The organism is Actinoplanes oryzae, from assembly GCF_030757795.1.
Lineage (GTDB): Bacteria > Actinomycetota > Actinomycetes > Mycobacteriales > Micromonosporaceae > Actinoplanes.
The window spans coordinates 1-41031 of the sequence record NZ_JAUQWH010000076.1 but is presented as its reverse complement, the minus strand read 5'-3'; the positions used below and the strand labels follow the sequence as shown (position 1 = coordinate 41031).

At 72.0% G+C, this 41031-nt stretch carries 45 protein-coding genes and 1 tRNA gene; 28 read left to right on the top strand and 18 right to left on the bottom strand.

Features of this window, described 5'->3' with window-relative positions; translation table 11 throughout:
* The 3 genes from RBH18_RS23765 to RBH18_RS23755 all read right to left on the bottom strand — a co-directional run.
* Positions 1-1050: Mrp/NBP35 family ATP-binding protein (locus RBH18_RS23765; protein WP_306211356.1), on the bottom strand; the 1050-nt coding region annotated here is incomplete at its 3' end.
* Between the two features lie 21 nt (positions 1051-1071).
* Complete coding sequence (locus RBH18_RS23760; protein ID WP_306211354.1) at positions 1072-1614, bottom strand: DUF1003 domain-containing protein; 543 nt, start codon at positions 1612-1614, stop codon at positions 1072-1074.
* The gene (locus RBH18_RS23755; protein ID WP_306211352.1) at positions 1611-2906 is read right to left on the bottom strand and encodes a magnesium transporter MgtE N-terminal domain-containing protein; all 1296 of its coding nucleotides are present in this window, start codon (positions 2904-2906) and stop codon (positions 1611-1613) included. The genes RBH18_RS23760 and RBH18_RS23755 overlap by 4 nt, the downstream gene beginning before the upstream one ends.
* 33 nt (positions 2907-2939) lie before the next feature.
* Here RBH18_RS23755 and RBH18_RS23750 point away from each other — a divergent pair, with 33 nt between their 5' ends.
* Complete coding sequence (locus RBH18_RS23750) at positions 2940-3818, top strand: PhzF family phenazine biosynthesis protein (protein ID WP_306211350.1); 879 nt, start codon at positions 2940-2942, stop codon at positions 3816-3818.
* Here RBH18_RS23750 and RBH18_RS23745 read toward each other — a convergent pair.
* Positions 3815-4315, bottom strand: a complete 501-nt coding sequence (locus RBH18_RS23745; protein ID WP_306211348.1) for a hypothetical protein — start codon at positions 4313-4315, stop codon at positions 3815-3817. The genes RBH18_RS23750 and RBH18_RS23745 overlap by 4 nt on opposite strands.
* A 25-nt stretch (positions 4316-4340) precedes the next feature.
* A complete protein-coding gene (locus RBH18_RS23740) occupies positions 4341-5039 on the bottom strand; it encodes an HAD family hydrolase (protein ID WP_306211362.1) in 699 nt (232 codons plus the stop codon).
* A gap of 133 nt (positions 5040-5172) precedes the next feature.
* Between RBH18_RS23740 and RBH18_RS23735 the strand changes: the two genes are divergently transcribed.
* Together RBH18_RS23735 and RBH18_RS23730 are read left to right on the top strand one after the other, a co-directional pair.
* On the top strand, positions 5173-6081 hold the full coding sequence (locus RBH18_RS23735) for a DMT family transporter (protein ID WP_306211346.1): 909 nt from the start codon (positions 5173-5175) through the stop codon (positions 6079-6081).
* Positions 6082-6188: 107 nt separating this feature from the next.
* A complete protein-coding gene (locus RBH18_RS23730) occupies positions 6189-6794 on the top strand; it encodes a hypothetical protein (RefSeq protein WP_306211344.1) in 606 nt (201 codons plus the stop codon).
* A 14-nt stretch (positions 6795-6808) separates the two neighbouring features.
* Here RBH18_RS23730 and RBH18_RS23725 read toward each other — a convergent pair whose 3' ends face one another.
* The gene (locus RBH18_RS23725; protein ID WP_306211342.1) at positions 6809-7342 is read right to left on the bottom strand and encodes a DUF4190 domain-containing protein; all 534 of its coding nucleotides are present in this window, start codon (positions 7340-7342) and stop codon (positions 6809-6811) included.
* 114 nt (positions 7343-7456) lie between these two features.
* On the opposite strand from RBH18_RS23725, the gene RBH18_RS23720 reads away from it, so the two are divergent.
* Entirely contained in the window at positions 7457-8431 is a 975-nt protein-coding gene (locus tag RBH18_RS23720; RefSeq protein ID WP_306211340.1) for an SDR family NAD(P)-dependent oxidoreductase, read from the top strand.
* A gap of 541 nt (positions 8432-8972) precedes the next feature.
* On the opposite strand, the gene RBH18_RS23715 is transcribed toward RBH18_RS23720, so the two are convergent.
* The 4 genes from RBH18_RS23715 to trxA all read right to left on the bottom strand — a co-directional run bounded on the left by RBH18_RS23715 (position 8973) and on the right by trxA (position 12755).
* Positions 8973-9506 carry a DUF4190 domain-containing protein gene (locus tag RBH18_RS23715; protein ID WP_306211338.1) on the bottom strand — a complete coding sequence of 178 codons (534 nt, stop codon included), beginning with the start codon at positions 9504-9506 and terminating at the stop codon, positions 8973-8975.
* Between the two features lie 300 nt (positions 9507-9806).
* Positions 9807-10214 carry a CoA-binding protein gene (locus RBH18_RS23710; RefSeq protein ID WP_306211337.1) on the bottom strand — a complete coding sequence of 136 codons (408 nt, stop codon included), beginning with the start codon at positions 10212-10214 and terminating at the stop codon, positions 9807-9809.
* A gap of 75 nt (positions 10215-10289) precedes the next feature.
* The gene (locus RBH18_RS23705) at positions 10290-12254 is read right to left on the bottom strand and encodes an intein-containing Rv2578c family radical SAM protein (RefSeq protein ID WP_306211335.1); all 1965 of its coding nucleotides are present in this window, start codon (positions 12252-12254) and stop codon (positions 10290-10292) included.
* A 132-nt stretch (positions 12255-12386) separates the two neighbouring features.
* Positions 12387-12755, bottom strand: a complete 369-nt coding sequence (gene trxA / locus RBH18_RS23700; protein ID WP_306211333.1) for a thioredoxin — start codon at positions 12753-12755, stop codon at positions 12387-12389.
* Positions 12756-13160: 405 nt separating this feature from the next.
* Between trxA and RBH18_RS23695 the strand changes: the two genes are divergently transcribed.
* The 7 genes from RBH18_RS23695 to RBH18_RS23665 all read left to right on the top strand — a co-directional run bounded on the left by RBH18_RS23695 (position 13161) and on the right by RBH18_RS23665 (position 18223).
* On the top strand, positions 13161-13796 hold the full coding sequence (locus RBH18_RS23695) for a TrmH family RNA methyltransferase (protein ID WP_306211331.1): 636 nt from the start codon (positions 13161-13163) through the stop codon (positions 13794-13796).
* A 73-nt stretch (positions 13797-13869) separates the two neighbouring features.
* Positions 13870-14544, top strand: coding sequence for a DUF6758 family protein (locus RBH18_RS23690; RefSeq protein WP_372338974.1), 675 nt, complete (start codon positions 13870-13872; stop codon positions 14542-14544).
* 126 nt (positions 14545-14670) lie between these two features.
* Complete coding sequence (locus RBH18_RS23685; RefSeq protein ID WP_305784956.1) at positions 14671-14829, top strand: hypothetical protein; 159 nt, start codon at positions 14671-14673, stop codon at positions 14827-14829.
* A 9-nt stretch (positions 14830-14838) separates the two neighbouring features.
* Positions 14839-15720, top strand: a complete 882-nt coding sequence (locus tag RBH18_RS23680; RefSeq protein WP_306211326.1) for a PH domain-containing protein — start codon at positions 14839-14841, stop codon at positions 15718-15720.
* Positions 15721-15793: 73 nt separating this feature from the next.
* Positions 15794-16645 (top strand): PHP domain-containing protein, encoded by an 852-nt coding sequence (locus tag RBH18_RS23675; RefSeq protein WP_306211325.1) that lies wholly within the window; start codon positions 15794-15796, stop codon positions 16643-16645.
* A gap of 51 nt (positions 16646-16696) precedes the next feature.
* Positions 16697-17311: a MarC family protein gene (locus RBH18_RS23670; protein WP_306211323.1), complete on the top strand. Its 615-nt coding sequence runs from the start codon at positions 16697-16699 to the stop codon at positions 17309-17311.
* Between the two features lie 90 nt (positions 17312-17401).
* A complete protein-coding gene (locus tag RBH18_RS23665; RefSeq protein WP_306211359.1) occupies positions 17402-18223 on the top strand; it encodes a RecB family exonuclease in 822 nt (273 codons plus the stop codon).
* A 145-nt stretch (positions 18224-18368) separates the two neighbouring features.
* Here the strand turns inward: RBH18_RS23665 and RBH18_RS23660 are convergent, their stop codons facing one another.
* Complete coding sequence (locus RBH18_RS23660; RefSeq protein ID WP_306211321.1) at positions 18369-19238, bottom strand: oxygenase MpaB family protein; 870 nt, start codon at positions 19236-19238, stop codon at positions 18369-18371.
* A gap of 54 nt (positions 19239-19292) precedes the next feature.
* Entirely contained in the window at positions 19293-19718 is a 426-nt protein-coding gene (locus RBH18_RS23655; RefSeq protein ID WP_306211319.1) for a Fur family transcriptional regulator, read from the bottom strand.
* A gap of 300 nt (positions 19719-20018) precedes the next feature.
* On the opposite strand from RBH18_RS23655, the gene RBH18_RS23650 reads away from it, so the two are divergent.
* Complete coding sequence (locus RBH18_RS23650; RefSeq protein WP_306211316.1) at positions 20019-20492, top strand: DUF2231 domain-containing protein; 474 nt, start codon at positions 20019-20021, stop codon at positions 20490-20492.
* Positions 20493-20589: 97 nt separating this feature from the next.
* Here RBH18_RS23650 and RBH18_RS23645 read toward each other — a convergent pair whose 3' ends face one another.
* Positions 20590-20916 carry a translation initiation factor 2 gene (locus tag RBH18_RS23645; RefSeq protein ID WP_306211314.1) on the bottom strand — a complete coding sequence of 109 codons (327 nt, stop codon included), beginning with the start codon at positions 20914-20916 and terminating at the stop codon, positions 20590-20592.
* Positions 20917-20978: 62 nt separating this feature from the next.
* Between RBH18_RS23645 and RBH18_RS23640 the strand changes: the two genes are divergently transcribed.
* The 3 genes from RBH18_RS23640 to RBH18_RS23630 all read left to right on the top strand — a co-directional run bounded on the left by RBH18_RS23640 (position 20979) and on the right by RBH18_RS23630 (position 22110).
* Positions 20979-21164, top strand: coding sequence for a hypothetical protein (locus tag RBH18_RS23640; protein WP_306211312.1), 186 nt, complete (start codon positions 20979-20981; stop codon positions 21162-21164).
* A gap of 177 nt (positions 21165-21341) precedes the next feature.
* Positions 21342-21608, top strand: coding sequence for a hypothetical protein (locus tag RBH18_RS23635; protein ID WP_306211310.1), 267 nt, complete (start codon positions 21342-21344; stop codon positions 21606-21608).
* Between the two features lie 196 nt (positions 21609-21804).
* Positions 21805-22110, top strand: a complete 306-nt coding sequence (locus RBH18_RS23630; RefSeq protein ID WP_306211364.1) for a hypothetical protein — start codon at positions 21805-21807, stop codon at positions 22108-22110.
* A 226-nt stretch (positions 22111-22336) separates the two neighbouring features.
* On the opposite strand, the gene RBH18_RS23620 is transcribed toward RBH18_RS23630, so the two are convergent.
* On the bottom strand, positions 22337-22960 hold the full coding sequence (locus RBH18_RS23620; RefSeq protein ID WP_306211308.1) for a 5-formyltetrahydrofolate cyclo-ligase: 624 nt from the start codon (positions 22958-22960) through the stop codon (positions 22337-22339).
* 39 nt (positions 22961-22999) lie between these two features.
* On the opposite strand from RBH18_RS23620, the gene RBH18_RS23615 reads away from it, so the two are divergent.
* The 8 genes from RBH18_RS23615 (at position 23000) to RBH18_RS23580 (ending at position 30864) form a co-directional block, all read left to right on the top strand.
* On the top strand, positions 23000-25228 hold the full coding sequence (locus RBH18_RS23615; RefSeq protein WP_456237635.1) for a diguanylate cyclase: 2229 nt from the start codon (positions 23000-23002) through the stop codon (positions 25226-25228).
* 50 nt (positions 25229-25278) lie between these two features.
* Positions 25279-26202 (top strand): UTP--glucose-1-phosphate uridylyltransferase, encoded by a 924-nt coding sequence (locus RBH18_RS23610; RefSeq protein ID WP_306211304.1) that lies wholly within the window; start codon positions 25279-25281, stop codon positions 26200-26202.
* Entirely contained in the window at positions 26199-27509 is a 1311-nt protein-coding gene (locus tag RBH18_RS23605) for a molybdopterin molybdotransferase MoeA (RefSeq protein WP_306211302.1), read from the top strand. Before RBH18_RS23610 ends, RBH18_RS23605 begins: the two co-directional genes overlap by 4 nt.
* Complete coding sequence (locus RBH18_RS23600; RefSeq protein ID WP_306211300.1) at positions 27509-28147, top strand: GNAT family N-acetyltransferase; 639 nt, start codon at positions 27509-27511, stop codon at positions 28145-28147. Before RBH18_RS23605 ends, RBH18_RS23600 begins: the two co-directional genes overlap by 1 nt.
* Before the next feature lie 157 nt (positions 28148-28304).
* Positions 28305-29120 (top strand): divisome protein SepX/GlpR, encoded by an 816-nt coding sequence (gene sepX / locus RBH18_RS23595; RefSeq protein ID WP_306211298.1) that lies wholly within the window; start codon positions 28305-28307, stop codon positions 29118-29120.
* 95 nt (positions 29121-29215) lie between these two features.
* A tRNA-Ala gene (locus RBH18_RS23590) sits at positions 29216-29289 on the top strand.
* Between the two features lie 406 nt (positions 29290-29695).
* On the top strand, positions 29696-30391 hold the full coding sequence (locus RBH18_RS23585) for a DUF6218 family protein (RefSeq protein ID WP_306211296.1): 696 nt from the start codon (positions 29696-29698) through the stop codon (positions 30389-30391).
* A 140-nt stretch (positions 30392-30531) separates the two neighbouring features.
* Entirely contained in the window at positions 30532-30864 is a 333-nt protein-coding gene (locus RBH18_RS23580) for a hypothetical protein (RefSeq protein WP_306211294.1), read from the top strand.
* Here the strand turns inward: RBH18_RS23580 and RBH18_RS23575 are convergent.
* Complete coding sequence (locus RBH18_RS23575; RefSeq protein ID WP_306211292.1) at positions 30843-31232, bottom strand: VOC family protein; 390 nt, start codon at positions 31230-31232, stop codon at positions 30843-30845. The genes RBH18_RS23580 and RBH18_RS23575 overlap by 22 nt on opposite strands.
* 137 nt (positions 31233-31369) lie before the next feature.
* Between RBH18_RS23575 and RBH18_RS23570 the strand changes: the two genes are divergently transcribed.
* The 4 genes from RBH18_RS23570 (at position 31370) to RBH18_RS23555 (ending at position 34398) form a co-directional block, all read left to right on the top strand.
* Complete coding sequence (locus RBH18_RS23570) at positions 31370-31762, top strand: response regulator transcription factor (protein WP_306211291.1); 393 nt, start codon at positions 31370-31372, stop codon at positions 31760-31762.
* Positions 31763-31900: 138 nt separating this feature from the next.
* Positions 31901-32662 (top strand): phosphodiesterase, encoded by a 762-nt coding sequence (locus RBH18_RS23565; RefSeq protein ID WP_306211290.1) that lies wholly within the window; start codon positions 31901-31903, stop codon positions 32660-32662.
* An 80-nt stretch (positions 32663-32742) separates the two neighbouring features.
* Positions 32743-33108, top strand: coding sequence for a VOC family protein (locus RBH18_RS23560; RefSeq protein WP_306211288.1), 366 nt, complete (start codon positions 32743-32745; stop codon positions 33106-33108).
* Between the two features lie 60 nt (positions 33109-33168).
* Positions 33169-34398: a GAF domain-containing sensor histidine kinase gene (locus RBH18_RS23555; RefSeq protein WP_306211286.1), complete on the top strand. Its 1230-nt coding sequence runs from the start codon at positions 33169-33171 to the stop codon at positions 34396-34398.
* Between the two features lie 51 nt (positions 34399-34449).
* On the opposite strand, the gene RBH18_RS23550 is transcribed toward RBH18_RS23555, so the two are convergent.
* The 3 genes from RBH18_RS23550 to RBH18_RS23540 form a co-directional block, all read right to left on the bottom strand.
* Positions 34450-36864 (bottom strand): bifunctional polysaccharide deacetylase/glycosyltransferase family 2 protein, encoded by a 2415-nt coding sequence (locus RBH18_RS23550; protein WP_372338973.1) that lies wholly within the window; start codon positions 36862-36864, stop codon positions 34450-34452.
* Complete coding sequence (locus RBH18_RS23545) at positions 36861-37916, bottom strand: hypothetical protein (RefSeq protein WP_306211283.1); 1056 nt, start codon at positions 37914-37916, stop codon at positions 36861-36863. The genes RBH18_RS23550 and RBH18_RS23545 overlap by 4 nt, the downstream gene beginning before the upstream one ends.
* Positions 37917-38714: 798 nt before the next feature.
* Positions 38715-40295, bottom strand: coding sequence for a dolichyl-phosphate-mannose--protein mannosyltransferase (locus RBH18_RS23540; RefSeq protein ID WP_306211280.1), 1581 nt, complete (start codon positions 40293-40295; stop codon positions 38715-38717).
* Between the two features lie 73 nt (positions 40296-40368).
* Here RBH18_RS23540 and rsmI point away from each other — a divergent pair.
* Positions 40369-41031, top strand: a 663-nt coding sequence (gene rsmI, locus RBH18_RS23535; protein ID WP_306211278.1) for a 16S rRNA (cytidine(1402)-2'-O)-methyltransferase, incomplete at its 3' end; no start/stop codon positions are given.

The following is a 41031-nucleotide window of genomic DNA, read 5'->3' as shown; positions in this document are numbered from 1 at the left end:
CGGGGCGGTCGGGTCGGCCAGCACGATCGGCGTGCCCGCGTCGCCGGCCTCGCGGACCCGGGTGTCCAGCGGGATCTGGCCGAGCAGCGGCACCGAGGCGCCCACCGTGGTGGTCAGCGAGTCGGCGACGGTCTGGCCGCCGCCGGCGCCGAAGACCTCCATGCGGGTGCCGTCGGGCAGCTCCAGCCAGCTCATGTTCTCCACGACGCCGACCAGGCGCTGGTGGGTCTGCAGGGCGATGGCGCCGGCCCGCTCGGCGACCTCGGCGGCCGCCATCTGCGGGGTGGTGACCACGAGGATCTCGGCGTTGGGCAGGAGCTGGGCCAGCGAGATGGCCACGTCGCCCGTGCCCGGGGGCAGGTCGAGCAGCAGGACGTCGAGGTCGCCCCAGAAGACGTCGGCGAGGAACTGCTGGAGCGCCCGGTGCAGCATCGGGCCGCGCCAGACGACGGCGGCGTTGCCCGCGGTGAACATGCCGATCGAGATGACCTTCACGCCGTGCGACTGCGGCGGCATGATCATTTCTTCGACGCGGGTGGGGCGGCCGTCGACGCCGAGCATGCGGGGGATCGAGTGGCCGTAGATGTCGGCGTCGATCACGCCGACGCTCAGGCCGCGCTTGGCGAGCGCTGCGGCCAGGTTGACCGTGACGCTGGACTTGCCGACGCCGCCCTTGCCGCTGGCCACCGCGTAGACCCGGGTCTTGGAGCCGGGCTGCGCGAAGGGGATGACCGGCTCGGCGCTCTGGCCGCCGCCGCGCAGCTGCGCCTGCAGGGCCTTGCGCTGCTCCTCGGTCATCACGCCGAAGTCGATGGTCACGGCCTCGATGCCCGGGATCTTGGTGAGGGCGGCGGTGATGTCGGTGGTGAGCTTGTCGCGCAGCGGACAGCCGGCCACGGTGAGCAGCAGCTCGACGTTGACCTTGCCGGCGGCGACGGCGAAGCCCTTGACCATGCCGAGCTCGGTGATCGGCCGGCGGATCTCGGGATCGTCGACCGTGGCGAGGGCGGCCTGGATCGCGTCCTCAACGGTGGGGGCAGGAGCGGACATGAGATCCAGCCTACGCCGGAGTCAGGAGTGCTCCTCCTCCCACTCCTTGCGCTCCAGCTTCTGCCGGCGACCGGCGGCCTCGTCCAGCTCCTCGGCCACCCGGGCCAGCTCGGAGCGGATGAAGTCACGGGTCGCGACCTCGCCCAGCGCGATGCGCAGCGCGGCGATCTCCCGGGTCAGGTACTCCGTGTCGGCTTTCTGCATGGCGGCGCGCCGGCGGTCCTCCTCCATGCCGAGTCTGTCCCGGTCGGTCTGCCTGTTCTGCGCCAGCAGGATCAGCGGCGCCGCGTAGGACGCCTGCAGGGACAGGATCAAGGTCAGGAACGTGAAGGTGTACGGGTCGAAGCGCATGTTCGCCGGCGCGAGCGTGTTCCACGCGAACCAGGCGCCGATGACAATCGTCATGTAGACGATGAACTTGGCCGTGCCCATGTAGCGGGCGATGTTCTCCGACCACTGCCCGAAGGCCTCCGGGTCGAACCGGGGCAGCCGGACCCGGCCCGGCTCGACGGGCTGGTCCAGGCGGTCGAGCCGCTCGACCCGCTCGCGGCGCAGCTCGGTCATCGCTCGGCCCCCGGCAGGATGCCGACCGGGTCCTCGTCGGCGACGTCACGGTCGCGCCAGTCGCGGGGCAGGCTGTGGTCGAGCACGTCGTCGACGGTGACCGCGCCCACCAGCCGGAAGGTGCTGTCGACCACCGGCATCGCGACCATGTCGTAGGTCGCCATCCGCCTGGTGATCTCGGTCAGCCCCGTCTCCGGCCGGAGGGGATCGATGTCCTTCTCGATGAGGCCGCCCAGGATCGAGGCCGGTGGCTCCCGCAGGAGGCGCTGGAAGTGGACCATGCCCAGATACTTCCCGCTCGGGGTGGCCGAGGGTGCACGGGCGACGAAAACTTGGGCGGCGATCACAGGGGAGAGCTCGGGCTCGCGGATGCGGGCGAGGGCCTCGGCCACCGTGCTGTCCGGCGTCATGATCACCGGCTCCGAGGTCATGACCGAGCCGGCCGTGCCGGGGGTGTAGCTCATCAGCTGGCGTACCGGTGCCGCCTCCTCGGGCTCCATGAGGTCGAGCAGGATCGCCTGCTCCGCCTTGGGCAGCTCGGCGAGCAGGTCGGCGGCGTCGTCCGGGTCCATCCGCTCGAGGACGTCCGCGGCGCGCTCCCGGTCGAGCTGGACCAGGATCTCCACCTGGTCGTGCTCGGGCAGCTCCTCGAGCACGTCGGCCAGCGTCCGGTCGCTCAGCTCCGCCGCCACCTGGTTGCGCCGGGCGTCGGGAAGGTCCTGCAGCGCGTTCGCCATGTCGGCCGGGCGCATCTGCTCCAGCAGCGCGACCAGGTTGGCGTTGCCCTGCGTGTCGGTGGGCCCGACCATGCCCCGCACCCGGTCGTAGTCGACCTGATAGGTGTGCCCGCGCCGGCCCAGCCGCCCGCTGATGTCCCGCACGGCGACCCGGGTGATCAGCCACTCGTTGTTGCGGTTGAGGTCCATGCCGAGGTCGACGATCATGCCGGCCTTGGCCGGGGCCTCGCCGTCCTCCGGCTCGATGGTGACCCGCCTGTCCAGCAGGTTCTCCAGCACGAGCAGCTCGTTGGGGCGCTTCTCGAACCGGCGCAGGTTGAGGGTGCCGGTGCTGAGCACGACCGCCTCGGCGTCCATCGACGTGACCCGGCCGATGGGCAGGAAGATGCGCCGGCGCAGGGCCATCTCCGCCACCAGGCCCACCACCTGCGGGGGTCTGTTGGTGGTGCGCAGCCGCACCACGGCGTCGCGGACCCGGCCCACCCGGTCGCCGTTGGGGTCGAACACCGGCAGCGCGGCCAGCCGCGCCAGAAAAACCCTCGTCCCCATGGTCACGCCCCCAGCGTAGGCGGCGGCTAGGTTCGGGGCATGTCTACCGTGGCGTACGAAATCGTGGACGTCTTCACCGACCGCCCCTTCGCGGGCAACCCGCTGGCCGTCGTCTTCGGCGCCGAGGGCCTGGCCGGGGACCAGATGCAGGCGCTGGCGCGCGAGTTCAACCTGTCCGAGACGGTGTTCGTGCTGCCGCCCTCCGACATCGAGGCCACGTACCGGGCGCGGATCTTCACCCCCGTGGCGGAGCTGCCGTTCGCCGGTCACCCCAGCGTCGGCGCGGCCGTCACCTATGTACGCCGTGGGCTCGCCGCCACGGGCCCCCTCGTCCAGGAGTGCGGCGCCGGGCTGCTGCCGATCGTGGTCGCGGACGACGACTCGGCGACGCTGACCGGCGGCGCCCCGGCACTCGGCGACGAGCTCGACCCCGAGGCGCTGCTGGGGGTGGCCGGGCTCGCCGGCGACGACTATGCGGGAGAGGGCACCACGCCGGGGTTCGCGGGGTGCGGGCTCGAGTTCGCGTACCTGCGGGTGCATCGCCGGGCGCTGGCCCGCACGACCGTCGAGCCGGGCCCGGCCGTCGCCGCCGGCATCGGTGACCTGAGTGTCTTCTCCTGGGACGAGGGGACCCGGACGGCCTATGCCCGGGTCTTCGCGCCCGGCTCCGGCGTGCCCGAGGACCCGGCGACCGGGTCGGCGGCGCTCGGCCTCGGGGTGTGGCTCGTGGCCAACGGCTTGCTCCCGGCGGAGGGGACGACCGCTTACACCGTCCACCAGGGGTACGAGATCCAGCGCCCGTCGCTGCTCAAGTGCACGGTCACGGCGGCTGCCGGGGTCGCCCGGTCGGCCACGGTCGCCGGGCACGTGGTGCCGATCGCCCGGGGCGAGATGCTCGTGCCGCCTTTCGTGGGTTAGCGCTTCTTCTTGCGTACCCGATGAAGGCGGAACGGGCGACGGACCGTGACCCGCGCCGGGGTCTCGCGCGGCGGGGCGGCCTGCGACTGGTCCGGGAGGTCCGCTCCGGCGATCGGCGGCTGCTCGGCGGGAGTGAGACGCACCACGGCGCAGCCCGTCTCGGCCCAGCGGGCGACCTGCTCCTCGGCCGAGCCCCGCGCGTTGAGCCGCTTGGCCGCCAGCTGCGGGGCGACCTCGTCCCAGGCCTCGCTGCCCGGGGTGAGGCGCTCCACGCGCGTGTCGAGGATCACGATGAGGCCGCCGTGGTCGCCGCGCAGCCGCACCTGGGCGGTCGTGGCCTCGGCCAGTCCGGGCGCGGCCTGCTCGCCCGGCCCGCTCAGCACGATCAGCGAGCCGTCGAGCGGCAGCACCCACAGGCCGCGCGCGGGAGCGTCGCCCACGCCGACCCACGCGATGCCGGCCTTCTTGATCGCCTCGGCCACCAGCTCGGTCGTCACGTCCTCATCCTCGCAGCTCGCCCGCTCAGATCAAGGCGGGCACCCGGTCCAGCAGCTCGAGCAGCGCGGTCAGGGACGGGACGCTCAGGCCGGCGAAGTCGTCGTCGCGGTCGAAGACCAGGTGGTCGCCGAGGTCCGGCGCGGCCAGGCGGACCGGGGTCATGCCGACCGCGGCCGCGCCGGTCAGCTCGCGGCTGCCGCCGTCGCCGACGTAGAGGCAGTCCTCCGGCGCCACGCGCAGGCGCCAGCAGGCCTCGAGGTAGATCTCCGGGTCCGGCTTGCAGCGCCCCACCTCGACCGAGAAGATCTTCTCGTCCAGCAGGGGAGCGATCGGCATGCTGGGCAGGAACGCGGGAAGCTCGTGGGTGCAGTCGCTGATGACGGCCGTGCGCAGCCCCCGGCGCTTGAGCTGGCGCAGCACCGGCTCGGCGTCGGCCCGCAGCTCGGTGTCCGCCTTGAGGGCGTTGACCCGGGCGGGCACCGCGGCCTGCAGCTGGGCCGGGCGCGGGCTGCCCCCGGCCTGCTCGGTGACCCATCGTAGGGTGGCCTCGGCGGAGCCGAACTGGCCGCGGGCGCGGACCTGGAAGGTGCGGTCCAGCACGTTGAGCACGGCCTCGGGGTCGCACCCCAGGGCACGGGCGATCTCGGCATGTTGCGGCCCGCGCCGGACGGACCGGGTCAGCGTGCCGAAGAAGTCGAAGAGCACCGCTTGGTACGCGGGCAACACGGATTCACCCTCCAGGGGCATTGACTAAGGGATATCGACGGCGAGCGTAACGACACGCTTACTTTCCGCTCAACCCGGATCGACAAACTGTGACGTTCTCAGGCGCAACAAGCGACGACGAGGGATGAATATGCGCTCAACGCCCGTAGTCCTGACCACGGGCGCCCTGGCAGTCGCCGTGCTGGCGGTCTCCTCGTCGGCCCCGCTGATCGCCTTCGCGGCGGCTCCCGCCCTGGCCGTGGCCTTCTGGCGCAACGGCATCGCCTTCGTGGCGCTGTCCCCGATCACGGCCGGGCCGCGCCGCCACGAGCTGGGGGCGCTGCGGGGGCCGGCCGGGCGGTTCGGCGTACTGGCGGGGGTGGCCCTTGCTGTGCACTTCGCCACGTGGATGCCGAGCGTGCAGCTGGGCTCGGTCGCCACCGCGACCGCCCTCGTCGCCACCCAGCCGGTCTGGCAGGGCCTGCTGGCGGTCCTGACCAAGACCCCCACGGGTACGCCCACCCGCCTCGGCTGGGCCGGCATCGCCCTCGCGGTCGCCGGGGTCGCCTGGGCCACCGGAGCGGACGTGGGAGTCTCCGCCCGGGCCGTCCTCGCCGACGCGCTCGCGCTGGCCGGGGCGATGGCGGCCGCGGTCTACACGCTCTTCGGGGAACGGGCGCGGGCGCGGCTGAGCACGACCACGTACACCTGGGTCTGCTACGGCACCTGCGCCGTGCTGCTGCTCGTGGTCTGCCTCGCCGCCGGCGTGCCGCTCACCGGGTACGACCCCCACACCTGGTTGGCCATCCTGGCCATCGTGGCCGGGGCGCAGCTGCTCGGGCACTCGATGTTCAACTACGCGCTGCACCGGGTGCCGGCGACCACCGTCAGTGTGCTGGTCCTGCTCGAGGTGCCGGGGGCGGCGCTGCTCGCCTGGCTGTGGCTCGGACAGGAGCCGCGCGCCTCGGCCCTGCCCGGCCTCGCGCTCCTGGTCGCCGGGGTGCTCGTGGTGATCCTGGCCGCGGCGCGCCGCCCGGCGCCGGTGCCCGAGCCCGCCTGATCGCCCGTTGATCCCTTGGCGTGCGGGCGTCCCGCGCGGTAGAGAGGGGGGATGCGATGCATTGGTGTCGATCTCCGCTCCGGGCCGTCCTCCTCGGGGCGGCGCTCATGACCGGCGGCTGGGCGACCGCGGGGTGCGAGTTCGCGCGCACCCCCGTCACCGTGACCATGGGCCGGCACGTGCTGCCCGCCACCCCGCCCGACCTGGAAGCCGTCATGGCCCGCATCGAGTCGGGCGGCCGCGCCGAGCACGCCGCCAGCTTCGCGGGGCTCGAGGTGGATCAGCAGAACGTCCGGGCGATCGTCCACCGGGTGCCCGACGCCGCGTTCGACGACTTCGTCCGGCAGGTCGCCGGGAAGACCTGCGTCGTGGTCCGCGACGCCGGTCACAGCCTGCGGGAGCTCACCGGCTGGCACGATCGCCTGGTCGCCGACCTGCCCGACTGGACCGCCCGGGGTGTGGCGATCAGCACGGTCGCCGCCCGGCACGACGGCGCGGGGGTGGAGGTCGGCGCTCCGGACGTGCCGCTGGCCCGGGCGGCGCTGCTCGGACGCTATGGCTCGACGGCTCCCCTGATCTTCGTCGCCGAGGGGCCGGTGGTGCCGCTGGCCACCGCCGACGTGCCGGGCGTGGCGTCTTCGCCGGCCGTGTCGTCTTCGCCCAGCAGGTTGTCTTCGCCGGCCGTGCCGCCTTCGCCGCCGCCGGGTGGGTGAGCTGCCGGGCTCGGTCAGACGGTCGGGTCGGTGGCGATCAGGGCGACCAGGCCGATCCCGGCGACGAGGGCGATGCCGGTGACCACCCAGCCGACGATGATCCCGGCCAGGGCGAGCCCCGCCCCGGCCTCGCCGGAGACCGTGATCCGCTTGCGGGCCACGTGCCCGAGAATCGCGCCGACCAGGCCGAACAGTCCGCCGAAGCCCCACACGCACAGCCCCGCGACCGCCAGGCACGACACGACGAGCGAGGCGATGGCCATCCCGTTCGTGGCGCGGGGCTGGTGGAACGGGGAGTAGGCGGCGTACTGCTGCGGGGCCGGCTGCTCCTGGAAGGCCGGCGGCAGCGGATAGGGCGTCGACGGGCCCTGCGCGTAGTAGGGCGGCGGGTCCTGGCTCCGCTGCGGCTGCGGGACCGTGCCGAACGGCGGCTGCGACGGGATCCCGTACGGCGGCTGCGGCGGGGAAGGCGGCCGGTAGGCCTGGATCGGCGGGTCTGCCGGGGGTGGGTAGGCGCCCTGCTCGTCGGGGGTCGGCGGATGGGTCACGGAGTCTCCTTCCGCAGCGGTTCCGGCCCTCCAGCGTAGAAGACGCCGTCATCGCCGGGCCGCCACGTCCGGCCGATGTTTGCCCCGCCGCCTGGGATTGGGGAGGATCGCCGCATGGTCTACGACGCCCGTACCGACTCCGCGCGCGGTTTCGCCGCGGCGGCCGAGCCCCTCGCCGCCCCCGAACCGGACATCGCCGTGCTCCCGGCACCGGGCCCGGCAGCCGCCGCGACGGGGCTCGCCGACGCCGTCTCCCGCCTCGCCGGAGTCTCCGGCCCCGGCCCCGAGGGCGCGGACGACCCGGCCGAGCAGGCCGAGGAAGCCCCCGTGACCGGCCGCCTGGACGGCAAGGTCGCCCTGGTCACGGGCGCGGGCAGCCCCGACGGCATCGGGTACGCGACCGCGCGCCGGCTCCGCGACCTCGGCGCCCGGGTGGCGATCGTCTCCACCACCCGCCGCATCCACGAGCGCGCCACCGAGCTGGGCGTCACCGGCTTCGTCGCCGACCTCACCGACGAGGCGGAGGTCGGTGCCCTCGCCGACGCCGTCGCCGACTCCCTCGGCGACGTCCAGGTGCTCGTCAACAACGCCGGCCTGGCCAGCAGGACGAGCCCCGAGATCCTGCGCCCCGTCGCCCAGCTCACCTACGACGAGTGGCGCGCGGAGATCGACAGGAACCTCAGCACGGCGTTCCTGTGCAGCCGGGCCTTCGTCGGCGGCATGTCCGAGCGGGGCTGGGGCCGCATCGTCAACCTCGCCGCCACGGCCGGCCCGATCAACGCCCTCCCGACCGAGGCGGCCTACGCGGCGGCCAAGTCCGGCGTCGTCGGCCTCACCCGCGCTCTGGCCATGGAGCTCGTCGCGGACGGCATCAACGTCAACTGCGTCGCCCCGGGCACCATCTACACCGCGGCCTCGACCGTCACCGAGATCAAGCAGGGCCTCGGCACCCCGATCGGCCGCCCCGGCACCCCCGACGAGGTGGCGGCGGCGATCGCCTTCCTCTGCTCGCCCGCCGCCTCCTACATCACCGGCCAGATGCTCGTGGTCGACGGCGGCAACAGCGTGCGCGAGGCCGAGTTCCGCTGACCGCAGGCCCCCGCGCGGGCCGGGTTCGCGCCCGACGGCGGCACCAGCGTCCGTGAGCCCCCGGATGCCGGCGCGCATGGTTCCTGGACCGAGTACGAGCTCCGGCGCGGTGCAGGCCCAGCACGGGCCCCTCGTGCAGGGTCGCCGGCGCGCCCGAGGCCGTTGCTGACCCGGGCCCCAATGCCGCCGGCGCGCCCGAGGCCGTCGCTGACCGGGACCCCGAGGTCGTCGGCGCCCGAGGCTGTCGCTGACCCGGGCCCCAAGGTCGCCGGGGTGATCCGGACCCGAAGCGCGGCGCTGGACACGAAGTGGCGCCCGAGCGACCCGGCCGGAAGCCCACTCCCGGCGGCCGGCACACAAGCGGCGCCCGGCGGCCGGGACAAGCGTCGGCCGGCACACAAGCGGCGCCCGGCGGCTGGCGGAAGTCGGTGAGGCCGAAGGCGGCGACGCAGGATACAAACGGCGCCCGGCGGATCGAGTCCACCGGGCGCCGTGCGTCGGTCTGCCGTGCGAAGGTGCTCTCAGCGAGAGGCGCCGCAGGTCAGTAGGACGTGCTGCCGCTCGTGTTGAAGGCGACGACGCCGAGGATCACGTAGCCGATGCACACGAGCACACCCAGCCCGGTGAAGATGTAGCTGAGCCACAGGCCGGCGGTGGCGAGGCCGTCGCCGGACTCGCCGGTGGTGCGCATCTGCTTCTTCGCGACGTGGCCCATGATGATCCCGGCGATCGGGAACACGAAGGCGAACACCAGGCTCAGGATCGCCATGGTGTTCGTGGGCGCGCCGACCGGCTGGTAGGGCTGCTGATAGGGCTGCCCGTAACCGGCGGGGCCGCTCGACGGCGCACCGTAGGGCTGCCCGCTCGAGGGCGCACCGTAAGGCTGGCCGCTCGACGGGGCCCCGTAGGGCGGCTGCTGTCCATACGGCTGCCCGCTGGACGGCGCCCCGCTGGACGGCGAGGCGTAGGGGTCCTGCCCGTAGGGCGCGGTCGGGTCGTACGAGGGCGGCTGCTGCCCGTACGGCTGCTGGGGCTGATATGGGTCCGGCGTTCCACCCGGCGGCGGGTAAGTCATGTCAGTGGTCCTCCTGTTCCCCCGGCACCGTACTAGCCGGAGCGAAGATCGGGGCACCCCGATGCTGCGTGTCCGTCGATCCCACCCGCGGCAACGGCCCTGCTGAGGGCCCGAACCGCCGATGTGGCCCGGCCCGGTCGGCCGCCCCCGGTTCCCCCGAAGGGATCGCCGGCCCGCGCACCCGGGCGCCGGCCGTCATCCGCTCCGAAGCCTGCGGAGGCGCTGAAGCTCATCCGCTCAGGAGCGAGCGCTCGGAGGGGCCGCAGCCCGTCAGGAAGCGCTCGGAAGGGCGTGAGCCCGTCAGGAGCGCTTGGACAGGTTGGCCACCGCCCGCTCCACGGCCAGGCACCTGTCCTCCAGGTAGTCCATGCCCGCGTCGGTCGCGATCCGCCGGGCCTCGGCCGACACGATGCCCGACTGCAGCCAGACGGCGGGCGCCTTGATGGCCGCGGCCTGGCGGACGATCTCGACGGCGTCGGCGGCGGGCCGGAAGATGTTGACCAGGTCGACCGGCTCGGGCAGGTCGGCGAGCGTCGGGACCGTCGGGACGCCGAAGATCTCGGGGACGAACGGGTTGACCGGGATGATCTTCCACCCGTGCCGGAGCATCTGCAGCGGCACGGAGTGGGCCGGCTTGCCCGGGTCGCGGGAGGCCCCCACCACGGCGATGACGTCGGCATCGGCCAGGATCTGCGCTGCGCTTCTCATGGCTCCGACTCTATCGATCGGCACGTCCGGCCTCCTTCCGAAAAGTCGCGCCTGTGGATAACTCTCCGGGGACCGTCAGAGCAAGGTCAGCTGCTGTGGCTCGGGCTCGCGCGCCTTGGCGTCCTCCCGGGTGCTCGCCGTGCCGTCGTCGTCGGTCCACGGCTGCCGCGCCTCGCCCGGCTCCGCGCGGTGCAGGCCGTGGCGGCGGGCGGCCAGCCGGACCCGGGCGCTGATCTCGTGCTGGAAGGCCTGAGGCAGGTAGGACCCGCCCCGGAACAGCTCCCGGTAGCGCGGCGCCAGCTCCGGGTGCTCCCGAGTGAGCCAGGCCGCATACCACTCGCGGGCGCCGGGGCGCAGGTGCAGCGCCAGCGGGGTCACCGCGACCGCCCCGGAACGGGCGATGGCGGCCACGGTCTCGTCGATCGACTCGTCGGTGTCGGTGATGCCGGGGAGGATCGGTGCCATCAGGACGTTGACGCGAAAGCCCGCGTCGGTGAGCCGGCGCACCGCGTCGAGCCGGCGCCGGGGGCTGGGCGTGCCGGACTCCACCGCGCGCCACACGGTCTCGTCGACGAACCCGACGGAGAAGGAGATGCCGACGTCGGTGACCTCGGCGGCCTGCTGGAGCAGCTCGAGGTCGCGCAGGATCAGCGTGCCCTTGGTGAGGATCGAGAACGGGTTGGCGTGGTCGCGCAGCGCCGCCAGGATCTCGGGCATGAGCCGGTAACGGCCCTCCGCCCGCTGGTAGACGTCGACATTCGTGCCCATGGCGATGTGCTCGCCCCGCCACCGCGGCGCGGCCAGCTCGCGGCGGACCAGCTCGCCGGCGTTGACCTTGACGATGACCTTGGTGTCGAAGTCGCGCCCGGCGTCGAGGTCGAGATAGGTGTGCGTGTTGCGGGCGAAGCAGTTGTGGCTGACGACCCCGTCGGCGACGAAGTCGCCCGTGCCGGTGGTGATGTCGTAGAGCGGCAGCGTCAGCCCCAGCTCCTCGATGTCGGCCACGGTGAGCTCGGGCTCGCTGCGCACCCCGATGCCGGCGGCGTCGAGCGGGGCGTCGCTCACCCCGGTGAGGTGCCGGAAGCGCAGGGCGGCCCACAGGTCGCGGGTGATCTCGACCGAGTGCACGCCCCCGAGCTGCGGGTGCGGCGGACGCCGGCTGGGCAGCCCGAGGCGGGTCAGCGCCTCCGTCACGTGATCGAGGAAGCCCTGGTCGCGGCTGGTGAAGACGACCGCGAGCCGCTCGGCCGCCCCCGTGGCGCCGAACGCCCCCGCCAGGAAGCCCCTGAACCAGCCGTCGCTCGGCAGCTCCGGCCAGCGGAGCGCCTCCTCCATCGGGATCTCTTCGAGATAGCCGTCGGCGCGGACCCAGGCGTCGCCCTCGCGCGGAACGGCGGTGGGCGGGGCGCCGGCGTCGCCCCGAATCAGGCCGCAGAGGTAGCCGGCCCAATAGTCCGGCGACTCCTTCGGCGGGTCGGCGAAGTGCCCGACCCCGGACATGCGGTCGCCCACGGCCAGCGCGGGCAGGCCGGGCTCGGCGGGGCTCACGTGCCGCCAGCCCCGGTCCGTCAGGAAGCGATGGTCGCCGCTCGCCACGAGTCGCGTGCCGTCGGCCAGCGTGACCCGGAAGGCGGGCTTGGACGTGCGCCAGTGGTCGAGCACCGTCGTCGGCACATAGCGCCGGTGGGCACCGGCGCCCATCGTGCCGAGCACCGCGTCACCCACCTGCAGCTGCGAGAGCGCCCGCGTGGAGCCGTCGGCCAGCAGCACCGGGGTGTCGCCGCCCAGGCAGTAGGAGCAGGCGTGGGAGCAGCCCCGATAGGGATTGATCGTCCACTGGAACGGCACGCGGGAGGCCCCCGGCACCTTGTTGATGATCGACTTGGCCCGGACCTCGTAGAACGTCATGCCCGCGAAGCCGGGGGTGTCGAAGGTGCGGACGGTCGCCCCGGGCAGCGCCAGCGGCAGGGGTGAGGCCGCCGGCGCTGCGTTCGGGAGCGAGGCGTCGTCGGACGGCGCCGACAGGTGAGACCATCGCATGACGATGATTCGAACACATGTTCGACCGACTGTCCACTCGATCTCCCAGGTGGACCCGAAAGAGATCACCGGACGCACTCGCGCCGCGGACCGAACCGGTCCGCGGCGCGAAGATCTGCTGGAAAGCCCAGGTCAGTTGGTGTGCGCGTGCTCCGCGAGCTTGGCGCGCACCTCGTCCATGTCGAGCTTCTCGACCTGGTCGATCAGCGACTCGAGGGCCGACTCGGGAAGCGCGCCGGGCTGCGAGAAGACGAGGACGCCGTCGCGGACCGCCATGATCGTCGGGATCGAGCTGATCCCGAACTTCGCGGCGAGCTCCTGCTGGTCCTCGGTGTCGACCTTGCCGAAGGTGATGTCCGGGTGCTTCTCGGAGGAGCGCTCGTAGGTCGGGGCGAAGCGCAGACACGGTCCGCACCAGCCGGCCCAGAAGTCGACCAGCACGATGCCTTCCTTGCCGGTCACCTCGTCGAAGTTTTCTGTGGTCAGCGCAGTGGTAGCCATGGTCTCTCCGTCCACGGGAATTGGCTTACGTGCATGTAAACCGACGGTCCACCTCGGCAATTCCCTCGTGGTGCCGCGCGACACGTGGTCTACAGCACTCCCGTGGAACGCCCGGACGCCACCAAGGCTAACGGAAAGTAAGGGAGGTGGTCATACTTGTTACGCGATCTCGTGTCCGATCGGCGGCTTCCGTGCGGTCTCGTCCTTGATGACGTGGCCAGATAACGGAGAGATAACCCCACTAAAGTGATCCGTCTCACTTTTGAGAACTCTTCACATAGATACGCAGGGTGAGGCAGACTCAGCGGCAACAGAGCGTGGGCGGCGGGTGCCGGGGAGGGCCCCGCCGCTCATTGCGTCTCCCTCCGGGCGGCGACCGGGCCGCCGCGGCTACCCTCCACCTCCATGGTGTCCGAGGAGCTGCAGACCGCCGACGAGGTCGGTGTCGGTCCCTGGCCGGGCCCCTGGCCCACCGGCGAGCATTACGATCCCGAGCTGCTCGAGCACGGCGACCGCCGCAACGTCGTCGATCGCTACCGCTACTGGCGCCGCGAAGCCGTCGTCGCGGACCTCGACCAGCGGCGCCACCCCTTCCATGTCGCCATCGAGAACTGGCAGCACGACTTCAACATCGGCACGGTGGTCCGCAACGCGAACGCCTTCCTCGCGGCCGAGGTGCACATCGTCGGCCTCCGCCGCTGGAACAGGCGCGGTGCCATGGTCACCGACCGCTATCAGCACGTGCGGCATCACCCGGGGATCGACGAGTTCACCGACTGGGCGGAGCGGGCCGGCCTGCCGATCATCGGCATCGACAATCTGCCCGGCTCGCGCCCCATGGAGAGCGTCACGCTGCCGCGTGAGTGCGTGCTCATTTTCGGCCAGGAGGGGCCCGGGCTCTCTGCCGCCGCCCGCGCTGCCTGCCGCGAGCTCTTCTCGATCGCCCAGTACGGGTCCACGCGGTCGATCAACGCCGGTGTGGCCAGCGGCATCGCCATGCACTCGTGGGTACGCGCCCACGCCGCCCCGCCCCCGTCCTGACGCTCTTGACCCGAACCGCCCCGGTTCTGCCGATTCGCTTGACGGGCAGCCCGTGGCCCCCCACCGTTAAGGGGTGGGTGTCACAGTGAGTTGCCCCCGTTGTGCTGCGCAGGTCCGGCCGCCGGACCTGATGCACAGTGATTGGCGTTGCGACAACTGTGGCGATGTCCATCCGTTCCACGTCGCGGAGCACATCAGTCCCGAGATCATCGACAGTGTCCGGCGGCACGTGGCGCCGACCGCCGAGCGCACGCCACTGTGGTGTCCGTGGCCGCTGCCGCCCGGCTGGATGGTGACCGGGGTCGGCTGGGCGGGCGACGACCGCTCCGGCGTACGGGCGACGGCGCTGTCCTGCACGGGCCCGGAGCCGCTCAGCGGGGGTCCGGCCGATCTGGTCCTGATCGCGGAGCAGCCCGGCGTCGGGCTGGGCACGCGCTTCGCCGGCATCCCGGGCATCGACCCCGGCTATCTGATCGCCGAGGCGCTCGCCGGTGCACCGGGGCGGCCGGGTCCCCATGCCAAGATCCGGGCCGGCGGCCATCCCACTCCCTTGTGGTGCGTGAAGTCCCCCGAGGACCGCAGCGCCTATGTGAGTGAAGCCAAAGGAATGTGGCTCTATGCGGTAGCGTGGCCCGCAAGCGCGGGTTACTTCCTCGCCGAGCATGTCGTGCTGCACGACCTGTCCGACGGGGTGGTGCCCGAGCTCGTGTACGGAGCGCCGTCGCCGTACCTGCACGGCCGGGTCTGATATAGGCCTGTGACCAGCGGGAAGGTATCGGCTTTCCGGGTACATTGTTCACACAGAGCATTGAAACTGATACCGTCAGTGTTGCCGCGGCGTCGACCGTACCCGCAACGGAGGAGCAGGCCCGCCATGATCAAGAAGGTCCTCACCTGGCTTGGCATCGCATTCTTGATCTTCTTCATTGCGTTCAACCCGAACTCGGCCGCGGCCGTCTTCGAGTCGCTGGGTGACACCATCGGCGACATCGCCCGCGGTTTCGGACAGTTCTTCACGAACCTCGTCGCTTAACATCTGCCCATGGGTCCTGGTGAGCCGCGGCAACCTGAAGGTGAGGGTGCGCGTCGCCCTCAGGACGACGACGAGTACTTCGGCTACGACGATCCCGCGGTGCGGGACGACGGCCCGCAGTACGCCCGGGGGCAGGCCGGTCCGGAATACAGCCGCAGTGCGGCCTATGCGGACGGTCCCGAGTATGCGGCGGGCGCCGGTTATGCCGACGACTTCGAGACCCGGGAGCAGCCTCGCTACCGGGAGCCGGAGGAGTTCGAGTCACCGGTCTTCACCGAGGAGGAGCTCAAGGGCCTCGGCGGTGACGGGCCGGTGCCCGGCGGCACCCGGCGCGTGCTGCCGCTCGAGGACGAGCCGACCACTCTGGTGTCGCGCTACCTCTTCCCGACCGAGCGCTATCGCGGTGAGTGGAAGCGGCACTGGATCCATCTGTCCACACCGCTGCTCGTCGGCATCGGCGCCACGCTGCTGCTCGGCTATCTGGCCGGCTTCCTCACCCGGCAGGACATCGGCGGGCTGGTCACGGCCGCCGTCCTGATCTGGCTCGGCGTGATGGGCTGGGTCGCGTGGAAGGTCGGCGACTGGTACTTCGACAGGTTCATCCTGACCAACAAGCGGGTGATGGTCGTCAACGGCATCATCACCCGCAAGGTCGCCATGATGCCCCTGCTGCGGGTCACCGACATGAAGTACGAGCAGAGCGCGCTCGGCCGCATGCTGAGCTACGGCACGTTCGTGCTCGAGTCGGCCGGCCAGGACCAGGCGTTGCGCGAGGTCAAGCACCTGCCCAACCCCAACGAGCTCTATCTGCGCGTGGTCGAGGAGATGTACGAGCCGCAGGCCGTCGAGGCCCGCCTGGGCAAGGACGGCGACGGGGGCGACGACGCCTGACGTCCGCTCGCGACAGTCGATCGTGGCCGGGGCGTGAGCGTCCCGGGTCGCCCACGCCCGGTAACGTCGGCGGGTGACCAGAATCGACCTGCACTGTCACTCGACTGCGAGCGACGGCACGCTGACCCCGTCCGAGTTGGTGCGTGCGGGGGCGGCGGCAGGGCTCGACGTGATGGCCATCACCGACCACGACACGACGGGCGGGTGGGCGGAGGCCGCGGCGGCCCGCCCCGAGGGGCTTGCCCTGGTACGCGGCGCCGAGCTGTCCTGCCGCTGGCACGGTGCCGAGCCGGCGATCTCGTTGCACCTGCTGGCGTACCTGTTCGATCCCGCGGAGCCACGGCTGGCCGCCGACATGGCCCGGCTGCGTGACGATCGCGAGCGCCGGGCCGAGCGGATCGTCGAGCTGCTGCGCGCCGACGGGGTGGACATCAGCTGGGCCGAGGTGCGGGACTATGCCGCCGGCGGCTCGGTCGGGCGGCCCCACATCGCGCAGGCTCTGATCCGGGCGGGACTCGCGCGGACCACGAGCGAGGCTTTCGCGTCGCGGTGGCTGGGCGCCCGTTACTACGTACCCAAATCGGATCTTGATGTCTTTGAGGCTGTGCAAGCGGTCGCTGCCGCGGGTGGCGTGAGTGTCTTCGCGCACCCCAACGCGACGGTCCGGGGGCGCGTCGTGCCCGATCGGCTGCTCGTCGAGCTCGCGGAGGCGGGCCTTTTCGGACTCGAGGCCGACCACGAGGACCACTCGCCCGAGCAGCGCGCACACGTGCGAACCCTCGCCGAGCAGCTGGGACTGGTCGTCACCGGATCGTCCGACTTCCACGGCACGCACAAATCGGTCCAGCTGGGTGCGTTCACGACAGATCCCGCCGCGTACGCCAAAATCGCCGCCGCCGCGACCGGAGTGCCCGTCCTGGGGTGACGGTCCTCGCAGTTCAGGGCGCGCGGAAGCGCCGCGCCCTAGGTTGTCTGCGTGGATCTGAAGCTGTTCGGCGAGTTCTTCGTGACCTTGCTGGTGATCGTCGACCCGCCCGGCATGGTGCCCGTCTTCCTGGCGCTCACCGGCACCCTGCCCGCGAAGGAGCGCACCCGCGCCGGCACCCAGGCCGTCCTGCTCGCCCTGGGCGTGATCGTGATCTTCGCCGTGGCAGGTCAGACCCTCCTCGACTACCTGCACGTGCAACTCCCCGCGCTGCAAGGCGCGGGCGGCCTGCTCCTCCTGCTGGTCGCGTTGCAGCTGCTCACGGGCAAGACCGACGAGCCCTCCGAGCAGGGCGGCACGAGCAACGTCGCCCTCGTCCCGATCGGCACCCCGCTGCTGGCCGGGCCGGGTGCGATCGTCGCCACCATGCTGTTCGTGCAGCGGGCGGACGGCTTCGCCGACTATTCGGTCATCGGCCTCGGCATCGTCGCCGTGATGGCGACGGTGTGGCTCGTCCTGCGCTTCTCCGGCGCGCTGGTCCGGCTGCTCCGCCCGGCCGGCATCGAGGTCCTGACCCGCATCGCCGGCCTGCTGCTCGCCGCGATCGCCGTCCAGCTGGTGGCGGACGCCACTGATGCTTTCGTGGAGATGTACTCCGCGGGCTGAGTTTTTGTCGGGGGGTCCTGGCAGGATTCAGTCGTGCCCCGGACCTCCCCCCGATCGGCCGTCGTGCCCGAGCAGCTCGGCTTCGACGGCATGCCCGAGCGCCTCTTCGTCTGCACGCCGAGCAAGCTCGGCAGCTATGCCGACTGCCCGAGGCGCTACCGCTATGCCTATGTCGACCGGCCCTCGCCGCCCAAGGGGCCACCCTGGGCGCACAACTCGCTGGGCGCCAGCGTGCACACCGCCCTCAAGAATTGGTACGCGTTGCCGGCCGCCCGCCGCACCGATGCCGAGCTGCCGAAACTCCTCAAGGCCACCTGGGTCCGCGAGGGCTACCGCGACGTCGACCAGGAGCGGGTCGCCTACCGCAAGGCGCTCGACTGGTTCGAGACCTATGTCGCCGGCCTCGACCCGGCCGAGGAGCCGCTGGGCGTGGAGCGCGTCGTCGCCACCAAGACCTCGGTCCTCGCCTTCAACGGCCGCGCCGACCGCATCGACGGCCGCGACGGCGAGGCGGTGATCGTCGACTACAAGACCGGCCGCAGCGGCCTGAGCCCCGACGACGCCCGCGGCTCGCAGGCGCTCGCCCTCTACGCCTATGCCGCCCAGCGCGTCTTCCGCCGCCCGTGCCGCCGCGTCGAGCTGCACCACCTGCCCAGCGGCACGGTCGCGGCGCACGAGCACACCGAGGAGTCGCTGGCCCGCCAGGTCCGCCGCGCCGAGGACACCGCCCGCGACATCATGGCCGCCGAGAAAGCGGTGGCGTCCGGCGCCGATCCGGACGACGAGTTCCCGACCAACCCGGGGTCGCTGTGCGGCTGGTGCGACTTCCGCAAGTCGTGCCCCGCCGGTCGCGAGGCGGTGGCGAAGGAGCCCTGGTCGGCGGTGGAGCACCTGGAGCGCCCGGCGTCCTGAGCGCGGTCGGCTCCGAGTCGTGTCCCGGCGCTCGTGATCCCGGGGCCGCGGCTCATGGCCGGCGGGTCGTCCGAGCGGGCCCTGGAGAGGCCGGCGAGTGGTCGGGCGGCGGTGGACGGGCGGCCGTGGTTGAGGCGGCGGGTGTTCAGGCGGCCGTGGGCAGGCCGGCGCGTTCCAGGGCGGCGCGGCGCATCGGGGCCATGCGGTATTCGGACGGGGCGGCGGCGAGGGCGGCGCGCATGAGGAGGCGCAGGCCGCGGACGGAGAGATCAGCCGAGCGGTCCGTGGTCGGCCAGCCGAGGCCGCCGTACATCTTGCGGGCCCAGGGTGGCAGAAGGGCGACCGCCGTGCCGGCGATGCCCAGGTAGGCCCACCGTGCCGGTCCCAGCGAGAGGCTCAGCCGCAGCGGCAGCGAGCCGAACGAGGCGGGCACCGGCGGCACCGTCAGGAAGACGGCGGTCTCGGCGCTGTCGCGGGTCATGCCCAGCTCCGGCCGCATCCGCTCGTAGTAGGCGGCCACCTCGGCGGCGGTCCCGGGAACCGTGGCGGGGTCGAGGCCCATCAGCTCGGCGCCCTGGAGCTGCTCGGTGTAGTAGGTGTCGACCTCGTCGTCGGTCAGCTCCAGGCCCGCGCGGCGCGCGGTGGTCAGGAAGGACTCGACCTCGGCGACATGGACCCAGCGCAGCAGCTCCGGCTCGTCGATGCGGAACACCTCACCGGTGCGCGGGTCGGTCGCGGTCATCCGGGCGTGCAGACGCCGGATCCGTGCGGCGGCTTGCTCCACCTCGGCCCGGGTGCCGTACAGGACCGTCTGGACGAACGCCGACGTGCGCTCGAAGCGCCCCCACGGGTCGGCGCGATAGCCGGAATTCTGTGCCACGCCCGCCACGGCCCGGGGGTGCAACGCCTGCAGGTAGAGCGAGCGCAGGCCGCCGAGGGTGACGATCGGCTCCTGGTGAACCTTCCAGGTGACCGAGCCGGGACCGAAGAGCCCGTTGTCGCGGGAGCTGTCCATGCATCAAGCGTGCCACGCAGCCGGCCGTACTGATCCAGACCTCACGCAGAGCGATCAGTCGTCGACGCGCCTGCTCTGGCAGGCGGGGCAGAGGCCCCAGAAGGTCACCTCGGCCTCGTCGACCTGGAAGCCGTGCCCGTCGTTCGGGCGCAGGCAGGGCCGCTCGCCGACCACGCAGTCGATGTCCTCGATCGTTCCGCAGCTGCGGCACACGATGTGATGGTGGTTGTCCCCGACCCGCGCCTCGAACCGGGCGGGGCTGCCCGCGGGCTCGATCCGCCGGGCGAGGCCGGCCCGGGAGAGCGCGCCGAGAACGTCGTACACCGCCTGGGTCGACACCGAGTCGAGCCGCTCCCGGACCTGGCGGGTGATCTCCTCGACCTCAAGATGACCACCCTGCGTCAGTACGTCCAGCACGGCGAGCCGGGGCCGTGTCACCCGCAACCCCTGGCCGCGCAGCAACTCCTCCGGCGTCATCACACCATGACAACACGTGAAACGTGACGGTTCAACCTCATGACGACCGAACCGTCCGGCATCGGCCACTCCCGCCGGGGTGCCCGGGCGCCGGCCCGCCCGTGGTCTGTCCGTTTTCGGTCGTGTACGTGGTCCCGGTGCTCGTTCGGCGTGATGGGAAAGCGCGGTTGGGGCACGCTTCGGACAACGTCCGTCGTACGGTGAACCGGATCGCCCGAACGCGCGTAAGCGCAACCAGGGGAAGGTTGCGTCGTCAACATAAATCCGCCGGCGACGCGGGCCCCGGGACCTAGGAGGGTGACCGTGTTCGACCAGATAAACGGCCTGCCGGTGCACGCGCTCGTGCTGCACGCCGCTGTCGTCTTCGTGCCGCTGCTGGCGCTGGCAGCGATCGTCTACGCGCTCGTGCCGCGCTGGCGATCGAAGCTGGGCTGGGCCGCCATCTTCCTGGCCGTGGTGGCGCCGCTGTCCACATACGCGGCCGTCGCCTCGGGCGGCAAGCTGCGCGACCGGCTCGCCGGCATGGGCATGCAGGGCGAGGCGATGGAGAAGATCGACGACCACATGGGGTACGGCCAGCTCACCCTCTGGGTGGCGCTCGCCCTGGGCGTGGTGACCCTGGTCATGGTGATCCTGACGCTCCGCAGGCCGGCCAGGCGCCTGCCGCTGGTCGGCGACATCGCCTTCGCCGTCGTCATGATCGCCCTGGCCGCGGCGTCGGGCTACTTCGTCTTCAAGACCGGCGACACGGGCGCTCAGGCGGTCTGGGGCAGCTGACCGCGCGGCGCGTCCCGGCCGGGGTGGCGGCCGGGACGTCCCGGGCAGTCGCTGCGGAGCTGTTTCTCACGCGCAGGGGTCATTCTCATGCGCCGGGTCAGAAGATGACGCGGGCGCAGAGCAGGCACATGAGGATGATGGCGATGGCCCCGGCCACAAGACCCACGCCGTACGTCATCGTGCGCGCGCTGCCCTCCGCCTCGTCCAGGGCCCGCGCGTCCTGGGCCGGCATCGACCGGGGCGGCGGCGGGTGGGACACCACGGGCGGCCGCCAGTGGGGTGACGCCGGCGCCGGCCGGGGCGGGCCCTCGTAGGCGGGGCGTTGCTCCGGCTCCGGGGCAGGCCGATCGGCGCCGAACTGCTCAGCACCGGACTCGGGCCGCTTCCAGTACGCGTCGTCATCTGATCCGGTGGCAGCGCTCACGTTCACCGACGCTACATCGCACGGGTGCCGACAGCGCGCGCGACGCGGCCTACCCTCATAGCGTGGACATCCTCGACCAGCCCGACCGCGACGCCGACGCCGAGCGCACGGTCGATTTCGAAACCGAAGACACGCCGATCCTGGCCGACCAGACCCGTGACGACACCGACCGGGGCTGGGGCTACCGCAGCAGCGAGGACTCGAACGACGAGCGCCTCCTCGAGGACCGCCCGCCCCACTGGGGCTGACCCCGGCCCGCCCGCGCAGCCACCCGGCGCGCGGGCGTGGCTCTTTTCTCCACCCGCTACCGCTCGCGTCTGCCCGCACGAAGCTTCCTCGCGCGTGATCTCAGGTCGGCGAGGCTTGGCAGGACGCTCACGTGAATTCTTCCGCACCGAGCCCTGAGCGCGGAGCCCGCAGTCGACATGGCGGTCACGACGGAGCTGGTGGAACTCCTCGGTGACGGCCTGGTTCGCCGGCGGGTCGCCCCGAACGGCAACGGTCAGCAGCAGGCCGCCCGGTACAGCGCCGAGCGACGGCAGGTCGCCGGCCAGCCGCAGCTGACATCGTGGGGCGACCGCCAGCGGCAGGTTGTCCGGGGCGGTGCCGGTCAGCGGCGGCTCGCCCGGAGTGGCGCCCGTGGGCGGCGGCCGGGTGTCGTGCGGGAGTGGGGTAGCCGGGCAGGAGCCTGAACCCCACCAGACGAGCAGCGCCGCCATCATCAGCAGGGCCGCCGCGATGCTCAGGCGCCACAGGCGGATGGCCCGTGGGCGGGACCAGCGGACCGGCTTGAGCGTGGGATCAGGGTGTCGTCGCGGTGTGAGCACGCGCCGAAACGTAGGCGTTTCTCGTTGTCGGGGGAGGACCCCCTGTGGACAACGGCGCCCTGTGGATAACTCCGGATCTCGTCATGCCGGGGCGGTAGAACTGATCCGCACCCGCCGCACGGGCGGCGGCGCGGGCAGGGAGGACCTGCCCGCGGCCCGCAGCGATCAGGACGTCGACGATGCCGAGGTCGTCGACGGGGTGGACGAGGACGTCGAGGACGTCGACGACGAGGAGGAGGAGGACGCCGATGACGACGAGCTGGTGGTCGAGCTCGCGGACGAGTCCGACTTGGTGTCCGAGGACTTGCTGTCCGAGGACGACGACTTCTCGGCGCTCACGGAGCCGGAGCGGGAGTCGTTGCGATAGAAACCGGAGCCCTTGAAGACGATGCCGACCGAGTTGAAGACCTTGCGGAGCTTGCCGCCGCAGGTGGGGCACTCGGTCAGGGCCGGGTCCGAGAAAGACTGCACCCGCTCGAGCTGCTCTCCACACTCGGTGCAGGCGTACTGGTACGTGGGCACTGGTCCTCCGCGTCACTGTTCAGGGTCTTGGCACTCGCCGTCCAAGAGTGCCAATGCTGCGTCATCGGAGTTTATTTCGTCCAGTCCGGCAGCGCACTGAGCCCCTCCCCGGGAGTGATCACGGCCCCCACGCGGCGGTCGTGAGGCTCGCCCGGCACGGCATCGAGCAGCTCTCCGTCGTGCAGCAATGCCACGGTCCGGGCGGTGGGTGCGATCCGGGCCAGCGCGCGGTCGTAGGAGCCGCCGCCCCGGCCCATGCGCAGGCCCGTCCGGTCCACGGCGAGGGCCGGCACGACGACCGCGTCGGCCTCGGCGATCGCGGTCACGCCCAGCCCGGGGCCGGCGGGCTCGCGCAGACCCATCCGGCCCGGGCGCAGGGAGGAGGGGCCCTCGTAACGGGCCCAGTCGAGATCACCGTCGGGCAAGAGGATCGGCAGAAGGAGGCGTTCGGGTGCGACCGCGTGGAGCAGCACATCGGCCAGATCGGCACCGCCCGGCTCCGAGCCGAGCGGCACATAGGCGGCGACTGTGCGAGGAGGGCGAGCGGTGAGCGTGGCGACAAGCGCGTCCTGGACTGCCCGGGCCGCCTCGGCCAGTTCCGCATGGCCCTTGAGGGCACGCTCAGCAAGCAGTTGTGTGCGCAGCGCTAACTTCGCGGTGGGAGGGATTTCCGCGTCGCGGGCTGAATCCGGCATGCAACACCCCCTTCGGAACACGGTCAAACGGTCCGCACTATGTCAGCATCGCTCCAGAGAAGGCCACTTCAGGGAGGATCTGTGACTCTGCGTGGCCGACTGACCACGGCATTTTTGACGGTTGTACTCGGCCCGGTGCTCCTCGGCTCCTTCTTCGTGGGGCTGACCGTGGCCACGGTCGGCCGGGACCGGACGACCGAGCGGCTCGATCATGCCGTCACCACGGTGCGGGCGGCTGTCGGGGCCATGTGCCGGCAGTTGCAGGCGGTGGCGGACGCGGTCGCGGTCTCGCCGGCCGACGATCATCGGGTCGCGGCGGATCAGATGGTGGCGCGCGGTCTCGCCTCCGAGGTGCGGGTGTCAGGTGTGTCGGAGCGCGAGTTCGTCCAGGGCGAGCGCGACTGCACGAGTCCCGCCGTCGAGGGTGCGCAGACTTCGGCCGGGGGCAAGCAGATCCCGGCCGGGGGCGGGCGGATCTCGGGCCTGGTGGCGCAGGCCGTTCAGGGCGACATCGCCGTGATCGCCATGGAGCGGGTCGACTCCGGGCTGGTGCGACGCCTGGGCGGGACGAGCGGCGCCGAAGTGCGGCTGGCGGGCGGCGTCGGCGCTCCCCGGAAGGACGTGTACGAGCGGGACCTGCCCATGGAGCCGGGCCAGCCGCTCCCGCTCACCGTCTCCGTGACGGACAAGCAGCCGACGTTGCTCTACGTCTCCCTCGCGGCCGGGGTGGCTGCCGTGGCATGCCTGGCCGTGGCGGCTGCGAGGTGGCTGGCGAGGTCCACGACCCGGCCGCTGGAGAAGCTGGCGTGGGCGGCCGGCAAGGTGGCGAGCGGCGAACTCGGGGTGCGCGTGCCGGTCGGGCGGGACGACGAGATCGGGCAGCTCGCCGGGACGTTCAACCGGATGACCCGGGAGCTCCAGGCGTACGTGCAGGCGCTGACCGCCAGCCGGGACCAGTTGCGAGGGCACCTAGCGATCCTCGGCGACACGCTGTCGAGCACCCACGACCTGCACCGGATCCTGCAGGTGATCCTGCAGACGGCGTTGTCGGCGACCGGGGCCCGGGCCGGTGTCGTGCTGCTCGTCGACCAGTCCGACGGGCGGCTGGTGGCCCGGTGTGCCGAGGGTCTGACCGGGCGGTGGGACGTGTCCGAGGAGGACCTGCCGTCGCTGCGGGTGCCGGTGGGGCAGGGCGTCCTGGGCACGGTTGCGGCCACGGGCGAGCCGAGCCGGGGCGTCTGCGGGGTCGGGGGCGGTCCGGCGGACGAACCGGCCTGCCGCACGTACGTCGCGGTGCCGATCTGCGCCCCCGCGATGGTCGGTGATCCGCTCGTGCCCGCGGACGAGAGCCTCGGGCGCGACAATCCCGGCCGCGGCGGGCGGGAGGACGGCAAGCCGGTCGCGCTGGCGGGGAAGCCGGCGACGCTCGGGGTGCTGGCTTTGTACGACCGGCTCGGCGCCGACGAGTTCGACGACGCCGATCTGCTCACGTTGCGGACCTTCGCCGGGCAGGCGGGCGTCGCCGTGCACAACGTGCGGGTGCACGAGGAGGCGCAGCGGCTGTCGTTGACCGATCCGCTCACCGGGCTGTGGAACTACCGGTATCTGCGGGAGTCCCTGCGGCGGGAGGTCGAGCGGGCGAGCCGGTTCGGGCGGATGCTCACGGTGCTCGTGCTCGACCTCGACCACTTCAAGGAGGTCAACGACACGTACGGGCATGCGGCGGGCGATGTGGTGCTCGGCGAGTTCGCGCGCCGGGTGCGGGCCGGGCTGCGGGAGGTGGACGTGGCCTTCCGGCAGGGCGGGGAGGAGTTCGTCGTGCTGCTGCCGGAGACCGATGCCTTCGGCGGGGCCATCGTCGCCGAGCGGCTGGGAGCGGCCGTTCGTGATCTTCCCGTGCGGATCAATCCGCGGCGCGTGGAGGCGGGCGTCAATCCGCGGAGGGGGCGTGGGGAGGGAAAGCGGCCGCCTCGGGAAGGCACGGTGGTGGATCGAGTGGGCATCAGCGTGTCGATAGGTATCGCCGTTTATCCCGAACACGGACATACCGCCCAGCAGGTGCTCGATGCGGCCGACGATGCCCTGTACGCCGCGAAAGCCGCAGGTCGGGACACATATCGCCTGGCCGAGGCGGTGCCGTCACCGGCGGCTGGTGTGACCGATCCGCTGGTTTCGGAGGGAGTGCCGGAGGGGCATTTCGATCACCTGGGATCCACGACGGGCGCGTCCGGCGGGCCACAGCCGCCGAGACAGGCCCGGGGCCGATAGTCTCGCCGCATGTCCGGGCACGAATTGAGCGAAGGAACGGTGACCCTCAGATGACCACGCAGGCGCAGGCGACCGGCCGTCGAGCCGTCAAGGCCGTCATTCCGGCCGCCGGGCTCGCCACCCGTTTCCTTCCGGCGACCAAGGCGGTGCCCAAGGAACTGCTGCCGGTCGTGGACCGCCCGGTGCTCCAGTACATCGTCGAGGAGGCCGCGGCCGCCGGGATCACGGACGTGCTCCTGGTGACCGGCCGGGGCAAGACCTCGATGGTCGACCACTTCGACCGCCGGCCCGACATCGAGCAGCGGCTCGAGGAGAAGGGCGACAAGGCCCGCCTGGAGGCCGTGCGCCGGACGAGCGACCTGGCGGACATCTACACCTGCCGGCAGGGCGAGCCGCTCGGACTCGGGCACGCGGTCGGCACGGCGGCCTCGCACGTGGGGGACAACGCCTTCGCCGTACTGCTGGGTGACGAGTTCGTGGAGGAGGACAACCCGCTCCTCCCGCAGATGCTCGACCTGCAGGCGCAGACCGGCGGCATCGTGCTCGCCTTCATCGAGGTGGCGCCCGAGGAGACCAGCCGCTACGGGATCGCGTCGGTGCAGCCCTCCGAGCACGGCGAGGACATCGTCGAGGTCACCGGCCTGGTCGAGAAGCCGGCGCCCGAGGAGGCGCCCAGCAACCTCGCGGTCGTCGGGCGCTACGTGCTCCCCGGCAAGATCTTCGACGCGATCGCCGAGACCAAGCCCGGCAGCGGCGGGGAGATCCAGCTGACCGACGCGATGGCTCAGCTGCTGGCCGAGGGGACGCCGGTGCACGGCATCGTCTACCGCGGCCACCGCTACGACACGGGAATGCCGCTCGGCTACCTGCAGACGGTCGTCGAGCTGGCGGTCAAGCGCCCCGACCTCGGTCCGCAGTTCAAGCAGTGGCTCGCCGAGTTCGTGGCCACGGAAACCGGCGGTGCGCAGGGATGACGGCCACGGCCGATCCCGAGGCGGCCGCCAACGAGCTGATGCCTCTCGCCGAATACCTGGGCAGCGTGCTGCGCAGGTTGCGGGCGCTGCCTCCGCTCGACCTCGACCTGACCCAGGCGCACGGCAACGTGCTCGCGCACGACGTGCTGGCGCCGCACCCGTACCCGGCCTTCGACCAGGCCGCGATCGACGGGTATGCCGCCCGCTGGGAGGACATCGCGGCGGCCGGGCGCCTGGGCTCGCACCCGTCGTTCGGGGCGTTCGACCCCGGGCCGCGGCCGGTGCGCCTCAACGTCGTGGGCGACCTCGGCGCGGCCAGCTGGCGGCCGGTGCGGCTCACCCCGGGGACGTGCTTCTCGGTCGCCGCCGGCGCGCCCCTGCCGATCGGCGCCGATGTCGTCGTGCCCGTGCACTGGACCGATCAGGGCATGGCGGCGGTCGAGATCATGTACGCCCCCAAGCGCGGCTCCGGCGTCCGGCGCGCGGGCGACGAGCTGCCCGTGGGCCGGGTGCTGGCGTCGGCCGGCTCCTATGTGACGCCCGCCATGGTCGCCGTCTTCGCCGCGTCCGGCATCGGGCACGTCGTCGTGCGCCCCAGCCCCCGGGTGGTGGTCGTGGCCACGGGCGACGAGCTGGTCGACGTGGGCCGGCCCAGCCAGCCGGGCCAGATCGTCGACGCGAACTCGCACGCGCTGACGGCCGCCGCGGTGGAGGCGGGCGCGCTGGCGTACCGGATCGGGATCTGCGACGACGACCCGGAGAGCCTGCGCGGGCTGCTCGAGGACCAGACGCTGCGGGCGGATCTGATCATCACGACCGGCGGCACGGGCACGGGCCCCGGGGACATGTTGCGCCGGGTGCTCTCGCGGCGCGACCACGGCCGGGGCGCGGTCGAGTTCACCGATGTGGCGTTGTGCCCCGGGGCGACCCTCGGATTCGGTACGGTCGGCGGCGAGGAGGTTCCGGTGGTGTGCCTGCCCGGCGAGCCGGGTGCCGCGCTGATCGGCTTCGAGGTGCTGGCCTGGCCGATCATCCAGCTGCTCGCGGGCGCCGAACCGGTCTTCCGCCCGGCGGTGAAGGCCCACCTGCTCGAAACCGTCTCGTCCCCCGGCGGCCTGCGCGAGTTCCGGCCGGCGCACGTCGCTGAGCGGCGCGGCGGTGGCTACACAGTGCAGCCACTCGCCGGGGGGCCGTACACTCTGTCCGGCCTCGCCGAAGCCAACGGCCTGTTGGTGCTCGGCGAGCGGGTCACCGCGGCGGCCGCCGGGTCGACCGTGGACGTGATGTTGCTCGACCGGAGGCGATGATGTGGGGGTCCACGCCCGGATGGCCTGCCGTCCTGGCAGACGGGCCCGTGCTGCTCCGGCCCTATCGGCGCGGTGACGCCCGCGCCTGGTCCGAGGTCCGGATCGCCAACCAGAAGTGGCTCAGCCCCTGGGAGTCGGCGCCGCCGGGACCGTGGGCCGAGATGAATTCCACCCGCGCCTACATGTACGTTTACCGCGACATGAAACGTGCGGCCAGCCGCGGCGACAGCATGCCGTTCGCGGTCTGCCTGAAGGAGAACGGCGGCGAACGGCTCGTCGGCCACCTGAACCTGGGCAGCATCGTGCGGCGCGCGTTCGGGTCCGCGTACGTGGGCTATTGGGTCGACTCCCGCGTCGCCGGCCGCGGGGTGATCCCGACGGCGCTTGCGCTCGCGGTCGACCACGCCTTCGGGCCGGGCGGGCTGCACCGGGTCGAGGTCAACATTCGCCCCGAGAACGGGCCCAGCCGCCGCGTGGTGGAGAAGCTCGGCTTCCGGGAGGAGGCCTACCACCCGCGCTACATGCACATCGACGGTGCGTGGCGTGACCATCTCGGATACGCGATGACCAGCGAGGAAGTGGCCGCGGAGGGCGGTCTGCTGGCCCGCTGGCGCCGGCTGCGCACCGCCGCCACCTGACGTCCGGAACCCCGGATTTGATCATGTAGTGGCCGATCTGTCGGCGCGCCGCGCCGATATCCGCAGCTCGCGCCCGTAATCTCGGGGAGATTGCGACTTTTTTCGTGACCGGGTGCCCACTGCCCGGCACGCTCTGAGGCTGACGGGAGGGGTGAGGGTGCCGACCTCGGTGCTCCTCGCTGTCCTCGCCGCCGCCGGGTTGCTCGCCCTCGCACCGGCCCTCGTCCGCCGGTACGACGCCACCGAGCGCCTCGCGGCGGAGCGGGCGTCGTCGACGGCTCGGGTGCTGCAGCGCCGCCGTCGGCTCCGCACCGTGCCCGGACGCCGACCGGTCAACCCCGGCCGCCGGTACATGGTTACGTCGCGGACCCTAACGGGTGAATCCCCGGCCCCCGCCACCGCCCCGGCCGAGGCGCCCGTCTCCGCGGCACCCGTCTCCGCCGCGCCGGCCCCCGAGCGCCGGCTGCGGGTGGTCAGCTCACGCCGGCCGGCCCGGCGACGCCCGCCCGTACGCCGCCAGACCCCGGCCGTGGTCCGCCGCCGCCGCGTGTTCGCCGCCCTCCTCCTGCTCAACGTGATCGAGCTGGTCGGCATCCTCGCGGTCAGCCCGGGCTTCTGGATCAGCTTCGCGGTGACCGCCACCCTGCTCGCCGTCTACCTCGTGCACCTGCGCAACCGGGCCATCGCCGACCGGCGCCGCCGCCGCTTCGAGGCCCGCGAAGCCGCCTGGCTCGCCGCCCGCCAGGCCGAGGTCCGCCGCGAACAGGCCCGCCGCGCCGCCGCCCGCCGCGAGGCCCAGCGCCGCATCGCCGCCCAGAAGGAGGCCGTCCGCCGTACGGCCATGGGCCTCGACCGCGACCCGAACGACCTCCCCGCGGCCGTCAACGGCGCCTCGGTCTCCTACCGCCGGGCCGGTGGGCTCCGCGGCCGCGCCTACGAGGCCGGCGGCCGGGGCGGCACCTACTCGGCTTGATCCGCTGGTCAGCCGGGGTGTGACGCGCGAGGGGGAGGGTGATTCGCGAGCCGTGCCGGGGACCTGTTAGATTATCTCTGGTCCTGCGGGGCCGGGGGGCTGTGGCGCAGTCTGGTAGCGCACCTCGTTCGCATCGAGGGGGTCTGGGGTTCAAATCCCCACAGCTCCACGTGAGTCGGAGGCCTGTGTCCGCATAAAGCGCGGACATGGGCCTCACGTCATTTCTGCTCCGGGGGCCGAGCCCCCGGACGCCCCGCGGTGCGGTGGGCGCTCGAGGAGCCACGGTCGCGGTTACTTCCTGCGGTGGGCGCTCGAGGAGCCACGGTCGCGGTTACTTCCTGCGGTGGGCGCTCGAGGAGCCACGGTCGCGGTTACTTCCTGCGGTGGGCATTCGAGGAGCCACGGTCGCGGGTTACTTCCTTTGGTCGGCGCTGGGTCTGAAGCTGCGCGGTGGAGGGTTGCTCGGGGGCGGTCGGCTCTTTGGATGGCATGTTTTGCCGTTGCGTCCACTGTGGGCTGGGATGGCCGGTGGTTAGCGTTGCTTCCTCGTTCCTGCCGACCTTGCGAGGGTTTGCGTGACTGTTGAGGCTGAGCTTGACGGCGAGCTGGCGATCTCGGTCGACTATGTGCCCGGAGTGCGCGGCCACTGTGTGCTGGCTGTCGGGGCCGACGCGGATGGCCGGGAGGCGCTGGCGGTTTGGAAGCTCGGGCCGTCGGGGCGGGCCGGCGGGTCGTGGGTGGTGGGGCTGGAGGACACCGACTTTCTCGAACGGGTGGTCGGGGCCCAGCAAGGGCGATGCCTGGTGGGATGGACTGCGGACGAGCCGCTCGCGGTGCTGGACCGGTTGCCCGCGGAGCAGGCGAAGACGCTGGCCGACAGCATCGTGGTCATCCCTGATCTGCTGGCGGAGACCGCTGATCATCGGCGGCGCTACGAGGAGGCCGTCGAGGCGCATCGGGCGACCACCAAGTCGAAGATCGCACCGCTTGCCTGGGCCCGGGAGCTGCCGGCGGAGGCGCGCGACGAGCTGACGCCGCGGCTTCGGACCGCGGCCTCGCCCGTGGCGGCGGCGGCCATCGGGCTCGCGGGAGCGTTGGAGCGGGCCGTCGACCTGTGGCAGGAGACCGAGCAGGCCCGCTACCGGCGGTCGTACCTGCGCAGGTTCGGGGAGCCGCAGCCGCTGCCGCCGCGTTGGCTTGCCCGGGCCCGAGCGGTCGCGGCCGGCCGGGCCGAGCGCAGCGCGTGGTCCGCGACGCCGCCCGCGCCCTGAGACCTGGGGCCGCAGCATACATGGCATCTCGGCGGCCGAGGCGCGCCGGGCGCCTGCCTTCGCGGACCTGGCGGGACAGCTGGCGCGGCTGCTGGCCGTGGCCGGCTCTGCCGCTTTCGACCGCCGGGGCGGTGGGCCGGATGCGGGCGGGCGAACGGCCCGCGCACTTTCTGAGCCGACTCGTCGACAGGCTGGCCGACGGTGTCGTCACCGTGGAAGGGCGGCACGACCTGGATCTGGTCGCTGGTCTGCTGGGCCTGCCCCGGCTGCGGCCGCCGAGGCGCTCGAGCGGGTCGCTGCGGCCGGGGCGGCGGCTGTTCCCGCACAGCCGGTCGTGGCGGCGGGAGCCGGGGGACCTCGTGGTGTTCACGGGTGCCATGAGCCCCGCCCGGGAGGTATGGCAGGACGAGGCCCGGGCGGCGGGGCTCCGGGTGGGCGACGGGGTGAGGGGTCAGACGGGGGCGTCGACGTAGAGGCAGAAGGGGTGGCCGTCGGGGTCGAGCATGACTCGGACGGAGTCCTGGGGCTGGTGGTCGGCCTCGGTGGCGCCGGCGCGGGTGGCGGCTCGGACGGCGGCGGGCAGGTCGGGGACCTCGATGTCGAGGTGCATCATCATCTGCTGCTTGTGGGACTTGTTGGGCCAGGTCGGCTGCTCGTAGTCCGGGGAGCGCTGGAAGGCCATGTACTCGATGTGGTCGCCGAGCGGGGAGAGGGCGACGAAGTCCGGTTCCTGCTTGACGATCTTCCAGTCCATGAGCTTGGCGTAGAACTCGGCCAGGGCGAGAGGGTCGGGTGTCTCCAGCACTACGCCCCAGAAGTGCCTCGAGTTGCGTCCCAGCATCCGTGCAGTCTGCCCCCGCCGGGGCGGGAGGGGCAGCCGGGGACACGACTCTTAGCTGTATCGATATGTGGGTTCGCTCCCCGGATGCAACCTTGGTCCCGCTCGGAAACGGGGCGACCGGGCCGATCCGCACTCACATGACCAAGATGAACGAGAAGCTGATCGTCGTGGCCGAGGACGACTCGGACCTGCGGGACATGCTGACGTTCGCGCTCGAGCGGGCCGGGTACACGGCGGTCGGGGCGAAGGACGGGCACACCGCGGCGCGCATCGTGCAGGTGGCCCGGCCGGTGGGGATCGTGACCGATGTACGCATGCCCGCGCTGAACGGCATGGAGCTGTGCCAGCTGGTCCGCCGCAACCCCGACGTGGCCAACGCCGCCGTGCTCATGGTGTCGGCGAACGCGCACCTGCACGACATCAACGCCGGACTGAGCAGTGGCGCGGACGGGTACCTGCCGAAGCCGCTGTCGCCCCGGCGCCTGGTCGAGGAACTGCAACTGGTCATCGAGAGGCGCCGTTTCGCGTAGGCCCGGACGGAAAGGGCACAAGGGCCGGTGCCGTTCCGCGCAGACGTGATACGGAAAGCGCACGATGTCCTCTAACCGTCGGTGACAGGCATGCGACCGTTCGGTTGACCCGACCCCCCAGCGCCGGATCATGACGGCATGGCCTCCTTCATCGCTCAGCTCAGCGACCCCCATCTGACCGCCGGCGCGCTGGCTTACGGCCCGGCCGCCGGGCTCCAGCTCGCCCTCGCCCGCGTCATGGCGCTCGATCCGCGCCCCGACTGTGTCGTCGTCACCGGCGACCTCACCGATCATGGACTGGAGGAGGAGTACGAAGCCCTCCAGCAGGTCATCGGCGAGTTCCCCCTGCCATTGCACCTCACCACGGGCAATCACGACGACCGCGAAGCCATGATCAAGGCGTTCGGCGGCGAGCCCTTCTACGTGGTGGACTACGCGGGGTTCTCGGTCGTCGGGCTCGACTCGCTGATTCCCGGTTCGCCGGCCGGACGGCTGGGCACCGAGCAGCTCGAGTGGCTCGACCGGGTGCTGGCGGCGCGGCCGGGCGTACCCGTGATGGTGGGGTTGCACCACCCGCCGCTGCCGATCGGCATTCCCTTCCTGGACGGGATGCGGCTGCTGGACGGCGAGGAGCTGCGCGAGATCGTGGGCGCCCGGGGCAATGTCGCCCGGATCATGGCCGGTCACGTGCATCGGCCGATCACCGCGGGGTTCGCCGGAACCGTCGTGACCGTGTCGCCGAGCACCTGGCGTCAGTCCGGTCTGCTGCTCAACTCGGACGCTCCGCCCGGCTACGTCGCGGAGCCCACCGGCTTCCTGCTGCACCTGCTGGACGGGCCCGACTGTGTGACGCATACAGTACAGGTCAGTCACGCTGGGGCGCTGCTCGGCGCATACTGAGCACCGCTCGGCGCAGAGATCATCAATCCACCCCTTCCCCCGCTGTACGGTCGATGTCCGCCAGTGGGAAGGGGACGACGATGCTCGACCATGTGATCCTCGGGGTGCACCACCTCGATGAGAGCCGGCATTTCTACGAGCACGCGCTGCGCCCGCTGGGTGTGAAAGTGATCGCCGAGGAGCCCGAGCTGATCGGCTTCGGCGACGACAGCGGGCGCCCCTTCTTCTGGCTCGCCGTGCGGGAGGCCACCCATCGGGTGCACGTGGCGTTCACCGCGCCGGACCGGGCTGCCGTCGACGCCTTCCACGCCGCCGCGCTGCACGCGGGCGGGGTGGACAACGGTCCGCCGGGGCCGCGGCCGCAGTACCACGAGCACTACTACGCGGCCTACGCCTTCGACGCCGACGGCAACAACATCGAGGCGGTCTGCCAGCGTCCTGTCTGAAATGCCGGTCCTGCTACTTAAGGGTGGTATCTCTGAAGTCAGCCTTCGGAGGTGGCCGCCATGCAAGCACCCCTGCCCGCGAACGAGACCGACCGGCTCGCCGCGCTGTACGAGCTCGACATCCTCGACTCCGCCCCGGAGAAGGATTTCGACGACATCGTCGCCCTGGCCTCGGCCGTGTGCGGCGTACCCATGTCGCTGGTCAGTCTGGTCGACGCCGACCGACAGTGGTTCAAGGCCCGGCTGGGCACGGACCTGACCGAGACCTCGCGGGACATCTCGTTCTGCGCGCACGCCATCATGGGCAAGGACCTGCTGGTCGTGCCGGACGCCACCCAGGACGTCCGGTTCGCCGGCAACCCGGCGGTGTCCGGGTCCCCGGGCATCCGCTTCTACGCCGGGGCGCCGCTGGTGACGACGGACGGCTTCGCCCTCGGCTCGCTCTGCGTCGTCGACTCGCAGCCGCGCCGGCTCGCCGTCGAGCAGCTGCAGGCGTTGCGGGCCCTCGCGCGGCAGGTGACGTCCCAGCTGGAGCTGCGCCGCTACGCCGTCGCGCTGGCCAACACGACGGCCCGGCTGCAGGAGCTGGAGCGGCGCAAGGACGACCTGGCCGGCCTCGTGGGCGGGAAGCTGCGGGCACCGCTCAAGCTCATGCGGGCGTACCTCGACGGTCTCGGCGAGACCGGCACCCACGACCCGGCGCTGGCCGATCTGGTCGGCCGCGCGACGGCCGCGCACGTCCGCGGCCTGACCGACCTGCTGGACCACCTGCAGTCGCTGGCCGAGGCGGGCAACGGCGCCGAGAGCCTGCACATGCGGCAGATCGATCTCACCAAGCTGACCCGGCAGGCGGTCGAGGCCGTGCGGCCGATCGCCGCCACCAAGCACATCTGGATCCTCAACCAGGCCGACGGGCCGTCGCTGCCGATCATCGCCGATCCCGTACGCCTGGAGCAGGTCCTCATGCAGCTGCTCTTCGCGGCCGTGAAGTACACCCCCGAGGGCGGCCGGGTCCGCGTCGGCACCGAGATCGAGTCGGGGCCCACCGTGCGGCTGGACGACATGGACATGCCCGATGGGCTGCGCCCGGACCTGTTCCCGCACCTCTACTACGGCGCCATCGCCAACCCCGCCGTCGTGCCGGGGCCGGACCAGGGTCTGGCGGTGGCGAAGCGGATCCTCGACGCGCACCACGCCACGGTCGCCCTCTCGGACCGGCCCGGGGACGGCACGTCCCTGCACGTCGTGTTCCCGTTCGCGGAGCACGAGCCGGAGCTCGCGCTCGTGTGAGAGAGGGGCCCGCCCCGCCCGGCTGCAGATCGGGCGGGACGGACCCCTCTGTCAGGCCCCGCGGGTGTACGCGGGACCGGACTCCCCGGCCGGGGGCGAGCCGGCCGGCGGATAGCCGTCGTAGCGGTCGTACTGGATCGGCACCGGCGGCCGCGCCGTGGCCCGGCCCGTCGGCGGATGCACCGCGGTCGCCGTCATCTGGTCCCGGCTCGGCGGCCACGTGTCGATCGGCGGCGCGACCGACTGCTGCGGAAGCACCGGTGGCTTGCCGCTTTCCACGACCGGGGCCGAGCGCACGCCGTTCAGGCCCACGCGGTGCAGCTTGTGCCAGCGCAGCCGGCCACCGGTCAGCGCGGTCACCGCCGACTGGATCAACACCAGATACATCAATTGCCGGTACGCGAACTGCTGCAGCGGCAGTCGCCACAGCGGCACCATCGACTCGCGGTCGAAGCGGAACGCCACGGCCGCGGTGAACAGCTGCAGGGCGAGCATCGCCAGCCACGCCTGGAGAGTCGCGCTGAGCTCCCAGAAGACGAGGCCGTACAGCAGCATGATGTCGACGACCGGGGCCAGCATCGGCAGCGCGACCCCGAAGAGGGCGAGGAACGGCAGTCCCACGCGACCGAAGCGGCCGGACGGCCCGGAGTCCCGCAGCGCGTGGCGGTGCTTCCACATCGCCTGCATCGTGCCGTAGCTCCACCGGTAGCGCTGGCGGTAGAGCTGCTCCAGCGTCGCCGGCGCCTCGGTCCACGCCTTGGCGCGCTCCTCGTAGACAACCCGCCAGCCCTGCCGGCACATCGCCATGGTCACGTCGGTGTCCTCGGCGAGGGTCTCGTCGCTCACCCCGCCGACCCCGGCGAGGGCCTCGCGCCGGAACGCCCCGATCGCGCCGGGCACGGTCGGCATGCAGTTGAGCACCTCGTACAGGCGGCGGTCCAGGTTGAAGCCGATCACGTACTCGATGTGCTGCCAGCCGGCGACCATCTTGTCGCGGTTGCCGACCTTCACGTTGCCGGCGACCGCGCCGACGGACGGATCGGCGAAGGGCTGCACGAGCATCCGGATCGAGTCCGGCTCGAAGATCGTGTCGCCGTCCACCATGACGATCAGGTCGTGGCGGGCCAGGGCGACCCCGGTGTTGAGGGCGTTCGGCTTGCCGCCGTTGGGGACCCGGATCACCCGTACGTTCGGCAGGTGCATCCGCTCAACGATCGCGGCCGTGCCGTCGGTCGAGCCGTCGTCCACGACGACCACCTCGATGTCCGGGTAGTCGCCGCCGGCCAGCGAACGGACCGCCGCCTCGATGCCCTCCTTCTCGTTGTAGGCGGGCACGATGACGGAGACCGGCTCGCTGACGGGCGGACCCCAGCTGAAGGTCTTCTTGCGGCGCTGCCGGGCATGCCGCGTCGCGAGGAGCAGCAACAGCGCGGTACGCCCGATGGTGAGCATCCCCACGACGAGGAACAGGCCGGCGATCAGCCACACCATGCCGTCCGCCAGGCGTACGGTCCAGATCAGTGCCGTCCCGCGCCAGCGATCGGTGCTCTGCGCCTCCGGGTTCTCCGCCAGCAGGGGAACGCGCGCCGCGGCGGCCTGCTTCGCCTGCTGCTCGATGCCGAGGTTCATGCCCTCGGTCACGGTGGTGAAGCGCCAGCCCCGCGCCTGCATCATCGGGATGAACTTCCGCAGCGCCGCGACGGTCTGCGCGCGCTCGCCACCCGCGTCGTGGAAGAGCGTGACCGCGCCGGCGTCGCCCCGCGGCGTGGCGTTGGCGATGATCTTGTCGACGCCCGGGCGCTGCCAGTCCTCGCTGTCCGTGTCGTTGACGACGACGAGATAGCCGTCCCGTCCCGCCGCCTTGACGATCTTCCAGTTGACTTCGTCGATGGCCTCCGGCTTCGACGAGTACGGGAAGCGGGCCAGATTGGTCCGCACGTTCGCCGCCCGCGCGATGGCGACCTGGGTCTGCGACAGCTCGAGGCTGCGCCGCCACGGGGCGATCCGCTGCAGGTTGGGGTGCGTGAACGTGTGCAGGCCCAGCTCGTTGCCCTCGTCGGTGATGCGCCTGGTGAGCTCGGGGTGCCGGGCGACCTCGGAGCCGACCACGAAGAAGGTCCCGTGCGCGCCGAACTCCTCGAGCACCTCGAGTACCTTCGGCGTCCACACCGGGTCCGGGCCGTCGTCGAAGGTCAGCGCGATCGTCTTGTCGGGCAGCCGGCTCGAGCTCTCCTGGCCGCCCGTGGTGTTGATGATCGGGCCGCCCTCGCGGATCGCCTTGGGCACGCCGGCCTGATCGCCGACCTCGGAGTCCTTGTGGTCACCCTTGAACTCTGCATTGATGTACGCCTGCACGACCAGCACGCCGACGAAGAGCACCAGCAGCAGGACGCCGAGCATGACGCGGGGCTGGGGCAGGACGCGGCGGCGGGACCGGCTGCGGTTGCGGTTGCGCCGGGTCGTCACAGAGCGACCTCGATGTCGATCAGGGCGGGATCGGTGTCGGCGGGCTCGGGGCGCTCCTGCGATGCGGGCGGTGCTGCCGGCTCGCTGTCATCCCCGCTGCTGCTGCTGCTGCCGCCGTCGCTGCCACCGCTGCCGCTGCTGCTGTCGTCGTCGCCGTCGTTCTTGCCGGAGGAGCCGGAGCTGGTCGGCGGGGCAGGCGCGGTCGGGGTGTCGTCCGAGCCGCCGCCACCGGATCCGCCGGTGCCGCCACCGCTGCCGCCGGTGTCGCTGTCGCCGGATCCGCCGCCCGTGCCGCCGCTGCCGCTGCCGGTGTCGCCGCTGTCGCCGGACCCGCCGCCCGTGCCGCCGGTGTCGCTGTCGCCGGACCCGCCGCCCGTGCCGCCGCTGTCTTCCGAGCCGGTGCCGCCGCCTCCGCCCGAGCCGCCGCTCGTGTCGCCGCCGCCTCCACCGCCGCCTGTGTTGCCGCCGCCATTGCCCGCCGGGGGCACGACGACGGGCGGCTGCGAGGGCGGCGTGGAGGTGCTCGGGGACGACGAGACGGGCGGCTTGGTCGTGCTCGACTCGATCGGCCGTGCGGTGGGCGTCGGCGTGGGCGCCTTGGTCGTCGGCCGCGGTGTCGGGGTGGCCGCCGTGGCCCGGCGCGGTGCCGCGGAGGCGCTGCGGGAGCTCGTCCGTGGTCCGGCAGGCTCCCGCACGGCCGGAGCCTGCCGCTGCGGGTACGACTCGAGCACCGGCCGGGCGCTGGGCGTCGCGCTGGTCGGCGCCGGGGTGGGCGTCGGTTTGGCCACGATCGTCTTGTCGCCGCCGCGCACGAGGTCCGGCAGGGGCAGCACCACGTTCGAGCTGACCGGACCGCCGGCCAGGCTGACGCTGATCAGTCCCCCGTAGACCATGCAGAGCGCACCGAAGCCGTACGCGGCCCGGCGCAGCAGCCGCCGACGACGGCCGGTCGAGTCCACGAACACCGGCGAGGGCTGAGCGACGACGATCACCTCGGTGGTGTCAGGGCCGTCGGCGTCGGAGGGCGCGTTTCCACGCTGCTGCAATGTCACGCGGCGAGCTTAGAAACATCTATTGAGATCATGATTGGCGTCACCGGAAAGGATGACGACCAAAATGCGGGGTGACTTCGACCGAAACGGTGACGTCCCGAGTTTGACCTGATGGAGACGGTGTGATCCGGCTTTGCCGGCGCCCGTTCTGAGCTGCGGAGAATGGTCCGCCCGGTCAGAGGTTACGCTTTCGGGGCCAGAAAGTTGCTGTCAAATCCCCGACTGACCCACGGCCCAATGCCGAATTCATTTCACAAAGGCAAATACGGCCTTGATGGGCCTAAGCGGCTTTTGTCCCATTCTGCCACGGCGACCGCTGCCCGTGTCCGAGCGGTTGCTCAGGGTCGTGACCAGCCGAAGTGCCGACAACTGAGTAAATCCACTTGTTGTGTCCGCCCAGGACCCTCGTTAAGCTTCAAGGTGCGCGCCCCTATCGCCCGCTTCCCCCGTGGCAGGCGATCGGGGCGTTGCCTATTTTCCGGCCCGTCGAGCCTCCCCGGCCGGCCGCAACGGCCACGGTCCACCGCGACGACAGCCATGGTCCGCCGTCCTCGACCCCGCCATGACACGTCGACCGCGGCCCTGTCATGGCCGGTCGCCCTCGGCCCTGTCGCGGTTCGCCGTCACGCCCCGCCGTCACGCCCGCCGCCGGCCGAGTCGCCTGGTTTCCGGGCACCGAGGGCCTGGCTTGCCGAACCGCTGCGAAACCCCGAAAACCGCTGAGCAACCCCGAAAGCTGCCGGGCAACCCCGGAAAGCCGAAGGGCGCCGCCGCAGCGACGCCCTTCCGCGAGGCCGGTCAGATCCAGCGCCCGCCCAGCCACATCCGGGACGACCAGTCGTCGTAGGGGATCAGCTGCCCCACGAAGATCGGATAGAAGTAGGCGAAGCAGAGCGCCACCAGCAGCAGGTACACCCCGGCGACGATCGAGCCGATCAGCTGCCGGTCGCTGCGCGCCGCGCCCACCGCCGTGCCGCCCGGTGGGGTCATGATCGCGCCGAGGACGTAGACGACGGCGAGGATGAGGAAGGGCAGGGCGGGCAGGGCGTAGAACGAGAACATGGTGCGCCCGTCCTTGACCGCGAAGTAGAACCACGGGAGCAGGCCGGCGACGACGCCCGTGCCGATGGCCAGGGCTCGCCAGTCGCGGCGGGCGATGCCGAACCAGACCAGCGCGGCGAGCGCGGGCAGGAACGACCACCACAGCAGGGGGGTGCCGAGCAGCAGCACCTCGGCGGCGCAGCTGGGCGACCCGCAGTTGCCGCTGTTGCTCCACGAGAAGGCGACGGGCCGGCCCAGCAGCAGCCACTGCCACGGCCACGACTGGTAGACGTGCCGGTCGGTCAGGCCGCTGTGGAAGGTGTACGCCTCGTGGTGGTAGTGGGCCAGGTTGAGCAGCGCGCCGATGATCGGCGGCTCGCTCATGCCGTTGGCCTCCCGGTAGTGCCGGAAGTAGCCGTCGTCCGTGACGAACCAGCCAGTCCACGTCGCCAGATAGGTCAGCACGGTGAGCGCGAAGCTGAGGAGCAGCCAGCCGAGGTCGCCGAGCAGCCCGGAGCGGGCCCAGCGGCGGACGCCCGCCGAGCGTCGCGCCTGCATGCGCCAGATGACCACGAGCGCGGCGAAGAAGGGCGCGAAGAACAGGGCGCTCCACTTCACCCCGCATGCCAGGCCGAAGGTGAACCCGGAGACGAGCAGCCACCACGGCACGATCAGCGGGCGCCTGCGGTCGGGGCTCCAGCCCTCGTCGAGCGCGCGCAGCAGGCGACGGCGGTAGTGGTCGCGGTCCAGGACCATCGCGGCGAAGGTCATCAGGATGAACAGGCCCAGGAAGATGTCGAGCAGCGAGGTGCGCGACAGCACGAACTGGAAGCCGTCGAGGGTCATGAGCAGGCCCGCGGCGCCGGCCAGGACGATCGAGTGGAACATCCGGTAGGCCACCCGGACGAGGATCAGGATCATCAGCACGCCGGCGATCGCGGCCGGGAAGCGCCAGCCGAGCTCGTTGTTGCCGAAGGCCTTCTCGCCGAACGCGATGAGCCATTTGCCGAGCGGCGGATGCACCACGTACGCCGGGCCGTTCGTCTTCTCGTCCCACTCGACGCCGTGCTGCAGCATGTCCCAGGCGTCGGTCGGGTAGTACACCTCGTCGAAGATGTACCCCTTGGGGTGAGTGATGCCGACCAGCCGCAGCACCGCGGCGATCGCCACGACGACCCCCGTGACGAGCCACGAGTAGGGGTTCAGCCAGTTGTCGAGCGTCGCCAGGCGCCGGCGCACGGCCTCGGGCACGCCGCGTACGCCCGTGGCCGCCGCCGGGTCCGGGCTCTCGTCCGCGGGCGGGCCGGGGGTGTCAGTCTCCGCTGTCGCCGAAGTCACCCCGCGATCGTAGGCGGCCCGTCGTGGCCGACGCCCGGCACGTCCGCGTGGCGCGGTGTGATGGACTCAGGGCGTGGACCATGGTGAGCCGGGACGAGTCGTACTGGTCGGAGCCCCGCTGGGCAACATCGGCGACGCGTCGCAGCGGATGCGTGAGATCCTCGCGTCCGCGGACGTCGTGGCGGCCGAGGACACCCGGCGGCTGGCCCGGCTGACCAAGGATCTGGACGTGACCGTCGGCGGCCGGATCGTCTCCTACTTCGAGGGCAACGAGGAGCGGCGCACGCCCGACCTCGTCCAGGCGCTGCGGGAGGGCGCGGTCGTCGCCGTGGTGACCGACGGCGGCATGCCCAGCGTCTCCGACCCCGGTTACCGGCTGGTCCGGGCGGCGCTGGACGCGGGCTTCCCGGTGTCCGCCGCGCCCGGCCCGAGCGCGGTGACCACGGCACTGGCCCTGTCCGGGCTGCCCAGCGACCGCTTCTGCTTCGAGGGCTTCCTGCCGCGCAGCGGGTCCGGCCGCCGTTCCCGGCTGCGCGAGCTGGCGAAGGAGCCGCGCACGCTGGTGTTCTTCGAGGCGCCGCACCGGATCACCGGCATGCTGCAGGACGCCGGTGCGGTGTTCGGTGCGGAGCGGGAGGCCGCCGTGTGCCGCGAGCTGACGAAGACGTACGAGGAGATCCGCCGCGGGCCGCTCGCCGAGCTGGCCGCCTGGGCCGCCGAGAGCGAGCCGCGGGGG

Coding starts and splice junctions, on each gene's coding strand:
- RBH18_RS23620 (WP_306211308.1), bottom strand. CDS start 22,960: ATGCCGGATTCAGCCCGCGACGCGGAAATCCCTCCCACCGCGAAGTTA.
- RBH18_RS23660 (WP_306211321.1), bottom strand. CDS start 19,238: ATGGACAGCTCCCGCGACAACGGGCTCTTCGGTCCCGGCTCGGTCACC.
- RBH18_RS23580 (WP_306211294.1), top strand. CDS start 30,532: ATGCGGGCGGGCGAACGGCCCGCGCACTTTCTGAGCCGACTCGTCGAC.
- RBH18_RS23710 (WP_306211337.1), bottom strand. CDS start 10,214: ATGAGAAGCGCAGCGCAGATCCTGGCCGATGCCGACGTCATCGCCGTG.
- RBH18_RS23665 (WP_306211359.1), top strand. CDS start 17,402: ATGCCCGAGCGCCTCTTCGTCTGCACGCCGAGCAAGCTCGGCAGCTAT.
- RBH18_RS23685 (WP_305784956.1), top strand. CDS start 14,671: ATGATCAAGAAGGTCCTCACCTGGCTTGGCATCGCATTCTTGATCTTC.
- RBH18_RS23635 (WP_306211310.1), top strand. CDS start 21,342: ATGGCGGTCACGACGGAGCTGGTGGAACTCCTCGGTGACGGCCTGGTT.
- RBH18_RS23615 (WP_456237635.1), top strand. CDS start 23,000: ATGTCAGCATCGCTCCAGAGAAGGCCACTTCAGGGAGGATCTGTGACT.
- RBH18_RS23600 (WP_306211300.1), top strand. CDS start 27,509: ATGTGGGGGTCCACGCCCGGATGGCCTGCCGTCCTGGCAGACGGGCCC.
- RBH18_RS23760 (WP_306211354.1), bottom strand. CDS start 1,614: ATGACCGAGCTGCGCCGCGAGCGGGTCGAGCGGCTCGACCGCCTGGAC.
- RBH18_RS23715 (WP_306211338.1), bottom strand. CDS start 9,506: ATGACTTACCCGCCGCCGGGTGGAACGCCGGACCCATATCAGCCCCAG.
- RBH18_RS23735 (WP_306211346.1), top strand. CDS start 5,173: ATGCGCTCAACGCCCGTAGTCCTGACCACGGGCGCCCTGGCAGTCGCC.
- RBH18_RS23555 (WP_306211286.1), top strand. CDS start 33,169: ATGCAAGCACCCCTGCCCGCGAACGAGACCGACCGGCTCGCCGCGCTG.
- RBH18_RS23570 (WP_306211291.1), top strand. CDS start 31,370: ATGACCAAGATGAACGAGAAGCTGATCGTCGTGGCCGAGGACGACTCG.
- RBH18_RS23680 (WP_306211326.1), top strand. CDS start 14,839: ATGGGTCCTGGTGAGCCGCGGCAACCTGAAGGTGAGGGTGCGCGTCGC.
- RBH18_RS23720 (WP_306211340.1), top strand. CDS start 7,457: ATGGTCTACGACGCCCGTACCGACTCCGCGCGCGGTTTCGCCGCGGCG.
- RBH18_RS23750 (WP_306211350.1), top strand. CDS start 2,940: ATGTCTACCGTGGCGTACGAAATCGTGGACGTCTTCACCGACCGCCCC.
- RBH18_RS23730 (WP_306211344.1), top strand. CDS start 6,189: ATGACCGGCGGCTGGGCGACCGCGGGGTGCGAGTTCGCGCGCACCCCC.
- RBH18_RS23605 (WP_306211302.1), top strand. CDS start 26,199: ATGACGGCCACGGCCGATCCCGAGGCGGCCGCCAACGAGCTGATGCCT.
- RBH18_RS23705 (WP_306211335.1), bottom strand. CDS start 12,254: ATGCGATGGTCTCACCTGTCGGCGCCGTCCGACGACGCCTCGCTCCCG.
- RBH18_RS23560 (WP_306211288.1), top strand. CDS start 32,743: ATGCTCGACCATGTGATCCTCGGGGTGCACCACCTCGATGAGAGCCGG.
- trxA (WP_306211333.1), bottom strand. CDS start 12,755: ATGGCTACCACTGCGCTGACCACAGAAAACTTCGACGAGGTGACCGGC.
- RBH18_RS23610 (WP_306211304.1), top strand. CDS start 25,279: ATGACCACGCAGGCGCAGGCGACCGGCCGTCGAGCCGTCAAGGCCGTC.
- RBH18_RS23565 (WP_306211290.1), top strand. CDS start 31,901: ATGGCCTCCTTCATCGCTCAGCTCAGCGACCCCCATCTGACCGCCGGC.
- RBH18_RS23695 (WP_306211331.1), top strand. CDS start 13,161: ATGGTGTCCGAGGAGCTGCAGACCGCCGACGAGGTCGGTGTCGGTCCC.
- RBH18_RS23575 (WP_306211292.1), bottom strand. CDS start 31,232: ATGCTGGGACGCAACTCGAGGCACTTCTGGGGCGTAGTGCTGGAGACA.